At 72.9% G+C, this 57,524-nt stretch carries 51 protein-coding genes, 2 tRNA genes and 2 pseudogenes (1 of these 55 running past the window's edge); 38 read left to right on the forward strand and 17 right to left on the reverse strand.

Annotated features, from left to right (window positions below; all coding sequences use genetic code 11):
- Positions 1-119: 119 nt before the first annotated feature.
- A complete protein-coding gene (locus tag ACIGNX_RS19545; protein WP_396541954.1) occupies positions 120-773 on the reverse strand; it encodes an ACT domain-containing protein in 654 nt (217 codons plus the stop codon).
- A 224-nt stretch (positions 774-997) separates the two neighbouring features.
- Here ACIGNX_RS19545 and gatC point away from each other — a divergent pair, with 224 nt between their 5' ends.
- The 6 genes from gatC (at position 998) to ACIGNX_RS19575 (ending at position 7,913) form a co-directional block, all read left to right on the forward strand.
- Complete coding sequence (gene gatC / locus ACIGNX_RS19550; RefSeq protein WP_015104569.1) at positions 998-1,297, forward strand: Asp-tRNA(Asn)/Glu-tRNA(Gln) amidotransferase subunit GatC; 300 nt, start codon at positions 998-1,000, stop codon at positions 1,295-1,297.
- Positions 1,298-1,331: 34 nt separating this feature from the next.
- Positions 1,332-2,849: an Asp-tRNA(Asn)/Glu-tRNA(Gln) amidotransferase subunit GatA gene (gene gatA / locus ACIGNX_RS19555; RefSeq protein ID WP_396541957.1), complete on the forward strand. Its 1,518-nt coding sequence runs from the start codon at positions 1,332-1,334 to the stop codon at positions 2,847-2,849.
- The gene (locus ACIGNX_RS19560; RefSeq protein ID WP_396541959.1) at positions 2,846-3,037 is read left to right on the forward strand and encodes a hypothetical protein; all 192 of its coding nucleotides are present in this window, start codon (positions 2,846-2,848) and stop codon (positions 3,035-3,037) included. The genes gatA and ACIGNX_RS19560 overlap by 4 nt, the downstream gene beginning before the upstream one ends.
- Complete coding sequence (gene gatB / locus ACIGNX_RS19565) at positions 3,034-4,536, forward strand: Asp-tRNA(Asn)/Glu-tRNA(Gln) amidotransferase subunit GatB (RefSeq protein WP_396541961.1); 1,503 nt, start codon at positions 3,034-3,036, stop codon at positions 4,534-4,536. Before ACIGNX_RS19560 ends, gatB begins: the two co-directional genes overlap by 4 nt.
- A gap of 398 nt (positions 4,537-4,934) precedes the next feature.
- On the forward strand, positions 4,935-5,204 hold the full coding sequence (locus ACIGNX_RS19570; protein WP_396541963.1) for a hypothetical protein: 270 nt from the start codon (positions 4,935-4,937) through the stop codon (positions 5,202-5,204).
- Between the two features lie 87 nt (positions 5,205-5,291).
- Positions 5,292-7,913, forward strand: a complete 2,622-nt coding sequence (locus ACIGNX_RS19575; RefSeq protein WP_396541965.1) for a CHAT domain-containing protein — start codon at positions 5,292-5,294, stop codon at positions 7,911-7,913.
- Between the two features lie 72 nt (positions 7,914-7,985).
- Here the strand turns inward: ACIGNX_RS19575 and ACIGNX_RS19580 are convergent, their stop codons facing one another.
- Together ACIGNX_RS19580 and ACIGNX_RS19585 are read right to left on the reverse strand one after the other, a co-directional pair.
- Complete coding sequence (locus tag ACIGNX_RS19580; RefSeq protein ID WP_396541967.1) at positions 7,986-9,170, reverse strand: PQQ-dependent sugar dehydrogenase; 1,185 nt, start codon at positions 9,168-9,170, stop codon at positions 7,986-7,988.
- Positions 9,171-9,180: 10 nt separating this feature from the next.
- Positions 9,181-10,050, reverse strand: coding sequence for an alpha/beta fold hydrolase (locus ACIGNX_RS19585; protein WP_396541969.1), 870 nt, complete (start codon positions 10,048-10,050; stop codon positions 9,181-9,183).
- A 30-nt stretch (positions 10,051-10,080) separates the two neighbouring features.
- Between ACIGNX_RS19585 and ACIGNX_RS19590 the strand changes: the two genes are divergently transcribed.
- On the forward strand, positions 10,081-10,995 hold the full coding sequence (locus tag ACIGNX_RS19590; RefSeq protein ID WP_396541971.1) for a 2-hydroxyacid dehydrogenase: 915 nt from the start codon (positions 10,081-10,083) through the stop codon (positions 10,993-10,995).
- 72 nt (positions 10,996-11,067) lie between these two features.
- Positions 11,068-11,781 carry a DoxX family protein gene (locus ACIGNX_RS19595; RefSeq protein WP_396541973.1) on the forward strand — a complete coding sequence of 238 codons (714 nt, stop codon included), beginning with the start codon at positions 11,068-11,070 and terminating at the stop codon, positions 11,779-11,781.
- A 55-nt stretch (positions 11,782-11,836) separates the two neighbouring features.
- Here the strand turns inward: ACIGNX_RS19595 and ilvD are convergent, their stop codons facing one another.
- The 3 genes from ilvD to ACIGNX_RS19610 all read right to left on the reverse strand — a co-directional run bounded on the left by ilvD (position 11,837) and on the right by ACIGNX_RS19610 (position 14,653).
- Complete coding sequence (gene ilvD / locus ACIGNX_RS19600) at positions 11,837-13,684, reverse strand: dihydroxy-acid dehydratase (protein WP_396541975.1); 1,848 nt, start codon at positions 13,682-13,684, stop codon at positions 11,837-11,839.
- A 79-nt stretch (positions 13,685-13,763) separates the two neighbouring features.
- Entirely contained in the window at positions 13,764-14,207 is a 444-nt protein-coding gene (locus ACIGNX_RS19605) for a vitamin K epoxide reductase family protein (protein ID WP_396541977.1), read from the reverse strand.
- Positions 14,204-14,653, reverse strand: coding sequence for a PH domain-containing protein (locus tag ACIGNX_RS19610; protein WP_396541979.1), 450 nt, complete (start codon positions 14,651-14,653; stop codon positions 14,204-14,206). Before ACIGNX_RS19610 ends, ACIGNX_RS19605 begins: the two co-directional genes overlap by 4 nt.
- A 287-nt stretch (positions 14,654-14,940) precedes the next feature.
- On the opposite strand from ACIGNX_RS19610, the gene ACIGNX_RS19615 reads away from it, so the two are divergent.
- The 8 genes from ACIGNX_RS19615 to cimA all read left to right on the forward strand — a co-directional run bounded on the left by ACIGNX_RS19615 (position 14,941) and on the right by cimA (position 27,383).
- Complete coding sequence (locus tag ACIGNX_RS19615; RefSeq protein ID WP_396541981.1) at positions 14,941-16,779, forward strand: acetolactate synthase large subunit; 1,839 nt, start codon at positions 14,941-14,943, stop codon at positions 16,777-16,779.
- Positions 16,779-17,285: an acetolactate synthase small subunit gene (ilvN, locus tag ACIGNX_RS19620; protein WP_396541983.1), complete on the forward strand. Its 507-nt coding sequence runs from the start codon at positions 16,779-16,781 to the stop codon at positions 17,283-17,285. The genes ACIGNX_RS19615 and ilvN overlap by 1 nt, the downstream gene beginning before the upstream one ends.
- Positions 17,286-17,316: 31 nt before the next feature.
- Positions 17,317-18,330: a ketol-acid reductoisomerase gene (gene ilvC, locus ACIGNX_RS19625; protein ID WP_073891639.1), complete on the forward strand. Its 1,014-nt coding sequence runs from the start codon at positions 17,317-17,319 to the stop codon at positions 18,328-18,330.
- 63 nt (positions 18,331-18,393) lie between these two features.
- Positions 18,394-18,663: a DUF397 domain-containing protein gene (locus ACIGNX_RS19630; RefSeq protein ID WP_396541985.1), complete on the forward strand. Its 270-nt coding sequence runs from the start codon at positions 18,394-18,396 to the stop codon at positions 18,661-18,663.
- A 223-nt stretch (positions 18,664-18,886) separates the two neighbouring features.
- Positions 18,887-20,476: a phosphoglycerate dehydrogenase gene (gene serA, locus ACIGNX_RS19635; protein WP_396541987.1), complete on the forward strand. Its 1,590-nt coding sequence runs from the start codon at positions 18,887-18,889 to the stop codon at positions 20,474-20,476.
- Positions 20,477-20,743: 267 nt separating this feature from the next.
- Positions 20,744-24,082 (forward strand): S8 family serine peptidase, encoded by a 3,339-nt coding sequence (locus tag ACIGNX_RS19640; protein WP_396541989.1) that lies wholly within the window; start codon positions 20,744-20,746, stop codon positions 24,080-24,082.
- A 228-nt stretch (positions 24,083-24,310) separates the two neighbouring features.
- Positions 24,311-25,348, forward strand: coding sequence for a 3-isopropylmalate dehydrogenase (locus ACIGNX_RS19645; protein WP_073891631.1), 1,038 nt, complete (start codon positions 24,311-24,313; stop codon positions 25,346-25,348).
- Between the two features lie 424 nt (positions 25,349-25,772).
- Complete coding sequence (gene cimA, locus ACIGNX_RS19650) at positions 25,773-27,383, forward strand: citramalate synthase (protein WP_396541991.1); 1,611 nt, start codon at positions 25,773-25,775, stop codon at positions 27,381-27,383.
- Here the strand turns inward: cimA and ACIGNX_RS19655 are convergent.
- Positions 27,364-27,984, reverse strand: coding sequence for a S1 family peptidase (locus ACIGNX_RS19655; RefSeq protein WP_396541993.1), 621 nt, complete (start codon positions 27,982-27,984; stop codon positions 27,364-27,366). The two genes, cimA and ACIGNX_RS19655, sit on opposite strands and share 20 nt — an antisense overlap.
- Positions 27,985-28,041: 57 nt before the next feature.
- Here ACIGNX_RS19655 and ACIGNX_RS19660 point away from each other — a divergent pair, with 57 nt between their 5' ends.
- A complete protein-coding gene (locus tag ACIGNX_RS19660) occupies positions 28,042-28,812 on the forward strand; it encodes a fumarylacetoacetate hydrolase family protein (RefSeq protein ID WP_396541995.1) in 771 nt (256 codons plus the stop codon).
- A gap of 4 nt (positions 28,813-28,816) precedes the next feature.
- On the opposite strand, the gene ACIGNX_RS19665 is transcribed toward ACIGNX_RS19660, so the two are convergent.
- Entirely contained in the window at positions 28,817-30,139 is a 1,323-nt protein-coding gene (locus tag ACIGNX_RS19665; RefSeq protein ID WP_396542457.1) for an FAD-dependent oxidoreductase, read from the reverse strand.
- A 14-nt stretch (positions 30,140-30,153) separates the two neighbouring features.
- Between ACIGNX_RS19665 and gltX the strand changes: the two genes are divergently transcribed.
- From gltX to ACIGNX_RS19685, 4 genes are all read left to right on the forward strand, one after another.
- Positions 30,154-31,659: a glutamate--tRNA ligase gene (gene gltX, locus ACIGNX_RS19670; RefSeq protein ID WP_396541997.1), complete on the forward strand. Its 1,506-nt coding sequence runs from the start codon at positions 30,154-30,156 to the stop codon at positions 31,657-31,659.
- Between the two features lie 104 nt (positions 31,660-31,763).
- On the forward strand, positions 31,764-32,501 hold the full coding sequence (locus tag ACIGNX_RS19675; RefSeq protein ID WP_396541999.1) for an HAD family hydrolase: 738 nt from the start codon (positions 31,764-31,766) through the stop codon (positions 32,499-32,501).
- Positions 32,502-32,603: 102 nt separating this feature from the next.
- Positions 32,604-32,675 (forward strand) — tRNA-Gln (locus ACIGNX_RS19680).
- Positions 32,676-32,751: 76 nt separating this feature from the next.
- Positions 32,752-32,824: transfer RNA gene (locus ACIGNX_RS19685), tRNA-Glu, on the forward strand.
- Positions 32,825-33,025: 201 nt separating this feature from the next.
- On the opposite strand, the gene ACIGNX_RS19690 is transcribed toward ACIGNX_RS19685, so the two are convergent.
- Positions 33,026-33,727 (reverse strand): IclR family transcriptional regulator, encoded by a 702-nt coding sequence (locus ACIGNX_RS19690; RefSeq protein ID WP_053723084.1) that lies wholly within the window; start codon positions 33,725-33,727, stop codon positions 33,026-33,028.
- Positions 33,728-33,798: 71 nt separating this feature from the next.
- Here ACIGNX_RS19690 and leuC point away from each other — a divergent pair, with 71 nt between their 5' ends.
- The 3 genes from leuC to ACIGNX_RS19705 all read left to right on the forward strand — a co-directional run bounded on the left by leuC (position 33,799) and on the right by ACIGNX_RS19705 (position 36,731).
- Positions 33,799-35,202, forward strand: a complete 1,404-nt coding sequence (gene leuC / locus ACIGNX_RS19695) for a 3-isopropylmalate dehydratase large subunit (protein WP_396542001.1) — start codon at positions 33,799-33,801, stop codon at positions 35,200-35,202.
- A gap of 15 nt (positions 35,203-35,217) precedes the next feature.
- Positions 35,218-35,820 (forward strand): 3-isopropylmalate dehydratase small subunit, encoded by a 603-nt coding sequence (gene leuD / locus ACIGNX_RS19700; RefSeq protein ID WP_396542003.1) that lies wholly within the window; start codon positions 35,218-35,220, stop codon positions 35,818-35,820.
- A gap of 209 nt (positions 35,821-36,029) precedes the next feature.
- Positions 36,030-36,731 carry an HU family DNA-binding protein gene (locus ACIGNX_RS19705; RefSeq protein ID WP_396542005.1) on the forward strand — a complete coding sequence of 234 codons (702 nt, stop codon included), beginning with the start codon at positions 36,030-36,032 and terminating at the stop codon, positions 36,729-36,731.
- Positions 36,732-37,061: 330 nt separating this feature from the next.
- Here the strand turns inward: ACIGNX_RS19705 and ACIGNX_RS19710 are convergent, their stop codons facing one another.
- Genes ACIGNX_RS19710 through cofC form a run of 4 tightly spaced genes read right to left on the reverse strand, consistent with a single transcriptional unit; the run spans position 37,062 to position 41,172 of the window.
- Complete coding sequence (locus tag ACIGNX_RS19710) at positions 37,062-37,985, reverse strand: NUDIX domain-containing protein (RefSeq protein ID WP_396542007.1); 924 nt, start codon at positions 37,983-37,985, stop codon at positions 37,062-37,064.
- On the reverse strand, positions 37,982-40,276 hold the full coding sequence (locus ACIGNX_RS19715; RefSeq protein WP_396542009.1) for an RNA degradosome polyphosphate kinase: 2,295 nt from the start codon (positions 40,274-40,276) through the stop codon (positions 37,982-37,984). The genes ACIGNX_RS19710 and ACIGNX_RS19715 overlap by 4 nt, the downstream gene beginning before the upstream one ends.
- 59 nt (positions 40,277-40,335) lie before the next feature.
- A complete protein-coding gene (locus ACIGNX_RS19720; protein WP_396542011.1) occupies positions 40,336-40,542 on the reverse strand; it encodes a hypothetical protein in 207 nt (68 codons plus the stop codon).
- A 21-nt stretch (positions 40,543-40,563) separates the two neighbouring features.
- The gene (gene cofC, locus ACIGNX_RS19725; protein ID WP_396542013.1) at positions 40,564-41,172 is read right to left on the reverse strand and encodes a 2-phospho-L-lactate guanylyltransferase; all 609 of its coding nucleotides are present in this window, start codon (positions 41,170-41,172) and stop codon (positions 40,564-40,566) included.
- Between the two features lie 82 nt (positions 41,173-41,254).
- Here cofC and ACIGNX_RS19730 point away from each other — a divergent pair, with 82 nt between their 5' ends.
- The 4 genes from ACIGNX_RS19730 to ACIGNX_RS19745 all read left to right on the forward strand — a co-directional run bounded on the left by ACIGNX_RS19730 (position 41,255) and on the right by ACIGNX_RS19745 (position 44,691).
- Entirely contained in the window at positions 41,255-41,956 is a 702-nt protein-coding gene (locus ACIGNX_RS19730; protein ID WP_396542015.1) for a lysophospholipid acyltransferase family protein, read from the forward strand.
- Position 41,957: 1 nt separating this feature from the next.
- Positions 41,958-42,962, forward strand: a complete 1,005-nt coding sequence (locus ACIGNX_RS19735) for an NAD(P)H-dependent glycerol-3-phosphate dehydrogenase (RefSeq protein WP_396542017.1) — start codon at positions 41,958-41,960, stop codon at positions 42,960-42,962.
- Positions 42,959-44,020, forward strand: a complete 1,062-nt coding sequence (locus ACIGNX_RS19740; protein ID WP_396542019.1) for a cystathionine gamma-lyase — start codon at positions 42,959-42,961, stop codon at positions 44,018-44,020. Before ACIGNX_RS19735 ends, ACIGNX_RS19740 begins: the two co-directional genes overlap by 4 nt.
- 203 nt (positions 44,021-44,223) lie before the next feature.
- Positions 44,224-44,691 carry a cysteine dioxygenase gene (locus ACIGNX_RS19745; RefSeq protein ID WP_396542021.1) on the forward strand — a complete coding sequence of 156 codons (468 nt, stop codon included), beginning with the start codon at positions 44,224-44,226 and terminating at the stop codon, positions 44,689-44,691.
- On the opposite strand, the gene ACIGNX_RS19750 is transcribed toward ACIGNX_RS19745, so the two are convergent.
- The gene (locus ACIGNX_RS19750) at positions 44,675-45,322 is read right to left on the reverse strand and encodes a pyridoxamine 5'-phosphate oxidase family protein (protein ID WP_396542023.1); all 648 of its coding nucleotides are present in this window, start codon (positions 45,320-45,322) and stop codon (positions 44,675-44,677) included. The two genes, ACIGNX_RS19745 and ACIGNX_RS19750, sit on opposite strands and share 17 nt — an antisense overlap.
- Before the next feature lie 67 nt (positions 45,323-45,389).
- On the opposite strand from ACIGNX_RS19750, the gene ACIGNX_RS19755 reads away from it, so the two are divergent.
- Together ACIGNX_RS19755 and ACIGNX_RS19760 are read left to right on the forward strand one after the other, a co-directional pair.
- Positions 45,390-46,781 (forward strand): PLP-dependent aminotransferase family protein, encoded by a 1,392-nt coding sequence (locus ACIGNX_RS19755; protein ID WP_396542025.1) that lies wholly within the window; start codon positions 45,390-45,392, stop codon positions 46,779-46,781.
- Positions 46,782-47,036: 255 nt separating this feature from the next.
- Complete coding sequence (locus ACIGNX_RS19760; RefSeq protein WP_396542027.1) at positions 47,037-48,104, forward strand: D-alanine--D-alanine ligase family protein; 1,068 nt, start codon at positions 47,037-47,039, stop codon at positions 48,102-48,104.
- A gap of 3 nt (positions 48,105-48,107) precedes the next feature.
- Here ACIGNX_RS19760 and ACIGNX_RS19765 read toward each other — a convergent pair whose 3' ends face one another.
- A complete protein-coding gene (locus tag ACIGNX_RS19765; RefSeq protein WP_396542029.1) occupies positions 48,108-48,674 on the reverse strand; it encodes a DUF3515 domain-containing protein in 567 nt (188 codons plus the stop codon).
- A 20-nt stretch (positions 48,675-48,694) separates the two neighbouring features.
- Positions 48,695-48,928: an Lrp/AsnC family transcriptional regulator gene (locus ACIGNX_RS19770; RefSeq protein ID WP_396542031.1), complete on the reverse strand. Its 234-nt coding sequence runs from the start codon at positions 48,926-48,928 to the stop codon at positions 48,695-48,697.
- Positions 48,929-49,025: 97 nt separating this feature from the next.
- On the opposite strand from ACIGNX_RS19770, the gene ACIGNX_RS19775 reads away from it, so the two are divergent.
- From ACIGNX_RS19775 to ACIGNX_RS19790, 4 genes are read left to right on the forward strand one after another with little or no spacing between them, the layout of a single operon-like run.
- Entirely contained in the window at positions 49,026-49,991 is a 966-nt protein-coding gene (locus tag ACIGNX_RS19775; RefSeq protein WP_396542033.1) for a thiamine-phosphate kinase, read from the forward strand.
- A 14-nt stretch (positions 49,992-50,005) separates the two neighbouring features.
- Positions 50,006-50,476, forward strand: a complete 471-nt coding sequence (locus ACIGNX_RS19780) for a GNAT family N-acetyltransferase (RefSeq protein WP_396542035.1) — start codon at positions 50,006-50,008, stop codon at positions 50,474-50,476.
- 16 nt (positions 50,477-50,492) lie between these two features.
- Positions 50,493-51,014 carry a gamma carbonic anhydrase family protein gene (locus ACIGNX_RS19785; protein WP_396542037.1) on the forward strand — a complete coding sequence of 174 codons (522 nt, stop codon included), beginning with the start codon at positions 50,493-50,495 and terminating at the stop codon, positions 51,012-51,014.
- A gap of 14 nt (positions 51,015-51,028) precedes the next feature.
- A complete protein-coding gene (locus tag ACIGNX_RS19790) occupies positions 51,029-51,703 on the forward strand; it encodes a uracil-DNA glycosylase (RefSeq protein ID WP_396542039.1) in 675 nt (224 codons plus the stop codon).
- 181 nt (positions 51,704-51,884) lie between these two features.
- Here the strand turns inward: ACIGNX_RS19790 and rpmB are convergent, their stop codons facing one another.
- Positions 51,885-52,076: a 50S ribosomal protein L28 gene (gene rpmB, locus ACIGNX_RS19795; protein ID WP_073891577.1), complete on the reverse strand. Its 192-nt coding sequence runs from the start codon at positions 52,074-52,076 to the stop codon at positions 51,885-51,887.
- 146 nt (positions 52,077-52,222) lie between these two features.
- On the opposite strand from rpmB, the gene ACIGNX_RS19800 reads away from it, so the two are divergent.
- The 4 genes and pseudogenes from ACIGNX_RS19800 to ACIGNX_RS19815 form a co-directional block, all read left to right on the forward strand.
- Complete coding sequence (locus tag ACIGNX_RS19800) at positions 52,223-53,815, forward strand: DAK2 domain-containing protein (protein WP_396542041.1); 1,593 nt, start codon at positions 52,223-52,225, stop codon at positions 53,813-53,815.
- A 14-nt stretch (positions 53,816-53,829) separates the two neighbouring features.
- A pseudogene (locus ACIGNX_RS19805) lies at positions 53,830-54,339 on the forward strand (OB-fold nucleic acid binding domain-containing protein); the annotation flags it as partial.
- A 1,014-nt stretch (positions 54,340-55,353) separates the two neighbouring features.
- Positions 55,354-57,045, forward strand: a pseudogene (locus tag ACIGNX_RS19810) (helicase-related protein); the annotation flags it as partial.
- A gap of 23 nt (positions 57,046-57,068) precedes the next feature.
- A protein-coding gene (locus ACIGNX_RS19815) for a hypothetical protein (protein WP_396542043.1) crosses the window boundary here: on the forward strand, positions 57,069-57,524 show its 5' portion. 357 nt of this gene lie beyond the right edge of the window; only the first 456 of its 813 coding nucleotides appear in the window; it begins with the start codon at positions 57,069-57,071; its stop codon lies off the right edge, out of view.

The raw sequence follows: 57,524 nt of genomic DNA on the forward strand, positions 1-57,524 counted from the left end.
GTCAGCTTCTGTGAGAGGAAACCGACCCTACCCAGACGGGGCTGTTGCGCTACCACCCCAAGATCAACCTTCTGAATAACACCCTAGGACTCTCGACGCTTGGACGTAGGACTCTCGGGTCAGTCGGGGAGGACGACGGAGACGATGCCGGCCAGGTGGGCCAGGCGGGCGACTTCGGCGGCGCGGAACATCGGGCCGCCCGGGCGGCCCACCAGCAGGACGCGGTCCGGCTTGCCCAGCGGGGTGGCGGCCAGTTCGGTGCCCAGCTCCCGCCACGTCTCGGGGACCCACTCGTCCTCGCCGTCCAGGACGGTCGCCCGGGCCAGCGGCAGCCACGGCGGGGTGCGCAGCTTCGTCTCCGGCGCGGCGGCGGACGAGGTCAGCCGGTGCACGGTGGCGCCGTCCCACGACACGACCACCGCCCAGCCCGCCCGGATGATCTTCGGCACGCCCTCGGTGAACACCGCGAGCCCCCGCCCGGGCTCCTCGGCGACCTCCTCCACCAGCTCCAGCTCGCGGTGGGTGTCCAGCACACCCGCGTACGGCCGGACCGCGTCCACCTCGACGCCCTCGATGGACTCCGCCGCCGTGATCAGCACGTCCGGCAGCCGCCCGGACGGCAGCTCGACCACCAGGTCGTCGATGGCCAGGCCGGACCCGCGCTCCACCACGTCCACGCTGAGGATGTCGGCCCCGATCTCGCCGAGCGCGGAGGCGACCGCGCCCAGGGTGCCGGGACGGTCCGGGAGCTGGACCCGGATCAGGAAGGACACGGTGCACGCCTCCGAGGTCTGTGGTGGAGCGCCGAGCTGGGAACTCGCCGGTCGATGATTCTCGCAGACGCAGCTTCGCTTTCCGACCCACTGGCCGCGTTGCGCGCGGGTAAAATCGCGCACCCCCGCGCGCGGGCGCGGGTAACCCGGTCGGAGGTCGGCCTGACCAGCCAATAGACTCGGCAGGTCCAAAATCCGAAAACCGACCCACGGGGGTTGACGAGGTGCCCAGCATCTCCCGCGACGAGGTCGCGCACCTGGCCCGCCTGGCGAGGCTCGCCGTCACCGACGACGAGCTGGACCTGTTCGCCGGCCAGTTGGACGTGATCCTGCAGTCGGTGGCCACGGTGGGCGACATCGCCACCGCGGACATCCCGCCCACTTCGCACGCCGTTCCGCTGACCAACGTGTTCCGCGAGGACGTGGTGCGTCCCAGCCTCGGTCAGCAGCAGGCGCTCGCGGGCGCCCCCGCGGCCGAGGACGGCCGCTTCCGCGTGCCCCGCATCCTCGGGGAGGAAGCATGACCGCCGACGTTACCTTCCGCGCGGAGGCGGAATCATGAACAGTCTGATCCGCGGCACCGCCGCCGAGCTCGCCGCCAAGATCGCGAGCCGCGAGGTCTCCGCCGTCGAGGTCGCGCAGGCCCACCTCGACCGCATCGCCGAGGTCGACGGCTCGGTCAACGCGTTCCTGCACGTCGACACCGAGGGCGCGCTCGAAGCCGCCCGCAAGGTCGACGCCGACCTGGCCGCCGGCGCCACGCCGGGCCCGCTGGCCGGCGTGCCGGTCGCGCTCAAGGACGTGCTCACCACCGAGGGCGTGCCGACCACGGTCGGCTCGAAGATCCTCGAGGGCTGGGTGCCGCCCTACGACGCCACGGTCACCCGCCGGCTCAAGGAAGCCGGCGTCGTGATCCTCGGCAAGACCAACATGGACGAGTTCGCGATGGGCTCCTCCACCGAGAACTCGGCCTACGGCCCGACCCGCAACCCGTGGGACCTGGACCGCATCCCGGGCGGCTCGGGCGGTGGCTCGGCGGCGGCGCTGGCCGCGTTCGAGGCCCCGCTGTCGATCGGCACCGACACCGGCGGCTCGATCCGCCAGCCCGGCGCGGTCACCGGCACGGTCGGCGTGAAGCCGACCTACGGCGGCGTCTCCCGGTACGGGCTGGTGGCGTTCTCGTCGTCGCTGGACCAGGCCGGCCCGTGCGCCCGCACGGTGCTGGACGCGGCCCTGCTGCACGAGGTCATCGCCGGGTACGACCCGATGGACTCCACCTCGATCGACGCGCCGGTGCCGCCGGTGGTGGCCGCCGCGCGCGAGGGCGCGAACGGCGACCTGTCCGGCGTCCGCGTCGGCGTGGTCACGCAGTTCAGCGGCGAGGGCTACCAGCCGGGCGTGCTGCGCAGCTTCGAGGCGGCCGTGGCGCAGCTCAAGCAGCTGGGCGCGGAGGTCGTCGAGGTCTCGTGCCCGAGCTTCGACTACGCGCTGCCCGCGTACTACCTGATCGCGCCCAGCGAGGCGTCGTCCAACCTGGCCCGGTTCGACGCGATGCGGTACGGCATCCGCGTGGGCGACGACGGCACCCGCAGCGCCGAGGAGGTCATGTCGCTGACCCGCGAGGCCGGGTTCGGCCCCGAGGTGAAGCGCCGGATCATGATCGGCACGTACGCGCTGTCGTCGGGCTACTACGACGCCTACTACGGCTCGGCGCAGAAGGTCCGCACGCTGATCAGCCGCGACTTCGAGGCCGCGTTCGCCACCGTGGACGTGCTGGTCTCGCCGACCACGCCGACCACCGCGTTCCGGATCGGCGAGCGCACGGACGACCCGATCGCGATGTACAAGGCCGACCTGTGCACGATCCCGGCGAACCTGGCGGGCAACGCGGCCATGAGCGTCCCGAGTGGACTGTCCGACGAGGACGGCCTGCCGGTGGGGCTGCAGATCATGGCGCCCGCGCTGCAGGACCACCGGATGTACCGGGTGGCGGCGGCGTACGAGGTGGCGCGGGACGCGGCCCTGGGCGCGCCCGTGATCAGCGGCGTGCCGCAGTTGGCGGGTGCGGCGCGATGAGGAAGGCTCGGACGATCCTCGCGCTGGTCGGGGCCGCCGGCGCGGCCACCAGCGCGTTCTCCACGTTGAAGTCGGCTCGGGGCAGGAACGACAAGCTGGCCCTGGTCAACGCGGCGGCGGGCATCGTGGTGGCGATCACCGGCGCGGCGCTGGCCGCACGGGGTCTGCGGAAGGGCGGTAAAGCATGACGTCGGTGCACGAGCTGATGGACTACGCCGAGGTCGTCGAGCGCTTCGACCCGGTGCTCGGGCTCGAGGTGCACGTCGAGCTGCACACCAGCACCAAGATGTTCTGCGGGTGCGCGAACGCCTTCGGCGGCGAGCCGAACACGCAGGTCTGCCCGACGTGCCTCGGCCTGCCCGGCGCGCTGCCCGCGGTCAACGGCAAGGCGGTGGAGTCGGCGATCCGGATCGGGTTGGCGCTCAACTGCGAGATCGCCGAGTGGTGCCGGTTCGCCCGGAAGAACTACTTCTACCCGGACATGCCGAAGAACTTCCAGACCTCGCAGTACGACGAGCCGATCGCGTTCAACGGCCACCTCGACGTGACGCTGGACGACGGCTCGCTGTTCCGGGTCGAGATCGAGCGCGCGCACATGGAGGAGGACACCGGCAAGTCGCTGCACGTGGGCGGCGCGACCGGTCGCATCCACGGCGCGGAGCACTCGCTGCTCGACTACAACCGCGCCGGCGTGCCGCTGATCGAGATCGTCACCAAGCCGATCACGGGCACCGGCGAGCGCGCGCCCGAGGTGGCGCGGGCCTACGTCACGGCGCTGCGCGACCTGCTCAAGGCGCTCGACGTGTCGGACGTGCGGATGGACCAGGGCTCGCTGCGCTGCGACGCGAACGTGTCGCTGATGGCCAAGGGCGCGACCGAGTTCGGCACGCGCACCGAGACCAAGAACGTGAACTCGCTGCGCAGCGTCGAGCGGGCGGTGCGGTTCGAGATGACCCGCCAGGCGGCGGTGCTCGCCTCGGGCGGCACGGTCACGCAGGAGACCCGGCACTTCGACGAGTCGACGGGCTCCACCTCGTCGGGCCGCACGAAGGAGACCGCGGAGGACTACCGGTACTTCCCGGAGCCGGACCTGGTGCCCATCGCGCCGTCGCGCGAGTGGGTGGAGGAGCTGCGCGGCACGCTGCCGGAGCTGCCGTGGGAGCGCCGCAAGCGGGTGCAGCAGGAGTGGTCGCTGACCGACGCCGAGCTGCGCGACCTGGTCAACGCGGGCGCGGTGGACCTGGTGACGGCCACGGTGGAGGCGGGCGCGACGCCCGCCGAGGCCCGGTCCTGGTGGGTGGCGTACCTGACCAAGGAGGCCAACGCCAGGGGCGTCGAGCTGGCCGAGCTGGGCATCACGCCTGCGCAGATCGCGCGGGTCATCGCCCTGGTGAACGCCGGTGAGCTGACCAACAAGCTGGCGCGCGAGGTCGTCACCGGCGTGCTGGACGGCGAGGGCGAGCCCGAGGCGGTCGTGGAGGCGCGCGGCCTGAAGGTCGTCTCCGACGACTCGGCGCTGGAGAAGGCCGTGGACGAGGCGCTGGCCGCGCAGCCGGACGTGGCGGCGAAGATCCGCGACGGCAAGGTGGCCGCGGCGGGTGCGATCGTCGGCGCGGTGATGAAGGCGACGCAGGGCCAGGCGGACGCCAAGCGCGTGCGCGAGCTGGTCATCGCGCGCTGCTCGTAGGTGCCGGGTGGCGGGGTCGCGCGATCGCGGCCCCGCCACCGTTGGTCACCATTTCGGGACCGTTCGTGTCCGAACGGGAAATGGACCGGGTGGTATTCCACGTCGGACGGGCCGCGTGAAGTCGCTGAAATGCGGGGCCCGAGTGCCTGCAGCCTGTTAACACGTTCCCCCATTCGAGTGGTAACACTTTCGGCGGTACCCCTCCCGTGCTGGTCAGCGAGACGCCGGAACGGCCCGTCAGTAGCTCTGAGTAAATTCACTCCTCCCCAGGTGCGTCCATCTGTGTAAGGCTTGGGCCCGTTCGGCAGAGGCCGGGGGGCCGCCGAACCGACTCGAACCACCAGGAACACCCGCCGAGGACACCCGGACAGGGGTCCCGTTGTAGGGGAGGCAACGCCATGACCCACACCGACCCGAAGCTCGTCGCCGAGATCGACGCCATCGCCGAGGGCGTGGTCGAGACCGGGCCCACCGACCTCGACCTGGTCGACGTCGGCGGCCTGGAGCCGACCGGCGGCCCGTACAAGCCCACCACCGACGACCCCGAGGTCGAGCGGCTGGTCCGGCCCATGGGCGGCCCGTACAAGCCGACCGGTGACCCGCAGACCAACGGCGGCCCGTACAAGCCGACCACCGACGAACCGGTCGCGGCCACCCAGGCGAACTGAAACCGGTCGCCGAAAATCACGGTGACGTCACGCTGAATGCCGTCGGCCAACGGGCCGGCGGCATTCGGCTCGCCGCTGTGATCTCATATGATCGTGCCTGGCGAAACGCGTGGCCCCTCCGGACCGGAACACGCGGTCCGACTGGCCCGGGAGCTGCACCGCAGCGCGCGTGACGCGGCCACCGCCGACCGCCACCCGGCGGCGATCCGGCAGATGCGCCGCGGCCTGGCGCTGCTGGAGAAGCCCGGCATCGACCCGCAGGAACGGCTGGAGGTCCGCACCCGGCTGCGCAACACGCTCGCCTTCTGCCTCGCCGAGACCGGCAAGGTGGACGACGGCCTCACCCAGCTCGCGGGCGTGGACTCCGAGCTGGCCGGGCTGCGCGACGAGGCGCTGCGGGCCCACCTGTCCACGCTCGTCAACCTCAACCGCGCCGCCCTGCTGTGCCGGGTGGGCCGCATCGACGAGGGCATCGCCCAGCTGGACCGGGAGATCGAGCGCAGCGAGCGCCGGCTGCCCGCGCACGGCGACCCGGAGGCCGTCGACCTGCTCGCGCTGGCCCTGTCGAACCGGGGCAACGCGCACGGCGAGGTGCACCGGCACGACAAGGCCGTCCGCGACCTGAACCGCGCCGTCGAGCTGGCCGACGCGCACGACCTGCCGCTGCGGGCCGCGATCGCCAAGCACGCGCTGGGCAACGCCGTGCAGCGCGCGGGCGACATCCCGGCCGCCCTGCGGCACTACCACGAGGCCAACCGGGCGTTCCAGGACCTCGAACCGGGTCTGCTGCTGCGGCTGCGCATCGACCAGGCCGAGGCGATGATCAGCGTCGGGCTGGCCGACGAGGCGGGCAGGCTGCTGGACGAGGTGCTGCCGGAGCTGCGCCGCCAGCGCATCGGGCAGGACGTCGCCGAGGCGGAGCTGTTCCGCGCGGCGGCGGCGTTGCAGGACGGCGACCTCGTGCTGGCCCGGCGCACGGCGACCTCGGCGCAGCGCAAGCTGGTCCGGCGCGGCAGCCCGGCGTGGGCGGCGGTCGCGGGGTTGATCGCGTTGCGGGTCGACGCGGTGCGCGCGCGGGGTCCGCAGCGGTCGGTCGCCGGGGTGGTGCGGCGGGCGATCGCGCTGTCGGACGAGCTGGCCGGCCTCAAGCTGGTCGACCAGGCCGCGTTCGCGCTGGTGCTGGCGGCCCGGCTGGAGATCCGCCGCGGTGACCCGGACCGGGGCGCGGAGCTGCTGCGCAGCGTGCCCAAGTCGCGCCGGATCGCGCCGATCGACCACCGGATGCTGCTGCGGCTGTGCCGGGCGGAGCTGGCGCTGGCCCGCGGCAACGAGCGGGTGGCGCTGGCGCAGGCCAAGGCCGGCCTCGCGGAGCTGGGCCGGATGCGGGACCGGCTCGGCGGGCTGGAACTGGTGTCCGGCACCGCGGTGCACGGCCGCGAGCTGGGTGAACTGGCCGTGCGGCTGGTGCTGGGCGGCCGGGACTCGACGGCCAACGCCAAGCGCCTGTTCACCTGGCTGGAGCGCACCAGGGCGCAGCTGTACCGGTACGACCCGGTGGAGTCCACCGTGGACTCGGAGCTGGCCGAGCGGATCACCGAGGTGCGCAGGCTCAGCCGCGCCCTGCTGCGGGCGCGCCTCGACGGGCTGCCGACCGCGGAGCTGGAGTCGCGGCTCAAGGCCGGGCAGCGCGCGGCCACCCGGATGGGCTGGAGCGCGAGCCCGTGGGGCACGCCCCGCCCGGTCGTCACGCCGGACGAGGTGCTCGCCCGGCTGCGCGGGCGGGCGCTGGTGAGCTACGCCGTGTCCGGTGACGAGTTGGTCGCCGTGGTGTTCGCGGGCGACCGGGTGCGCATGGCGCGGCTCGGGTCGGCCGCCGACGCGACCGAGGGCGCCCGCCGCCTGCACGCCGACCTCAACGCGCTCGCGCCCGACCACCTGCCGCCGCCGCTGGCGCAGGTCATCTCGGCCTCCGCGCGCCGCGAGGCGGAGAAGCTCGACCGGCTGCTGCTGCGCCCGCTCGCGCCGGTGATCGGCGACCGGCCGCTGGTGGTGGTGCCGACCGGCGCGCTGTACGTGGTGCCGTGGGGCGTCCTGCCGACGTGCGCGAACCGGCCGACGACGGCGGTGCCGTCGGCCACCGCCTGGGTGTCCGCGATCAGCCGGGAGACCGACTCCGCCGACGGCGTGCTGCTCGTGCGCGGTCCTGGGTTGCAGGCGGCGCAGGGCGAGATCGACCGCCTCGCGGGCTACCACGACGACGCGAAGCTGCTCGGCGTGACGGAGGCCCGGGTCGGCGCGGTGCTGGAGGCGCTGGACGGCGTCGAGCTGGCGCACATCGCCGCGCACGGCGAGCACGAGCCGGAGAACGCGCTGTTCTCGCGCCTCGAACTGGTGGACGGCGCGCTGTTCGCCCACGAGGTGGGCCGGGTCCGCCGCCCGCCGCACCGGGTCGTGCTGGCCGCGTGCGAGTTGGCGCTCAACCGGGTGCGGCCCGGTGACGAGCCGCTGGGCTTCGCGGGGGCGCTGCTCGCCGGCGGCGCGCGGACCGTGATCGCCGCGTCCAGCCGGGTCGGCGACGAGCCGTCGGCGGCGGCGATGGCCGACTTCCACCGCATCCTCGCAGGCGGCGCGTCGCCCGCGGTGGCGCTGGCCGAGGCGGTCGCGGCGGACCCGTTGCGCCGCCCGTTCGTCTGCCTCGGCTCCGGGTAGGCGCCGACCAGCCGCTCGACCGCGGTGCCGGCAGGTCGCGGACGCCACCCACCGGACCGCGGCACCCCGGGGTCAGTCCTTGCTGCCGCCGCTCGCGCTGTCCCGCACGATGATCACCACTCGGTCGTCGCTGGAGACCGGCGCGCCGCCCGGGGCCTTGTTCACCGTGCCCGCCAGCGCGGTCGTGTCGTCCAGCATCACCAGCGGGCCGAGGCGGCCGAAGCCGTCCTCGCCGGTCAGGCTCGCCTCCGGCTTGCCGGTGAAGCCGCCGTCCGGGTTCATCGGCAGGTTCAGCGCGCCGCCGGTCGCGCTCGCGGCGACCATCACCGCGTTCGAGAACGACGCGCAGCCGCCGACCCCCGGCCGCTCGGGCCACGACCACGCCGGGTCGCCCACCGCCCGGCCGGGCTGCACCCGGTACAGCACGTCCGCCGTCGTGCCCGCGTCCGTCACCCACGTCTTGGAGCCGTCGCCGGACACGCACAGCCCGGCCGGCGAGCGCAGCCCGCTCGCCAGCACCCGCGAGCCCGCCGTCGGGTTGCCGCGCGCGGGCTGGCCCGTGCCGTCGATCCGCAGCACCTTCCCGGCCAGCGAGTCCGGGTCGGCCGCCGCCGCCGGGTTGCCCGCGTCGCCGGTCGCCACCAGCAACGCGCCGGTGCGGTCGTGGGCGAGCGCGCCGCGGTTGCCCGTCGGGCCCTTCGGGATGCCGGTCAGCACCGGCTTGGGCACGTCGCCCGGCGCGAGCCGCAGCACCCGGTTGTCGGTCGCCGTGGTCGCGTACACGTAGACGAGCTGGTCCTCGGGGTACGTCGGCGACAGCGTGAGCCCGGTGAGCCCGCCGTCACCGGCCGCGTCCACCTCGAACCTCGCCACCTCGACCGGGTCGACGTCCTTGGTCACCTTGAGCAGCCGACCGGTGGTGCGCTCGGTGGCCAGCGCCGTCACCGCGCCGGTGGTCTGGTTCACGTCGGTCAGCGCCACGCCGGAGATCGGGCTCAGGCACGTGCCCACCACGGCCGGGTTGAAGTCCTTGCAGCCCTGCGGCGGCGGCACGGCCGACGGCTGCTGACCGGGCGACTGGCCCTGGGACGGGCCCTTCGGCAGCTCGCCGGGCAGCTCGGGCACCGGCCCCGCCTGCGGCGTCAACTGCTGGGCGGCGCTCCACCCCGCCGGTCCCGGCTGCTCGGGGAAGCTCGCGCAGCCCGCGGCCAGCAGGCCGAGGGCGGACCCGATCAGCACTCCACGCAGTCGTGACACGCCTCCCAGGTTAAGCGCGCGGCCGTGAACGCGGGGTGAGCGGCCCTTCCACGTCCTGGTGCACCGCCCGGCGCACGGCGTCCGCCCGGTCGAGCAGCAGGTCCAGCTCGTCCACCACCACCCGCGGGTCCTCCAGCGGCAGGAAGTGCGTGTTCGGCAGCACCCGGACGCGGGCCTGCGGGAGGGCGGCGACGGCGCCCAGCACGCCCGCCACCGAGGCCAGGAGGTCGTACCGCCCGGCCAGCACCGTGGTGGGGCACGTCACGCCGGTCAGGTCCAGCCGGGGCGTCCGGCCCAGCGCCAGGGCCAGGGTGAAGTACCAGCGCCAGTCGTGCCGCAGGTAGCGGCGCAGCGACCCGACCAGCGGCCCGCCGATGTCGGGCAGCGGCACGCGGTGCAGCACGGCGTCCAGCAGCGGCCCGGCGGCCCGCAACGCGGTCGCGCCGCCCACGCCGAGCAGCCGCCGCACCGGCTCGGGCACGCCGGGAACGCCGAGCACCCCGGCGAACGCGTCGCCCGGCGCGCCGGCCACCAGCATGAGGCCGCTGACCCGGTCCGGGTGCCGCAGCGCCAGCTCCGCGGCCACCGTCACGCCCAGCGACCAGCCCACGACCACGCACCGCTCGACGCCCGCGTCGTCCAGCACGGCGAGCGCGTCGGCCACGTGGTCGGCCACCTCGACGCGGGACGGGTCGGCGGGCCGGTCGGACTCCAGCGTGCCGCGGTGGTGCCAGGTGTGCACGCGCGCCGACGGCAGCGCCGGCCACACCGCGGGCACGGCGCCCAGACCGGGGCTGAGCAGCACGTCCGGCCCGTCCGCGTCCGTGCGCCACAACCTGATCCGCGTGCCGTCCGCGGAGAAGACGTCGTGCTCCCGCATGGCGGCCAGTGTGCCGTAACGTGCCGACCCGTGAGCCTCACCGTTCTGGTGCCCGACGAGCTGGGCGTGCGCGTGCTGTCCGACGTGGAGGGCGTGCGCCCGGTCCGCTACGAGCCCGGGCGCCCGCTCCCCGCCGAGGCCGCGGCGGCGCGGGTGCTGGTGCCCAGGTTCCTCTCCGGCACCGACCCGCGCGAGGTGTTCGCGCAGCTGCCGTCGCTGGAGCTGGTGCAGCTGCTGTCGGCGGGCGCCGAGCGGTTCGTCGGCGCCGTGCCCGACGGGGTGATGCTGTCGACGTGCCGCGGCGCGCACGGCGGCAGCACGGCCGAGTGGGCGATCGGCGCGCTGCTGGCGATCTACCGCGACTTCCCGGTGTTCGAGCGGGCCCGGCTGGAGCGGCGGTGGGACTACCACCTCACCGACACGTTGCAGGGCAAGGAGGTGCTGGTGGTCGGCGCCGGCGACCTCGGCGAGCAGTTCCGGCGCAGGCTGGAGCCGTTCGACGCGACCGCGACCCTGGTCGGCCGCACGGCGCGGCCCGGTGTGCACGGCGTGGCCGAGCTGCCCGAGCTGCTGGGCGGGTTCGACGCGGTGCTGGTCGTCGTGCCGCTGACCGAGGAGACCACCGGGTTGGTGGACGCGGCGTTCCTCTCCCGGATGAAGGACGGCGCGGTCCTGGTCAACGCGGCGCGCGGCGCGGTGGTCGACACCGACGCGCTGCTGGCCGAGCTGACCTCGGGTCGGCTGCGCGCGGCGCTGGACGTGACCGAGCCCGAGCCGCTGCCGTCGGACCACCCGCTGTGGACGGCACCCGGCCTGTTCCTCACGCCGCACGTGGCCGGCAGCTGCACGGGCCACGCCGAGCGCGCGTACGCCGTCGTGGCCGCGGAGGTGGCCCGGTTCGCGCGCGGCGAGCAGCCCAGGAACCTCGTCAAGGGCGACTATTAACCCGTTCGGGTGAATGCACGCGGCTCAACGGACGCTCGCGGAGGTCGTCCGAACCTCCTAACGTGCGGGTTCGTGGCTACTCACGACGACCGCTCGAGGGCATCGGGCGGCTACTCCGACGACGGGCCCTACCCGGGCGGAGGAGTGCACCACTTCGACGGCGGCACGCGGCCGTTGGGCGGCGACGCGTTCGGCAAGGGCACCAAGTCCTTCGACACCACCGGGTACCCGCCGGTCGCGGACCTGGAGGACCGGCCCGCCCACTACGACGACGCCGACGACGAGCGCAGGCCCTTCGGCTGGACGGCGGGCCCCGACCTCGGCCTGCTCGTGCTGCGGCTGGCGCTGGGCGGCGCGTTCGTCGCGCACGGCCTGCAGAAGGTGTTCGGCCTGTTCGGCGGGCCGGGGATCGACGGGTTCACCCGGTACCTGCAGTCCGCCGGGTTCCGCGAGCCGCGCGTCCTGGCGTGGGTCACCGGCGTGACCGAGCTGGGCGGCGGCGCGCTGCTCGTCCTGGGCCTGTTCACGCCCCTCGCGGCGGCCGGGGTGCTCGGCGTGATGGCGAACGTCATCGCGCTGAAGTACCGGGGCGGGTTCTTCGCGCCCAACGGCGTGGAGCTGGAGGCGGCGTACGCGGCGATGGCGTTCGCGGCGCTGTTCGCGGGTCCCGGCCGGGCCGCGCTCGACTACAACCGCGGCTGGTTCCGCCACCCGCTGCTGTCCGGGTTCGTCTTCCTGGTGGTCGCCGCCGGCGCGACCGCCGCCACCCTCTACGTCTTCCGCTGACCCGGCCGGCGCCGCGCGGACGGCGACCGGGCACCCGTCCGCGCGGCAGCGGTGATCAGGCCGAGTTCACGTCGCGCACCGCGCCCGTGGACGCGTCCGTCGCCATCCGGGCGTACGCGCGCAGCGCCGCCGTCACCGGGCGGACCCGGTCGACCGGCTGCCACGGCCGCTCCGAGGCCTCCATCTTGGCCCGCCGCTCGGCCAGCACGGTCTCGTCCACCAGCAGCTCCAAGCGCCGCTCGTGCACGTCGATCAGGATGCGGTCGCCGTTCTGGACCAGGCCGATCGCGCCGCCGCCCGCCGCCTCCGGCGAGACGTGGCCGATCGACAGCCCCGACGTGCCGCCGGAGAACCGGCCGTCGGTGATCAGCGCGCACTTCCGGCCCAGCCCGGCGCCCTTCAGGAACGCGGTCGGGTGCAGCATCTCCTGCATGCCCGGCCCGCCCTTCGGGCCCTCGTAGCGGACCACGAGGACGTCACCGGGCTGGATCTCCTTCTTCAGGATCGCCGAGACGGCCTCCTCCTGGGACTCCACCACCCGCGCCGGGCCCTCGAAGCGCCACAGCTCCTCGTCGATGCCCGCGGCCTTGATCACCGCGCCGCGCTCGGCCAGGTTGCCGAACAGCACGGCCAGCCCGCCGTCCCTGGTGTAGGCGTGCTCGACGTCGCGGATGCAGCCGCCCGCCGCGTCGGTGTCCAGCTTCGACCACCGGTTCGACGTGGAGAACGCCTGCGTCGTGCGCACGCCGCCGGGCGCGGCGTGGAACAGCTCGACCGCCCGCGGCGACGGCGACTCGGCCCGCACGTCCCACGCGCCGAGCCAGGAGGCGACGTCGGGGCTGTGCACGGTGCGCACGTCCTCGTTGAGCAGGCCGGCCCGCCACAGCTCGCCCAGCAGGGCCGGGATGCCGCCCGCCCGGTGGACGTCCTCCATGTGGTAGTCCGAGTTCGGCGACACCTTCGCCAGGCACGGCACGCGCCTGCTCAGCGCGTCGATGTCGGCGAGGGTGAAGTCCACCTCGCCCTCCTGCGCCGCGGCGAGGATGTGCAGCACGGTGTTCGTGGAGCCGCCCATCGCCATGTCCAGCGCCATGGCGTTCTCGAACGCCTGGCGGTTGGCGATCGAGCGCGGCAGCACCGACTCGTCGTCCTGCTCGTAGTAGCGCTTGCACAGCTCGACCACCGTGCGGCCGGCCTCGGCGAACAGCTCGCGGCGGGCGGCGTGCGTGGCCAGCGTGGACCCGTTGCCGGGCAGCGCCAGGCCCAGCGCCTCGGTGAGGCAGTTCATCGAGTTCGCGGTGAACATGCCCGAGCACGAGCCGCACGTCGGGCACGCCGACCGCTCGACCTCGGCGAGGCCCGCGTCGTCCACGTCCGGCGAGGCGGAGGCCGAGATCGCGGTGATCAGGTCGGTCGGCGCGACGGCGACGCCGTCCACCACGACGGCCTTGCCCGCCTCCATCGGTCCACCGGAGACGAACACGACCGGGATGTTGAGCCGCATCGCCGCGTTGAGCATGCCGGGCGTGATCTTGTCGCAGTTGGAGATGCACACGATCGCGTCGGCCTGGTGCGCGTTGACCATGTACTCGACCGAGTCGGCGATGATCTCGCGCGAGGGCAGCGAGTAGAGCATCCCGCCGTGGCCCATGGCGATGCCGTCGTCCACCGCGATGGTGTGGAACTCGCGCGGCACGCCGCCCGCCTCGCGGACCGCCTCGGCCACGATGTCCCCGAGGTCGCGCAGGTGCACGTGACCCGGCACGAACTGCGTGTAGGAGTTGGCGATGGCCACGATCGGCTTGCCGAAGTCGCCGTCGGTCATGCCGGTCGCGCGCCAGAGCGCGCGGGCGCCCGCCGCGTTGCGGCCGTGGGTGGTGGTGCGGGAACGGAGCGGTGGCACGGCTCCTCCAGAAGTCTTTGCCGGGAGATTCGCGAACGACGCGCGCGGGGGGTGGGGCGCGGGAGGTCGGGGCGGTGCCTCAGAGGTTACTCCGCCGCAACGCCCCGGAGACCAGCACGGCGGCCAGCGCGAGCGTGATGACGTGCACGGCCGTGCACCACAGGCAGACCTTCCCGATCAGGAGGAACTCGGCGGCCACCAGGTACACCACGAACAGCACGCCGACGCCGACCGCCGCCAGCCGCACCCAGTGCAGCGCCCGGCTGCGCCACGCGAACGGCAGGCACACCGCGGTCAGGAACGCGAAGAAGGCCAGGCCCAGCACCGCGACCGGGATGCCGAACAGCTCCGACTGCTCGCTGGTGGTGACCGTGCCGCAGTCGACGACCTCGCCCTCGGCGCACAGCAGCGCGCCCGCGTCGAAGTGCGCGATCGTGAGGTAGGTCGAGACCGCCAGGCCCGCCAGCGACAGCGCGAGGCTGGCGGCGGGCACCCGACCGGGGGTCCGCGTGTTCGAACTCACGTCCCGGACTCTACGGGCGGCGGCGTTGCGCCCGGGTCAGGTCCGTCGTCCCCGTCCTCGGCGTCCCGGTCGGTCGCCGCGGCCGTCGGATCGGCCACCCGACCCCCGCTGACCTGCGCCAACATCGGCAGGTGGGCGGCGCGGACGGCGGGCAGCCGCACCAGCGAGCCGTCCGCGAGCACCGCCGACAACCACCCCTTCGGGACCACCTTGATCGCCTTCAGGTCCGACCAGGCCACCACCCGCTCGCCGAACGTGCCGCGCGCCACGATCCGCTCGTCGTCCACGGTGGTCCGGTTGCGCACGACCCACCACGCGAACGCCGCCGGCAGCAGGTAGAGGGCCTGCAGCCCCGGCGCGGCCCAGGCGACGGGCGTCGCGCAGACGGCCGCGGCGCCGGCGGCGAACAGGGCGGGCGCGGGGATGCGGAACACGACTTTCGGCACGTCCCCGATGCTGCCACCTCCTCCTCCGAGCGGGTGACCCCGGCCCGGGTGCGCGCACGTGGGGGCTTCCACCATCCGGGAGTGCCGTCCCGCACAGTTGACGCTCCACGTGCTTGACGGTTAACGTCAGCGCCATGCAGCGCAACCTCGTTCTCGTACTTCCCAGGCGCGTCGACGCCTAGGCACTCGAGCTTGCGTCGACGCGCGACCCTCGTGCGACCCGTCCGGGTTGGCGAGGGTTTTTTCGTGCCCGGACCGTGCATTCTCCTTACCCACGAGGCAGACAGATGACCAGCGCAACCTCGCGACCGGCTCCCGGAGAGTCGTCGTCGCCCCGCCCTGGACCGCGGCCGAAACCGGCCCCGCCGAGCGGCGCTCCCATCCGCGTGACCGGTGCCCAGTCCCTCGTCCGCTCGCTGGAGGCAGTGGGCTGCGAGGTGGTCTTCGGCATTCCGGGCGGCACGATCCTGCCTGCCTACGACCCCCTCCTCGACTCCACCAAGGTGCGCCACGTCCTGGTCCGCCACGAGCAGGGCGCGGGCCACGCCGCCACCGGCTACGCGCAGGCCACCGGCAAGGTCGGCGTCTGCATGGCCACCTCCGGTCCCGGCGCGACCAACCTCGTCACGCCCCTGGCGGACGCCAACATGGACTCCGTCCCGGTGGTCGCCATCACCGGCCAGCAGTCCCGCCCGCTGATCGGCACCGACGCGTTCCAGGAAGCGGACATCTGCGGCATCACGATGCCGATCACCAAGCACAACTTCCTCGTCACCGACGCGGCGGACATCCCGCGCGCGGTCGCCGAGGCGTTCCACCTGGCCGCCACCGGCCGACCCGGCCCCGTCCTGGTGGACATCCCCAAGGACGTGCTCCAGGAGACGACCTCGTTCTCCTGGCCGCCGGAGCTGCGCCTGCCCGGTTACCGGCCGACGACCCGGCCGCACGGCAAGCAGGTGCGCGAGGCCGCGAAGCTGATCGCCGCGGCCCGCCGCCCGGTCCTCTACGTCGGCGGTGGCGTGATCAAGGCCGACGCGTCGGCCGAGCTGCTGGAGCTGGCCGAGTCCACCGGCATCCCGGTGGTGACCACGCTGATGGCGCGCGGCGCGTTCCCCGACTCCCACCCCCTGCACCTGGGCATGCCGGGCATGCACGGCACGGTCGGCGCGGTCGCCGCGATGCAGAAGGCGGACCTGCTGATCGCCCTGGGCGCGCGGTTCGACGACCGGGTCACCGGCCAGCTGTCCACGTTCGCGCCGGACGCCCAGGTCGTGCACGCCGACATCGACCCGGCCGAGATCTCGAAGAACCGCCGCGCGGACGTCCCGATCGTCGGCGACTGCAAGGAGATCATCGGCGAGCTGGTCGACGCCGTCCGCGCCGAGAAGGCCAACGCCACCCGCGCGGTCGACCTCGCGCCCTGGTGGGACCAGCTCAACGCGCTGCGCGAGACGTTCCCGCTGGGCTACGACTGGCCCGAGGACGGCACGCTGTCGCCGCAGTACGTCATCGAGCGGATCGGCGCGCTGACCCCGCCCGACACGGTGTTCACCGCGGGCGTCGGCCAGCACCAGATGTGGGCCGCGCAGTTCGTGAAGTACGAGCGGCCGCGCACCTGGATCAACTCCGGCGGCCTCGGCACGATGGGCTACGCCGTGCCCGCCGCGATGGGCGCCAAGGCCGGCGTCCCCGACGTGCAGGTGTGGGCGATCGACGGCGACGGCTGCTTCCAGATGACCAACCAGGAGCTGGCCACCTGCGCCATCGAGGGCATCCCGATCAAGGTCGCCGTCATCAACAACGGCAACCTGGGCATGGTCCGCCAGTGGCAGACCCTGTTCTACGGCGAGCGCTACTCCAGCACCGACCTGGGCACGCACAAGCACCGCATCCCCGACTTCAAGCTGCTCGCCGAGGCGATGGGCTGCGCGGGCCTGCGCGCCGAGTCGCGCGAGGAGGTCGACGCGGTGATCGAGCAGGCCATGGGGATCAACGACCGGCCGGTCGTCATCGACTTCGTGGTCGGCAAGGACGCCCAGGTGTGGCCCATGGTGGCCGCGGGCACCGGCAACAGCGAGATCATGGCCGCGCGGGGCATCCGCCCGCTGTTCGACGAGGACGAGTGATGACGAGGCACACCCTGAGCGTTCTGGTCGAGGACAAGCCCGGTGTCCTCGCGCGAGTGGCGGGCCTGTTCTCGCGGCGCGGCTTCAACATCGAGTCGCTGGCCGTCGGCCGCACCGAGCACCCCGACATCTCCCGGATGACCATCGTCGTCTCGGTCGAGGAGCTGCCGCTGGAGCAGGTGACCAAGCAGCTCAACAAGCTCATCAACGTCATCAAGATCGTGGAGCTGGAGTCGTCGGCGTCGGTCCAGCGGCAACTCCTGCTCGTCAAGGTGCGCGCCGACGCGACGGTGCGCAGCCAGGTGCTCGAGACGGTGCAGCTCTTCCGCGCGAAGGTCGTCGACGTCTCCCCGGAGGCGGTCACCGTCGAGGCCACCGGCACGTCTGAGAAGCTCGACGCGCTGCTGCGGATGCTGGAGCCCTACGGGCTCCGCGAGATCGTCCAGTCCGGCATGGTCGCCATCGGCCGTGGCGCCCGCTCCATCACCGCGACCGCGGTGCGCTGATTTTCCAGTTCCGAGGAAGGAAGTACCACCAGTGAGCGTCGAGATCTTCTACGACGACGATGCCGACCTGAGCATCATCCAGGGGCGCAAGGTCGCGGTCATCGGCTACGGCAGCCAGGGCCACGCCCACGCGCTGAGCCTGCGCGACTCCGGCGTCGACGTCCGGATCGGCCTCCCCGAGGGCTCGAAGTCCCGCGCCAAGGCCGAGGAGGAGGGCCTGCCGGTCGGCACCCCCGCCGAGGTCTCCGCCGAGGCCGACCTGATCATGATCCTGGCGCCGGACACCGCGCAGCGGCACATCTACGCCAACGACATCGCGCCGAACCTGAAGGACGGCGACGCCGTCTTCTTCGGCCACGGGTTCAACATCCGCTACGGCCTGATCACCGTCCCGTCCAACGTGGACGTCGCGATGGTCGCGCCGAAGGGCCCGGGCCACCTGGTGCGCCGCCAGTTCGTCGACGGCAAGGGCGTGCCCGCGCTGATCGCGGTCGAGCAGGACGCCTCCGGCAACGCGCAGGCGCTCGCGCTGTCCTACGCCAAGGGCATCGGCGGCACGCGCGCGGGCGTCATCAAGACGACGTTCAAGGAGGAGACCGAGACCGACCTGTTCGGTGAGCAGGCGGTCCTCTGCGGTGGCGCGTCCGCGCTGGTGCAGGCCGGTTTCGAGGTGCTGACCGAGGCGGGCTACGCGCCCGAGGTCGCCTACTTCGAGTGCCTGCACGAGCTGAAGCTCATCGTGGACCTCATGTACGAGGGCGGCATCGCCCGCATGCGCTACTCGATCTCCGACACCGCCGAGTACGGCGACCTGACCCGCGGCCCGCGCGTGGTCACGCCGGCGGTCAAGGAGGAGATGCGCAAGATCCTGGGCGAGATCCAGGACGGCACGTTCGCCACGGAGTGGGTGAACGAGGACGACGCCGGCCGCGGCAACTACAAGAAGTTGCAGCAGGAGGGCGAGCAGCACCCGATCGAGGAGGTCGGCAAGAAGCTGCGCGGCCTCATGTCCTGGGTCGACCGCCCCATCACCGAAACGGCGTAAGATCAGGGGTTTTTTCACCGGGGCCCGCGGTTTCGACCGCGGGCCCCGGTATACCTAGGCCCTATGACCGACAGCGCGCCCATCTACGACGACAAGGCCCACGTCCGGGGCAACCTCGACCTCGGCGGAGCCGAGTGGATCCGCAGCGACGAGGGCGCGGAGGACGAGGAGGAGCACGTCGAGATCGCGTTCGTCGAGCACACCGACGGCGTGACGTACACGGCGATGCGGAACTCGGCGCACCCGGACGGCCCGGTCCTGGTCTTCACCCCGGCCGAGTGGGAGGCGTTCATCCTCGGCGTCAAGGACGGCGAGTTCGACGAGCCCTGGTGACCACCGGGCGGGTGAACGCCGTGGTCGGCGCGCCGCGGTCCATGTGGGACGCGCGTACCGGGTTCCAGCAGGTGAAACGCGGCACCCGGGTGTCAAGCACCGGTCGGGCGCTGACTATGCTCGTTAACAACCCGGACACATTGCCGTGGCCGGCCGGCGCGGGTGACGACCTGCTCGACGGCCCCGCGCTCCCCACCCGATCACACCACCGGGAGCGACGTCCGTGACCAAGCCCGTTGTCCTCATCGCCGAGAAGCTCGCACCGTCCGTTCTCGACGTCTTCGGTGATGGCATCGAGGTGCGCCACGTCGACGGCACCGACCGTCCCGCGCTGCTCGAAGCCGTTGCCGACGCCGACGCCCTCCTGGTCCGCTCCGCCACCAAGGTCGACGCCGAGGTCTTCAAGGCCACCACCAAGCTCAAGGTCGTCGCCCGCGCGGGCGTCGGGCTGGACAACGTCGAGGTGCCCGCCGCCACCGAGCGCGGCGTGATGGTGGTCAACGCGCCCACCTCGAACATCGTCAGCGCCGCCGAGCACGCCGTGGCCCTGCTGCTCGCCACCGCGCGCCAGATCCCGGCCGCGCACGCCACGCTGCAGAACCACGAGTGGAAGCGCAGCAAGTTCAACGGCGTCGAGGTCCAGGGCAAGACGGTCGGCGTGGTCGGCCTGGGCAAGATCGGCCAGCTGTTCGCCGCGCGCATCGCCGCCTTCGGCACCACGCTCATCGCCTACGACCCCTACGTCAGCGCCGCCCGCGCCGCCCAGCTCGGCATCGAGCTGGTGACGCTGGAGGAGCTGCTGGAGCGCGCCGACTTCATCTCGATCCACCTGCCGAAGACCCCGGAGACCAAGGGCCTGATCGGCGCGGAGCAGCTCGCCAAGGCCAAGCGCGGCGTGATCATCGTCAACGCCGCCCGCGGCGGCCTGGTGGACGAGGAGGCGCTGGCGGAGGCCGTGAAGGAGGGCCAGGTCGGCGGCGCGGGCATCGACGTGTTCTCCACCGAGCCCACCACGGACAGCCCGCTGTTCGGGTTGCCGAACGTCGTCGTCACCCCGCACCTGGGCGCGTCGACCACCGAGGCGCAGGACCGCGCGGGCACGGACGTGGCCAAGTCGGTGCTGCTCGCCCTGGCGGGCGACTTCGTGCCGGACGCGGTGAACGTGCAGGGCGGCGGCGTGGTCGGCGAGGAGGTCCGCCCGTACCTGCCGCTGGTGCAGAAGCTCGGCACGGTGGTCGCCGCGCTGAGCGCCAAGGCGCCCACGAGCGTCACCGTCGAGGTGCGCGGCGAGCTGTCCACCGAGGACGTCTCGGTGCTGCCGCTGGCCGCGCTGCGCGGCGTGTTCTCCAGCGTGGTGGAGGAGCAGGTCACCTTCGTCAACGCGCCGGCCCTGGCGGCCTCGCTGGGCGTGGGCGTGGACCTGGCCAAGGAGCCGGAGAGCGCCAACCACCGCAGCCTGGTGACGGTGCGCGCGGTGCAGGCCGACGGCGCGGTCATCACGGTGTCCGGCACGCTCGCGGGCCTGGACCAGGTCGAGAAGCTGGTCGGCGTCAACGGCCGGGGCTTCGACCTGCGCGCCGAGGGCAACGTGCTCCTGCTGGAGTACCCGGACCGGCCGGGCGTGATGGGCACGGTCGGCACGCTGCTGGGCGAGGCGGGCGTGAACGTCGAGGCCGCCCAGATCAGCCAGACCAAGGACGGCGCGGACGCGTTCATGCTGCTGCGCGTGGACCGCCCGGTCGACACCGCCGTGCTGGACCCGATCGGCGCGGCCGTCGGCGCCCGCACGGTCCGCTCGGTCAACTTCGACTGATCATCGCGGTCCCCGTAATGGAGTAGCGCCGCCGAGACCTGTCCTTGTATATCGCCGCAGGTCTCGGCGGTGTCACAGTTAACCGTTAGTCGTCAAAACTGTGGTTGCCATCACTCGTTTGGGTTAACTGATCAGCTCGACCGAGCGATTAGGTTCCTCCCACGAGGTTGACCCGGTGCCGTAGAGGGCACGGCACCACGCGGGCAGTGCCCCCACTGGACGAGACGCTGCCTGCCCGGTCGTATCCGACCTCGCTTGGGGCACGTTGTGAGCCGATCTCGCGTTGTCGCCAGATCTGCCGTACCGGTGCTGGCCGCGATCCTCGTCGCCGGTTCCGCCGCGGGTACCGCGCTGGCCGCGGAAGATCCACTGGCACCGCCCGTCGCGACCGCGCGCGGGCTGGATGCGGGCAAGTTGCAGTTGAAGGTGTCCGACCGCCTGTCGTCGGCCAAGGGCCGGGTCACCGCGTTCGTGGAGCTGGAGGCCAAGCCGGCCGTCGACGCGTTCGCCGAGAAGACCAGCCAGGGCGCGACCAAGCAGCAGGCCAAGGACGCCGCCAAGGCCACGAAGAACGACACCGGCCGGGTCACCGACCAGGTCGTCGGCGCCTTGAAGGGCAAGGACTCCGCCACCAAGGAGCTGTTCCGCACCGCGAACGGCGTGCCCGGCGTGGTGGTCCAGGCCGACGCCGCCAAGGTGCGCGAGCTGGCCCAGCGCCCGGACGTGAAGTCCGTGCGCACGGTGGTGCCGAAGTCCCGCCAGAACTCCAACGCCGTGCAGCTGACCAACACGCTCAAGGCGTGGCAGCAGTACGGCAAGCTCGGTGACGACACCCGCGTGGGCATCATCGACACGGGCATCGACTACACCCACGCCGACTTCGCGGGCCCCGGCACCATCCCGGCGTTCGAGGCGATCGACGAGACCAAGGTCGACGCCTCCTACTTCCCGACCCCCAAGGTGGTCGGCGGCTACGACTTCGTCGGCAACGCCTACGACGGCGAGAGCGACGACCCGGCGCTCAACACCCCGAAGCCGGACCCGAACCCGCTCGACTGCAACGGCCACGGCTCGCACGTCGCCGGCACCGCGGCGGGCTTCGGCGTCAACGCCGACGGCAGCACCTTCAAGGGCGACTACACCAAGCTCACCCCCGAGGCGCTCAACGCGATGCGCATCGGCCCCGGCACCGCGCCGAAGGCCCTGCTGTACGCGCTGAAGGTCTTCGGCTGCGAGGGCTCGACGAACGTCACCGCGCAGGCGCTGGACTGGGCGCTCGACCCCGACGGCGACGGCGACTTCACCGACCACCTCGACGTGGTCAACCTGTCGCTGGGCTCCGACTACGGCGCACCGGACGACCCGGACAGCCTGTTCGTGCGCAAGCTCAACGCCTCCGGCGTGCTGACCGTGTTCTCCGCGGGCAACGGCGGCGACCTGTACGACATCGGCGGCTCGCCGGGCAGCACCCCCGAGTCGCTCACCGTGGCCAGCGTCCGCGACTCCTACGTGCTGCGCGACGCGGTCGAGGTCACCGCGCCGGCCGCCGCCGCGGGCCGCAAGCCCGGCCAGTACAGCGTGGCGTTCAACTACGAGGGCCTGAACGTCACCGCGCCGGTCGTGGCGATGAGCGACGCGGCCAACAAGGACGGCTGCCTGCCGTTCTCGGCCGCGGACAAGGCCGCCGTCGCGGGCAAGATGGTGTGGCTGGAGTGGGACGACAACGACGCCACGCGTCGCTGCGGCTCGGTCGGCCGGACCAACAACGCCACCGCCGCCGGCGCCGTCGGCGCGGTGTTCACCTCGAACCTGGAGCACTTCAACGCGGGCATCTCCGGCAACGCGACGATCCCGGTGTTCCAGTTCACCGGCTCGGCCACCGCGGCGCTGCGCCCGGCGCTGGCCGCGGGCACGCTGGTGGTCCGCCAGGCGGGCGAGCTGCGGACCTCGCTGTCCACGTTCGACCCGTCCATCAGCGACACCCCGAGCTCGTTCACCTCGCGCGGCGTGCGCGGCCCGGTCGTGAAGCCGGACGTGGCCGCCCCCGGTGACACCATCGCCTCGGTGCTGGTCGGCTCCGGCAACAAGACGATGGTCAACTCGGGCACGTCGATGGCCGCGCCGCACATCACCGGCATCGCGGCGCTCGTGCGCCAGACCCACCCGGACTGGACGCCGGAAGAGGTCAAGGCGGCGGTCATGAACACCGCCGGCCACGACGTGAAGGCCGACGGCAAGACCTACGCGCCCAACCGCGTCGGCGCCGGCCGCGTCGACGGCAAGGCCGCGGTCGAGAACCAGGTGCTGGCCTACGTGCAGGACGACCCGGGCGCGGTGTCCGCGTCCTTCGGCGTGGTCGAGGTGGCCGGCCCGGTCAACCTCACCAAGACCATCAAGGTCGTCAACAAGTCCACCAAGTGGGTCGACTACACCGTCGGCTACGAGGCGCTGACCCAGATCCCGGGCGTGCGCTACGAGCTGTCGGCGAACACCGTGCGGCTCAGCCCGCGCGGCATCGCCAAGGTCACCGTCGCGCTGAAGGTCGACGACCCGACCTCGCTGCGCAAGACGGTCGACCCGACGGTCGAGGCCAACCACCTCGACGTGCCGCGCCAGTACCTGGCCGACGCGTCGGGCCGGGTCGTGCTCACGCCGACGGCCGGTTCGTCGGTCGCCCTGCGGGTGCCGGTCTACTCGGCGCCCAAGCCGGTGGCCGACATCAACGTGGCCACCAACGTGCGGGTGAACGGCAAGGGCCAGGGCGTGCTGAACCTGACCGGCCGGGCCGTCAACCAGGGCGCGTACAAGTCCCTGGTGAGCGTGCTGGAGCTGCAGGCGTCCTCGCCGCAGCTGCCGGACTGCCGCCGCAACGTGACCACGAACTGCGTGCTGAACAACACGGCCAAGGGCGGCGACCTGCGCTACGTCGGCGTGGCCTCCACCGCCCCGCTGGCCAAGGCGCAGGGCACCCCGCAGGACGCGCTGCTCGCGTTCGGCATCGCGACCTGGGGCAACTGGTACAACCTGGGCAACAACACCGTCCCGTTCGTCGACGTCGACACCAACGGTGACGGCGCGTTCGACTACGAGGTCTACGCCAACAAGCTGACCGACACCGACCTGCTGGTGGCGGCCACCGTGGACCTGAGGACGGGCGCCACGGTCGACCTCCAGGGCGTGAACGGGCAGTTCGGCGACGTCGACACCAACGTCTTCGACACGAACGTGGTGGTGCTGCCGGTGCTGCTGTCGGCGCTCGGCATCGACCCGGCGGCGGACACCTCGCGGATCCGCTACCAGGTCGGCGTGGCCGGGTTCTACGTCGCACCGGGCACGACCGACGGCCTGATCGACTCGATCCCGGGCGCGCTGTCGTTCGACCCGCTCAAGCCCGGCCTGTGGGTGCAGGGCGGCGGCGACCCGGCGCTGTCCTACCAGGCCCGGCCGGCGACCGCGCTCGTGGTCAACCGCAACGCCGACGCGGCGACGCTCGACGGTGCGGACAGCCTGCTGGTCCTGCACCACCACAACGCCACCGGTGACCGGGCGGACGTGGTGAAGGTGCGCGCTCCCGCGACGGTGGGCGGCGTTCGCGCCGCGGGCTGATCGTCGTGCACCGCTCTGGCCGGTCGGGGGTTGCCCCGGCCGGCCAGAGCCGTTTACGCACATCGGGTGACGACCGAACGGGGGCACTGAACCGTTCGGGTGTCCCGCAGTCCGGGAGACATGACCACGGAGGGGTGTTCCGAGTGCGGTTCCGCCGCCTCGGACCGGTAGCCTTTCGCATTGGAAACTAGTCCCGCGCAATGGGACTGATACCTGGGAGGTGTGTGGATGCGGCTCGCAGTGATCCCAGGGGACGGGATCGGGCCCGAGGTCGTCGCCGAGGCCCTGAAGGTGCTCGGTGAGGTCGTTCCAGCGGCTGAGATCACCCGCTACGACCTCGGCGCGGCGCGCTGGCACGCCACAGGTGAGTTGCTGCCGGAGTCCGTGCTCGGGGAGCTCCGCCAGCACGACGCGATCCTGCTCGGCGCGGTGGGCGACCCGTCGGTGCCGAGCGGGATCCTGGAGCGCGGCCTGCTGCTGCGGCTCAGGTTCGAGCTCGACCACCACGTGAACCTGCGCCCGGCCCGGCTCTACCCGGGCGTGCGCAGCCCGATCGCCGACCCGCCGGAGATCGACATGGTGGTCGTGCGCGAGGGCACGGAGGGCCTGTACGCGGGCAACGGCGGCCTGCTCCGCAAGGACACGCCGCACGAGATCGCGACCGAGGTGTCGATCAACACCTCGTTCGGCGTGGAGCGGGTGGTGCGCGACGCGTTCGCCCGTGCCGCGAACCGGCCGCGCAAGCACCTCACGCTCGTGCACAAGACCAACGTGCTCACGCACGCCGGGTCGCTGTGGTCGCGGGTGGTGGAGGAGGTCTCGCTGCAGCACCCGGACGTGACGGTGGCGTACCAGCACGTGGACGCGGCGACGATCCACCTGGTGACCGACCCGGGTCGGTACGACGTGATCGTCACGGACAACCTGTTCGGCGACATCCTGACCGACCTGGCGGCGGCCGTGACCGGCGGCATCGGGCTGGCGGCGTCGGGCAACCTGGACGTGACGCGGCGCAACCCGAGCATGTTCGAGCCGGTGCACGGCAGCGCGCCGGACATCGCGGGCCAGGGCATCGCCGACCCGACGGCGGCGGTGCTGTCCGTCGCCCTGATGCTCGACCACCTGGGCGAGTCGGAGGCGGCGCGGCGGATCGAGGCGTCGGTGGCGTTCGACCTGGCCACCCGCGACCACTCGTCGCCGGGCGCGACCTACGCCGTGGGCGACCGCCTGGCCGCCCTGGTCTCCTCGAACGTCCGCACCGCCTGACCCGGGAGTCCCGCGCTCGACCCGAGAGTCCTACGTTCGCGGCCCGAGAGTCCTACGCTCGGAGCCCGTGAGTTGAACGCTCGACCGACCGACCGGTCTGCCGAGCGTTCAACTCACCGCCGCTGAACGTAGGACTCTCGGCGTTCGGACGTAGGACTCTCGCGGGTGGGTCCGGAGTGGACGGGTTTCCGAGCGGTAGCGTCCACCCATGGAGTGGGACAGGACGTCCGACGCTTGGTATCCGCCGACGGGTTGTGGCACCATCGGGACGTGGCCCTCCACACCGCGATCATTATTTCCCAGCGCGCCGGCTAGTGCTGCCTCCCAGCACCCGGCGCGCCGACCTCTCGCATCCTGCGGGGGGTCTTTTTGTTTTCCCGGACCCCCCGACCCCGGCCACCCGCACCACCACAGGAGCCCCCTCGTGACCCCCCTCGGCGATTCCTTCCACGTCTTCGACACGACCTTGCGGGACGGTGCCCAGCGCGAGGGCATCTCCTACTCGGTCAGCGACAAGCTGGCCGTCGCCCGCCTGCTCGACTCGCTGGGCGTCGGCTTCATCGAGGGCGGCTGGCCGGGCGCCATGCCGAAGGACACGGAGTTCTTCGCCAGGGCCGCGGCGGGGGAGCTGACGCTCAAGCACGCGCAGCTCGTCGCGTTCGGCTCGACCCGCAAGGCGGGCGTCAAGGTCCACGAAGACCCGCAGGTCAGGGCCCTCCTGGACGCGCGGACGCCGGTCGTCACGCTGGTCGCCAAGTCCGACCGCAGGCACATCGAACGGGCACTGCGCACCGACGTGGCGGAGAACTGCGCGATGGTCCGCGACACGGTCGCGTTCCTGGTCGGCGAGGGCCGCCGGGTCTTCCTCGACGCCGAGCACTTCTTCGACGGCTTCGCCTTCGACCAGGACACCGCGCTGCGCGTGCTGGAGTCCGCTGTGGAGGGTGGCGCGGACGTCGTCGTGCTGTGCGACACCAACGGCGGCCAGCTGCCCCTGGGCCTGGCCGAGACCGTCGCCGACGTGGTCGCCCGCACGGGCTTCCGCGTCGGCATCCACTGCCAGGACGACACGTCCTGCGCGGTGGCCAACACCGTCGCGGCGGTGCAGGCGGGGGCGACCCACGTCCAGTGCACCGCCAACGGCTACGGCGAGCGAGCGGGCAACGCGGACCTGTTCGCCGTCGTCGGGAACCTCGTGACCAAGCTGGGCCTGCCGGTGCTACCCGCCGAATCGCTGGCCGAGCTGACCCGCGTCTCCCATGCGCTGGCCGAGATCGCGAACATCGCGCCCGACACCCACCAGGCCTACGTCGGGTCGTCGGCCTTCGCCCACAAGGCGGGGCTGCACGCGAGCGCGATCAAGGTGGACCCGGAGTTGTACAACCACATCGACCCGGACACCGTCGGCAACGGCATGCGGGTGCTGGTCACGGAGATGGCGGGTCGGGCCAGTCTCGAGCTCAAGGGACGTGAGTTCGGGATCGACCTGACCCGCCGGCCCGAGGTGCTGACCGAGGTGGTGCGCAAGGTCAAGGACCTGGAGGCGGGCGGCTGGTCGTTCGAGGCCGCCGACGCCTCCCTTGAGCTGCTCCTGCGGGCGGAGGTGTCCGGCCTCGGCGCGCCGCCGTTCACGCTGGAGTCCTACCGCGTGGTGCTCGACCACCACCAGGACGGCGCGATCGTGTCCGAGGCGACGGTGAAGGTGCACGTCGGGGGTGAGCGCGTCATCGCCACCGCCGAGGGCAACGGACCGGTGCACGCGCTGGACGCCGCGCTGCGCAAGGCGCTCCTGCCGCACCTGTCCTGGCTGGACGCGGTGCAGCTGAACGACTACAAGGTCCGCATCCTCCCGGGCTCGCACGACTCGGCCGAGCACGGCACCGACGCCGTCACCCGCGTGCTGGTCGAGTCCACCGACGGCGAGCGCGAGTGGACCACCGTCGGCGTGCACGGCAACATCGTGGAAGCCAGCTGGCTGGCCCTGTGCGACGCGCTGGTGCACAAGGCGCTGCGGGTCACCCCGTCACCAGCGTGAGCCCCTCCGCCGCCAGCACGCGGTTGAGCGGCTCGAAGTAGGACGTGCCGCCGGTGGTGCAGTTGCCGCTGCCGCCCAGCACGTGCCCCTGGGCCTGGGAGCCGGTGAACAGCGGTGCCCACTGGTCGCCGGGCTCGGTGCACGTGTCGGTGCGGGTCAGGCCGTAGACGACGCCGGTGGGGAAGTTGACGGTGACGTTCCTGGCCTGGACGGTGCCGCAGCGCACCCCGGTGCTGCGGCCCGCCGCGCACACCGACCCGCCGACGGGCGTCTCGGCCGAGCCGGTGACGACGCCGGAGCGCCCGGCGATGGTGGGCCGCTGCACCCAGGCGGTGGTGTTGGTGATCCGGACGAGGGCGTAGGTGGACCGGACCGCCACGACGGGGCCGACGTCCACCCCGTTGGGCCCGCGGACGGTGGCGCCGGCGGTGCCGCAGGACGGGGGCACGAGGAGGTAGCCGCGGGCGTTGAAGCCGTTGGCGCAGCGCCCGCCGGTGGAGGTGCTCAGCGGGGTGCCGGCCTCCAGCGGGGCGGGCGCGAACGCGGCGGCGGGGGTGGCCGCGGCCACGAGCAGGGTGAGGACGAGCAGCAGGGTTCGCATCCCCTCGACGCTAGGCACGCGCGGTGGCGCTGCCAGCCGCCGGTTAGGGTGAACTCCGTGCGCATTGCCCGTATCGCCCAACCCGACGGCCTGGCCTTCGCCGCGATCGAGGGCGAAGGTGACGACCTGACCGCCGTCGAGATCGCCGACGACCCCTTCGCCAACCCGACGTTCACCGGCCGCCGCTGGCCGCTGGCCGACGTCCGCCTGCTGGCGCCGTTCCTGCCGCCCAAGATCGTGGCCATCGGCCGCAACTACGCCGAGCACGCCGCCGAGATGGGCAACGACGTGCCCGAGAACCCGTTGATGTTCCTCAAGCCCAACACGGCGGTGATCGGGCCGAACGCGGACATCAAGCTGCCCGCGGCCTCGGAGCGGGTCGACTTCGAGGGCGAGCTGGCCGTGGTCGTCGGCGTCGGTGGCCGGGACATCCCCGCCTCCCGCGCCCGCCAGTCGATCCTCGGCTACACGATCGCCAACGACGTCACCGCCCGCGACCTGCAGAAGGCCGACGGGCAGTGGACGCGGGCCAAGGGCTTCGACACGTTCTGCCCGCTCGGCCCGTGGGTGGAGACCGAGTTCGACCCGTCCGACGTGGCCATCCGCACGGAGGTCGACGGCGAGGTCAAGCAGGACTCGCGCACCTCGCTGCTGCTGCACGGCATCCCGGAGCTGATCGAGTACATCTCGGCGGTGATGACCCTGCGGCCGCTGGACGTGATCCTCACGGGCACCCCCGCCGGCGTCGGCCCGCTGACCGCCGGCCAGACGGTGTCGGTGACCGTCGAAGGCCTGGGCACGCTGACCAACACCGTCACCAACCGCTGAGGCGTCAGGTCCGCTCGATGCGCTCGGGCGCGCGCCGGGCGAACTCCGGCGCGTGCTCGGGCCGCAGCCCGATCGCCACCAGGAACGCGGGCACGACCTGCAGCCGCGGGAACCGCTGCAGCAGCCGGATCGGCCGCGGCACCCGCCCCCGGGCGGCGTTCGACGTGCCCGCCAGCGTGGGCCTGAGGAACGAGTCCTGGATGCGCCGCTGGGCGGCCTGGGTCACCACGGTCGGCAGCCACCGCCTGCGGCGCACCTTGGCCAGCACCTTCGCGTCGAGCCGGCCGCGCCGCAGCGGCCCGGCCACGATCGCGGCGGCGGCCACCGCGTCCTGCACGGCCAGGTTGATGCCGACGCCGCCGATGGGCGACATGGCGTGCGCCGCGTCGCCGATGCACAGCACGCCGTCGGCGTGCCAGCGCCGCAACCGGTCGAGCTTCACGTCCAGCAGCTTCACGTCGTCCAGCGATTCGATCGTCCCCAACCGCTCCTCCAGCCACGGCACGAGGTTCGCCATGCGCCGCCGGAACGCGGCCACGCCCTCCGCCCGCAGCTGTCGGTCGGTGCCCTTGCGGATCAGGTAGGCGCACTGGAAGTAGTCGCCCCGGTCGATCAGCACGAGCCCGTCGCTCGACCCGAACCGGCCGGTGGCGCCGTTCAGCTCGTCCGCCTCGCGCGGCAGCCGGAACCACCACACGTCCATCGGCGCGCCGAACGAGCGCACCGGCAGCCCGACCTGCTCGCGCACCAGCGAGCGCCGCCCGTCGGCCGCGATGACGAGGTCGGCCGCCAGCTCGCCGGTCCCGCCACCGGCCGTGCGGTACCGGACACCGGTCACCTTCCCGCCCCGCTTGAGCAGCCCGGTGCACTCGGTGTCCATCCGGAGCGCGAACGTGGGCTCCCGCTCGCCGGCGTCGGCGAGCAGGTCCAGGAAGTCCCACTGCGGGACCATCGCGATGTGCTTGTGCGGCCCGGGCAGCCTGCTCAGGTCGGCCATCGTCTGCGGCCCGGCGTCCAGGAGCACCTGCACCTGGTCCACGAGCCGGTGGGGCACCTCGGCGAACGACGGGCCGAGGCCCAGCTCGTCCAGCAGCGTCAACGTCGAGGCGTGCACGGTGTCACCGCGGAAGTCGCGCAGGAAGTCGCCGTGCTTCTCCAGCACCGTGACCTCCACACCCGCCCTGGCCAGCAACAACGCCGCCACCATGCCCGCCGGGCCGCCCCCGACGACCACGACCTGCGTCCTCTCCATGGTCCACCCCTCCGTTTTCAACACCAGTTGAATAACCTCAGCATGCTCCGACGTGCGGCCGCGGTCAAGCCGGATACGCTGATCGGGTCATGAGCGCACCAGCAGCTCCCCAGCGGGCCGCCGGGACCGGCGTCCGGGTCCGCTTCTGCCCCTCGCCCACGGGCACGCCCCACGTGGGGCTCATCCGCACCGCCCTGTTCAACTGGGCGTACGCGCGCCACACCGGCGGCGCGTTCGTGCTCCGGATCGAGGACACCGACGCGGCCCGCGACTCCGAGGAGTCGTACCTCCGGCTGCTGGAAGCCCTGCGCTGGCTCGGCCTCGACTGGGACGAGGGCCCGGAGGTCGGCGGCCCGCACGGGCCGTACCGGCAGAGCCTGCGCCGCCCGCTCTACGACGACGTGGTCCGCCGCCTGGTCGAGGCGGGCGAGCTGTACGAGTCGTTCTCCACGCCCGAGGAGGTCGAGGCGCGCCGCGAGGCGGCGGGCCAGGACCCGAAGCTCGGCTACGACGGCCACGACCGCGACCTCACCGAGGAGCGCAGGGCGGCGTTGCGGGCCGGGGGCAGGCGGCCGGTGCTGCGCCTGCGGATGCCCGACGAGGACATCACCTGGACCGACCTCGTGCGCGGCGAGGTCACGTTCCCGGCGGGCGGCACGCCCGACCCGGTGCTGGTGCGCGCCGACGGCGACCCGCTGTACCCGCTCGTCAACCCCGTAGACGACGCCCTGATGGGCATCACGCACGTGCTGCGCGGCGACGACCTGCTGCCCTCCACCCCGCGCCAGATCGCGCTGCACCGGGCGCTGGCGCGCATCGGCGTCACGTCCGCCGCACCCGAGTTCGGCCACCTCCCGCAGGTGCTCGGCGAGGGCGACAAGAAGCTCTCCAAGCGCGACCCGCGGTCGGACCTGTTCGGGTACCGCGACCGCGGCTTCGTGCCCGAGGGCCTGCTGAACTACCTGGCGCTGCTGGGGTGGTCCATCGCCGACGACCGGGACGTGTTCTCCGTCGCCGAGCTGGTCCAGTCCTTCGACCTGCGCCGGGTCGCCGCCAACCCGGCCCGCTTCGACCCGCGGAAGGCCGAGGCGATCAACGCCACGCACCTGCGCGCGCTGCCCGTCGGCGAGTTCGTCGACCGCGTGCTGCCGCACCTGGTCAAGGACGGCGTGCTGCCGCCCCGGCCGACCGCGGAGCAGCTCGCCGTGCTGGCGGAGGTCGCGCCGCTGGTGCAGGAGCGGCTCGTCGTGCTGTCCGAGGCGTCGCCGATGGTGCGGTTCCTGTTCGTGCGCGAGCAGGACTTCGCGCCGGAGGGGGACGCCGCCGCCCGGGCGCTGGGCGAGGGCGCCCGGCCGGTGCTCGAAGCGTGCATACCCGCCCTGGAATCCGCTCCCGAGTGGACGGCCGCCGCGATCGAGGAGGCGCTGCGGGCGTCTCTTGTGGACGGGTTGGGGCTCCGGGCGCGCTCCGCGTACGCGCCGGTGCGGGTCGCCGTGACGGGCCGTACCGTCTCGCCGCCGCTGTACGAATCCATGGAACTACTGGGTCGGAGTCGCTCGATCGGGCGATTGCGCCGCGCGCTCGGGGCAATCTGAGTGGTGCGTTCGGGCGGTTCAGGGGTGCTTGACCGTGCAAGAACCCCGAGATATCACCTCTCTGGTCGAGTCGGACGAGGGGTGAGCGCACCTAGCCTCACGGGGTGACAACCGCAGCCCCGACTTCCACCCCTCGGAGAACCGGCGAGATCCGGGCGGTGTGCCTCGACGTCGACGACACCCTGGTCGACTACAGCACCTCGTCCCGGGCCGCCCTGGCCGCGATGGTCGGCAACGCCGACGCCTGGCCGCTGTGGCAGCGCATCACCGATGAGCACTGCGAACGGCTCCTCGCCGGCGAGCTCGAGTACGAGACGATGCGCAACATCCGCACCCGCGCGTTCTTCGCGGCCCTGGGCGAGGAGTTGGACCAGGAGGAGGCGACCCGCCGGGAACTGCGCCGGCAGGAGGTCCTCGCCTCCGGCTGGCGGCTGTTCCCCGACGTGGTGCCGTGCCTGGAGTGGCTGCGGGCCACCGGCCTGCCCATGGCGGCCGTGAGCAACGCCTCAGGACGCCACCAACGGGTGAAGATCGCGGCGCTCGGCCTGGCCCAGTACTTCGACACCGTCCTCATCGCGGGCGAGGTCGGCGCGGCCAAGCCGGACCGGGTGATCTTCGACACCGCGTGCGCGGACCTGGGCGTCGAACTGGGTGACACGGTGCACATCGGCGACCGCCTCCACGCCGACGCCATCGGCGCGCGCGACGCCGGCATGAAGGGCGTCTGGCTCAACCGCCACGGTCCCCGCGAAGGCGCGCTGCCGGCCGGCATCTCGGCCATCAGCAGCCTGGCTGAGCTGCCCGAACTCCTCGTCTGCGAGCTGTCGACCGCCTCGGCGTGACCCCGATTTCCGTTCCGCCGGGCCCGTGGTCTAGTATTCCTCCCGGCGGAACGGAGAGGCCCCCGCGAGCGAGAGCGACGGGGAGCCGGGCCGGGAAACCAATGGGGTATGGTGTAATTGGCAGCACGACTGATTCTGGTTCAGTTAGTCTAGGTTCGAGTCCTGGTACCCCAGCTGCACGGTAGAGAACAGAGTGTGGTAAGCTACCGGCACCGCAGGACAGCAAGACAAAATTAAATGGAAAGTTCCTGGCCCCGTCGTCTAGCGGCCTAGGACGCCGCCCTCTCAAGGCGGTAGCGTGGGTTCGAATCCCATCGGGGCTACAGATCCGGGAGATCCCTGTTTCGCTTACGCGAAACGGGGATCTTTCGCATTGTCTCCCGGGGGTCCGACCCCCGGACCCCCGGGCAGGTGGGCTCCGCCCCCTGCACCCCCGTGCCCGAAGGGCACCGATCCGGCTCAACCGCGCACCTCGCCCCCGTCGCGGTGCAGGTGACGGGGGCGAGGCGTGCTCGGAGCGGGGATTACAGGCGGGATTGGAGGGCTTCGGCGGCGGCCAGCAGGTCGGCGGCCCAGCGGGCGCCCGGGCGGCGGCCCATGCGGTCGATCGGGCCCGAAACGGAGACCGCGGCGACGACCGAACCGGTGCTGTCGCGCACCGGCGCGGAAACCGATGCCACGCCCGGTTCGCGTTCCGCCACGGATTGCGCCCAACCCCGGCGGCGGACTTCCAACAATGTGCGCTCGCCGTAAACCGCGTCCGCGAGAACCGAACGCTGGGTTCCCGGATCGGCCCACGCCGCCAATACCTTCGCGCCCGAACCCGCCGTCATCGGCAATCGCGCGCCGATCGGCACGGTGTCGCGCAAACCACTCGGCGGTTCCGCCGAGGACACGCAGATCCGCTGCATCCCGTCCCGCCGGTACAACTGGACGCTCTCGCCCGTGATGTCGCGCAACCTCGGCAACACCGAGGACGCCGCGTCGAGCAGCGGGTCGGTGGCCCCGCCCGCCAGCTCCGCCAGTGCCGCGCCCGGACGCCACCGGCCGTCCGAACCCCGTCGCAGCAACCGGTGCACCTCGAGCCCGACCGCCAACCGGTGCGCCGTAGCCCTCGGCAAGCCCGTCCGGTTGCACAACTCGGCGAGCCCACACGGATCCTTTGCGACGGCGTTCAAGACAGCCACTGCCTTGTCCAGCACGCCGATCCCGCTATGCTGTCCCACAAGCCGATACTAACTTCCCACTGTCTGGGAAGTCCAGATCTATCGACTGTCCAGATCTTGGGAGAGTTGCGATGAGCCGCACGCTCGCGGAGAAGGTGTGGGAAGCACACGTCGTGCGCCACGGCAGTGGCGCGGAGCCGGACCTGCTCTACATCGACCTCCACCTGCTGCACGAAGTGACCAGCCCGCAGGCCTTCGACGGCCTGCGCCTGGCGGGCCGCCGGATCCGCCGACCGGACCTCACGATCGCCACCGAGGACCACAACGTCCCGACGGTCGACATCGAGCTCCCCATCGCCGACCCGGTCTCGCGCACGCAGGTGGAGACGCTGCGCAAGAACTGCGCGGAGTTCGGCGTGCGGCTGCACCCGATGGGCGACGCCGAGCAGGGCATCGTCCACGTCGTCGGCCCGCAGCTGGGCCTGACCCAGCCCGGCATGACCGTCGTCTGCGGTGACAGCCACACGTCCACGCACGGCGCGTTCGGCGCGCTGGCCTTCGGCATCGGCACGTCCGAGGTCGAGCACGTGATGGCCACCCAGACGCTGCCGCTGCGGCCGTTCAAGACCATGGCCATCACCGTCGACGGCGAGCTGCGGCCCGGTGTCACGGCCAAGGACATCATCCTCGCGGTCATCGCGCGGATCGGCACCGGCGGCGGCCAGGGCTACGTCCTGGAGTACCGGGGCAGCGCGATCGAGGCGCTGTCCATGGAAGCGCGGATGACCGTGTGCAACATGTCGATCGAGGCCGGGGCCCGCGCGGGCATGATCGCGCCGGACCAGACCACGTTCGACTACCTCGCCGGTCGCCCGCACGCCCCCTCGGGCACGGACTGGGACGCGGCCGTCGAGTACTGGAAGACGCTGCGCACCGACGAGGACGCCGAGTTCGACGCCGAGGTCCGCCTCGACGCCGCCGAGCTGACCCCGTTCGTCACCTGGGGCACCAACCCCGGCCAGGGCCTGCCGCTGGGCGCCGCGGTGCCCGACCCCGAGGCCATCGTCGACGAGAACGAGCGCGTGGCCGCCGAGAAGGCCCTGGCCTACATGGGCCTGGAGCCGGGCACCCCGCTGCGCGACATCCACGTCGACACCGTGTTCCTCGGCTCGTGCACGAACGGCCGCATCGAGGACCTGCGCGCGGCGGCGGACGTCCTGCGCGGCCAGAAGGTGGCCGACGGCGTGCGGATGCTCGTCGTGCCCGGGTCCATGCGGGTGCGCGCGCAGGCCGAGGCCGAGGGCCTGCACGAGGTGTTCCTGGCCGCGGGCGCCGAGTGGCGCCAGGCGGGCTGCTCGATGTGCCTGGGCATGAACCCGGACCAGCTCAAGCCGGGCGAGCGCAGCGCGTCGACCTCCAACCGCAACTTCGAGGGCAGGCAGGGCAAGGGTGGTCGCACCCACCTGGTTTCGCCACTCGTGGCCGCCGCCACCGCCGTGCGCGGCACCCTGTCCTCGCCCGCCGACCTGGTCTGAGGGAGTTCTACGAACATGGAAGCGTTCACCACGCACACCGGGGTCGGCGTTCCGCTGCGCAGGTCCAACGTGGACACCGACCAGATCATCCCGGCCGTCTACCTCAAGCGCGTGACCCGCACGGGCTTCGAGGACGGCCTGTTCGCCGCCTGGCGCGGCGACGAGCAGTTCGTGCTCAACCAGGAGCCGTTCCGGGCGGGCAGCGTGCTCGTCGCCGGCCCCGACTTCGGCACCGGGTCGTCCCGCGAGCACGCCGTCTGGGCGCTCATGGATTACGGCTTCCGGGTGGTCGTCTCGTCCCGGTTCGCCGACATCTTCCGGGGCAACGCCGGCAAGCAGGGCCTCGTGGCCGCCCAGTGCGAGCAGTCCGATGTCGAATTGCTGTGGAAGCTCCTGGAGAACGAGCCGGGCACCGAGGTGACCGTCGACCTGACCGCGAAGACGGTTGTGGCGAAGGACTTCACCGCCCCCTTCACCATCGACGACTACACCCGCTGGCGGCTGCTCGAGGGATTGGACGACATCGCCCTGACCCTTCGGCACGCCGACGACATCACCGAGTTCGAGCAGCGCAGGCAGGGCTGGTTGCCGACTACCGATCCGCTGCCCGCGAGGTGACCGGGAAGGGGTCGGATTCCCTCCCCAACAGCGGGAATCCGACCCCTTCGAACCCTCCGGCCGCCGCCGGGGTGTCCCTCGACAGGTCGTAATTGCCCACGCCACAACAAGAAATCTGGCGTGGCGATTGGTATTTCCTTGCATATGGGCTTACCGTGGGCAATCAGTCGGCCCGACTAGGGCCGTGAGCGTCCTGGGAGGGACTGAAGGTGAACAAGGCCCAGCTCATCGAGGCGCTCGCCGAGCGCCTTGGCGACAAGAAGAACGCCGCTGCCGCCGTCGACGGCATCGTCGACGTCATCGTCCGCAGCGTCCACAAGGGCGAGAAGGTCAACATCACCGGCTTCGGTGTCTTCGAGAAGCGGGCTCGTGCTGCCCGGACCGCTCGCAACCCGCGCACCGGTGAGACCGTGAAGGTCAAGAAGACCAACGTGCCCGCGTTCCGCGCCGGTTCGACGTTCAAGGACGTCATCAGCGGCACGAAGAAGCTGCCGCGCGTCGCGGCCGCCAAGCCCGCCGCCGCGGCCGCGGCCAAGCCGGCCGCCGCCGGCACGAAGGCGCCGGCGACCCGCGCCACCACCGCGCGTGCCACCACGGCTCGGGCGACGCGCAGCACCGGCACCGCCACGCGTGCCGCCGCGGCCGCCACCAAGGCCCCGGCGACCCGCCGCACCGCGGCGGCCGCGAAGCCCGCGGCCACCGCCACCAAGGCCGCGCCCGCCAAGAGCGCCGCGACCAAGTCGACCGCCGCGAAGTCGACCGCGGCCAAGACGAGCACGGCGGCCAAGCCGGCGGCGGCGACCACGAAGAAGGCGGCCACCACGGCGAAGGCGTCGACGGCGAAGGCCACCACGGCCGCCGCCGCGAAGCCGGCAGCCGCGGCGAAGAAGGCCACGGCCAAGAAGAAGTGAACCCCGGCCGGGTGATCACCGGCCAGGCACGCGGTACCCGCTCAGGGCTCGGTGCGGACGCGCACCGGGCCCTGAGCGCTGTCCACCCCCACAACCCCGTCCCGACCCCGCAGAGCCGTTCTCAGCGCCCGTGCGCCCCATCCCGCGTCGGAACCCCGAACCCGCGTGTGTCGAACCCCCGGGCCCCGTGTGTCGAACTTCCCGGTCCCCTGTGTCGAACGTTCGGGACCACCGAGTTCTGCGTTCGGGTGACGGGGAACGGGCTCGCGCGACCCGACCGGCCCAACGAGGCCGCGCGAGCGGTTCCGGTCGGTCACCGGCAGCGCCGGACTACGGCTTCGGTGCGGCCAGAGCGGTGGGGAAGTAGTGCGCCGAGACCAGCTGCGGCCACGACGTGTGCGAGTCCGATGTGGACCACCCCGGCTCCGGGCGGCGGAACGCCAGCAGCCACGCGCTGCCCTTCTTGCACGGCGTGCCGTCCAGCGACAGGCCGCCCAGGTCGGCGAGGGTGGACACGACGTCCGGGATCACGCCGCCCTGGCTGCACACGACCGGCGTACCCGGGCCGTCCGCGATCTCCAGCAGCCGCACCAGCGCGGCTTCGCGGTCGGGCCAGTAGCCCTCCTCCGACAGCCGCGGCTCCGGCAGCACGCCCACGCCGAGGTCCTCGGCCACGCCCTGCACGGTCTCCACGCACCGCACGCGCGGCGCGGAGTGCACCCGCGTCGGCGCCCACAGCGGGAGCACCCGCCGCAGCCCCGCGGCCTGCCGCCACCCCGCCGAGCTCAACGGCCGCAGGTCGTCGTCACCGGGCCAGTTCTCCCGCTTGCCGGCCTTCGCGTGCCGCACCAGCAGCAGCGTCGCCAGGTCCGGGGGAGCGGCGGAGAACGCCGCCAGCACCGCCCGGTCCGTGTCGGACGTCACGAGCGCCGACGCCTCGGCGACCGGCAGCCACCGCAGCTCGTCCACCTCGTCGTTCGGCGCGAAGTCGCCGGCCACCGGCCGGGCGCTGAAGTAGTCCACGACCTTCGGCTTGCCGAACGCCCGGTACGACACCTGGCACAGGTGCCTGCCCAGCACGGCCTGGAAGCCGGTCTCCTCCCGGACCTCCCGCACCGCCGCCGCGGGCACGGTCTCGCCCGCGTCCACCTTGCCCTTGGGCAGCGACCAGTCGTCGTAGCGCGGTCGGTGCACGACCGCCACGGAACCGTCGCGCCACAGCACGGCGCCCGCCGCTCGGATCACCGGGGTCACCCCGCCGCGCGGTGGTTGCGCAGCAACTCCGCCTGGTGGTCGCGCACGCTGGAGCCGTCCGCCGGCGACGCCTCCCACTCGCCGTCCGGTTGCAGCACCCAGCACCGGGTGGTGGGCTCCAGCGCCGAGTCGAGGATCGCGTCGAGCTGGGCGGTGAGCTTCGGGTCGGTGACCCGCACCTGCACCTCGACGCGCCGGTCGAGGTTGCGGTGCATCATGTCGGCGCTGCCGATCCAGTGCTCGCCGCAGCCGACGAAGTGGAACACCCGGGAGTGCTCCAGGAACCGGCCGAGGATGGACCGGACGTGGATGTTCTCCGACAGCCCCTTGATGCCCGGCTTCAGCGCGCACACCCCGCGCACCACGACGTCCACCCGCACGCCCGCCTGCGAGGCCCGGTACAGCGAGTCGATGACCTGCTCGTCCACCAGCGAGTTGACCTTGATGCGCACCCCGGCGGGCGATCCGGCCCGCGCGTGCTCGATCTCCCGCTCGATGCGCTCCACGATGCCGCGCCGCACGCCGTAGGGCGCGACCAGCAGGCTGCGGTAGTGGTCCTGCCTGGCGTACCCGGTGAGCACGTTGAACAGGTCGGTGAGGTCCGCGCCGATGGTCGGCTCGGCGGTCAGGATGCCGATGTCCTCGTACAGCCGGGCCGTCTTCGGGTTGTAGTTGCCGGTGCCGATGTGGCAGTAGCGCTGGATGCGCGAGCCCTCCTGCCGCACCACCAGCGCCGTCTTGCAGTGCGTCTTGAGCCCCATCAGGCCGTAGACGACGTGCACGCCCGCCTTCTCCAGCGCCCGGGCCCACTTGATGTTCGCCTGCTCGTCGAACCGGGCCTTGATCTCCACCAGCGCCACGACCTGCTTGCCCGCCTCGGCCGCGTCGATCAGCGCGTCCACGATCGGCGAGTCGCCGGAGGTGCGGTAGAGCGTCTGCTTGATGGCCAGCACCCGCGGGTCGGCGGCCGCCTGCTCGATGAACCGCTGCACGGACGTGGAGAACGAGTCGTACGGGTGGTGCACCAGCACGTCGCCCTCGCGCAGGGTGGCGAAGATGCTCTTGGGCGTCTCCCGCTCGCCGAACGCCGAGTGCGTCGCGGGAACGAACGGCGCGTCCTTGAGCTGCTTGCGGTCCACGCTGTAGAGCTGCCACAGCGACGACAGGTCCAGCAGGCCGGGCACCTGCACGACGTCGTGCGGGTCGACCTCCAGCTCGCGCAGCAGCCGCTCCAGCATGTGCTCGGTCATGTCGTCGGCGATCTCCAGCCGCACCGGCGGCCCGAACCGGCGGCGCGCCAGCTCCCGCTCCAACGACTTGAGCAGGTCCTCGTCCTGGTCCTCCTCGACCTCCAGGTCGGCGTTGCGGGTCACCCGGAACGCGTGGCACTCGATCACCTGCATGCCCGCGAACAGCTCGCCCAGGTGGGCCGCGATCAGCTCCTCCAGCGGCAGGAACGTCGCCGTCGGGCTGGTCCGGTCGCTCTCCACGCGCACCAGGCGCGGCACGTTGTCGGGCACCTTGATGCGCGCGAACCGCTCCGCGCCGCCCTCCGGGTCGCGCACCGTCACGGCCAGGTTCAGCGACAGGCCGGAGATGTAGGGGAACGGGTGCGCGGCGTCCACGGCGAGCGGCGTGAGCACCGGGAACACCTGGTCGGTGAAGTAGTTCGACAGCCGCAGCTTCTCGAAGTCGGTCAGCTGCGCCCAGTTGACGATGCTGATGCCGTGCTTCTCCAGCTCCGGCTGCACGTGGTCGAGGAACGCCCTGGCGTGCTGCTCGACCAGTTCCTGGGTGCGCTTGGAGATGCTGGACAGCTGCTCGCGCGGGGTGAGGCCGTCCGCGCTGCGCACCGACAGGCCCGTCTCGTCGCGGCGCTTCAGGCCGGCCACGCGGACCATGTAGAACTCGTCGAGGTTCGAGGCGAAGATGGCCAGGAACTTCGCCCGCTCCAGCAGCGGCTGGGAGGCGTCCTCGGCCAGCGCGAGCACCCGGGCGTTGAAGTCCAGCCAGGACAGCTCCCGGTTGAAGTACCGGTCGTCGGGCAGGTCGACCTGGTGCTCCTCGGTCGCCGTGACCGCGGGCGGTGAGCTCGGGAACGACCGGGACCCGCCCTCGGCGGGCTGCTGGGCCGTCGTGCCCGTGCCCGTGCGCGTGCCGGCCCCGCCGCGGCGGGTGGCCGGGCGCGGTCGGCGGCGGGCGGTGCTCGCCGCGGGGGTGGCCCTCGGCGTCCTCGTCCGTCGCTTGGGCGCGGGCTGCTCGGGAGTGTTTTCCGTGCTCACGGTCAGCATTCTTCCCCAACACGGGCGACAGCGCGCCGATCGGAGCCGACGAGGAGGTGAACTCCGCGTCACACCGGTCGCAGCACTCCCCGCACGTCACCGGCGGCATCCCGCACGAGGGTGACCCGCTGGCCGGGGCGCAGCGAGCGCCAGCCGCCGGCGGCGACGGCCTCGGCGGGCGCGTCCACGAGGACGCCGTCGTCGCGCAGGACGGTGGCCGAGCCGTCCGGGTGGTGCGCGCTCACGGTCGCCTGCTCGGTCGCCTGCCTGGTCACGCGCCCAAGCTAGCCGATCGGTCAGCGGTTCACCGGCGTGACGGCGGCGGTGGTGCGGGGGCCGAGGCCCAGGGTCGCGGCCAGGCGCAGGTCCTCGGCGGTGTCCACGTCGTGGCGCAGGCTCGGCCACGGGCCGAGCAGGGGAGCGGCACCGGAGGCGGTGTGGGCGCTCGCCGAACCCGGGCCGAAGGCCGGTGCCAGGTCGCCGCCGGGCGCGGAGAGCAGCAGGGTCGTGCCCGTGCCCTGGCGGTCCGGGCAGAACGCGCGACCCGTCGCGGTGGCCAGGGCGGCGGCCAGGTCGGTGGTGCGCAGGGCGGGCAGGTCCGCCTGGAGGGCGCCCACGACGGAGTCGCGGTCGCGGGAGCGCAGGAGGGCGAAGCCGAACCGCAGCGCCTCGTTGAGCCCCTCCGGACCGGCCGCGGACTCCACGCCCAGCGCCGCCAGCTCCGCGACGACCGACGGGTCGGACGTGACGGCCACCACACGCCGCACGGCGGGCAGCGCGGCCGCGATGGTGTCCAGGGCGAACGCGAGGGCCAGCGCCGGGCGGTCCAGGCGCGCGTCGACCAGGCGCGACTTGGCCCGGTCCAGCGCCTTGACCGGTACCACCAGGTCCACGTCGGCTCGCACCCCGCCATACTCCCGGATGCCGGCTGGACCTGGCCAGGGGCTCCGGGGAAGACTCCAGGTCCACGACGAAGAGGGAGTGCACGTGGCTAAGGAGAAGGGCGGCTTCTGGGTCGGGCTCGCCGCGGCGGTCTTCTACCCCGCGACCGCGTTGATGGCGCGGCGGCGCGACGAGGGCGCGGAACGGGTGCCGAGGACAGGTGGCGCGCTCGTCGTGATGAACCACGTGTCCCACCTGGACCCGGTCTACGACGCCGTCTTCACGCACAAGCAGGGGCGCGTGCCGCACTTCCTCGCCAAGCACAGCCTGTGGAACGTCCCGGTGCTCGGCGCGGTCATCAAGGGAGCCCGCCAGATCCCGGTCTACCGCGGCACCGCGGACGCCCAGCAGAGCCTGCGCGCGGCGCACGAGGCCCTCGAGAAGGGCCTGCTGGTGGTCATCTACCCGGAGGGCACGATCACCCGCGACCCGGACGGCTGGCCGATGACCTCGCGCACCGGCGTGGCCAGGCTCGCGCTGGAGCACGACGTGCCGGTGCTGCCCGCCGCGCGCTGGGGCACCCGGGACCTCTACGACCACTACCGCAAGAAGTTCCGCCCGTTCCCGCGCAAGACCGTGGTGACGAAGGTCGGCCCGCCGGTCGACCTGTCGGCCTACCGGGGTCGGCCGCAGAACCTCGCGCTGCTGCGGGAGGTCACCGACGTGCTGATGACCGAGGTGAAGGACCTGCTCGCGGAGGTGCGCCAGGAGCAGGCGCCCGACGGCTTCTACTCCAAGAAGGCCTGACGTGGACCGGGTCGCGGTGCTGGGCGCCGGGTCGTGGGGCACCGCCTTCGCCAAGGTGCTCGCCGACTCGGGCACGGACGTGGTGCTGTGGGCGCGCCGCGCCGAGGTCGCCGACGCCATCACGCGGGAGCGGGTCAACGCCGACTACCTGCCCGACGTCGTGCTGCCGGAGAACCTGACCGCCACGGCCGACGCCGAGAAGGCGCTGGCGGGCGCGGGGGCGGTGGTGCTGGCGGTGCCGAGCCAGACGCTGCGGGACAACCTGGGCGCCTGGCGGCCGTGGCTGCCGGGGGGCGCGACGCTGGTGAGCCTGGCCAAGGGCGTCGAGCTGGGCACGCTGAAGCGGATGAGCGAGGTGATCCGCGAGGTCGCCGACGTGCCCGAGGACCGGGTGGCGGTGGTGTCCGGGCCGAACCTGGCCAAGGAGATCGCCGCCGAGCAGCCGACCGCCACGGTCATCGCGTGCACCGACCACGACCGCGCGGTGGACCTGCAGCACGCCTGCTCCAACTCCTACTTCCGGCCCTACACCAACGTCGACGTGGTGGGCTGCGAGCTGGGCGGGGCGTGCAAGAACGTCATCGCGCTGGCGTGCGGCATGGCCGCGGGCCTCGGGTTCGGCGACAACACGATGGCCTCGATCATCACCCGCGGCCTGGCCGAGACGGCCCGGCTGGGCGCGGCGCTCGGCGCGGACCCGCTGACGTTCGCCGGGCTGGCCGGGCTGGGCGACCTGGTGGCCACGTGCGCGTCGCCGCTGTCGCGCAACCGGACGTTCGGCGAGCGGCTGGGGCGCGGCGACTCGCTGGCGCGGGCGCAGGAGGCGGCGCACGGCCAGGTCGCCGAGGGCGTGAAGTCGTGCTCGTCGATCCGCGAGCTGGCCGCGCGGGTCGGGGTGGACATGCCGATCACCGACGGCGTGCACCAGGTGTGCCACGAAGGACTGGACCCGCGCGTGCTGACCACGGCGCTGCTCGGGCGCGAGCGCAAGGCGGAGCGGCAATGACTTCCTGGGGTGACGGCACGCGGGTCGTGCACTCGACGCCGGCGGTGGCGGGCGAGCCGTTCCTGGCCGGACCGGTGTTCGCGTCGGCCTACCACCTGGGCGGCGACGACACGTACGGCCGGGCGCACAACCCGACGTGGCGGGCGCTGGAGGTGGCGCTCGGCGAGCTGGACGGCGGCACGACCGTGCTGTTCCCGTCCGGCATGGCGGCGATCTCGACGTTCCTGCGGGTGGTCCTCGCGCCGGGTGACGTGGTGGTGGTCCCGGGCGACGGCTACTACCTGACCCGCACGCTGGTCGCCGAGATGCCCGTGGAGGTGGTCGAGGCGCCGACCGCCGGGCCGTACCCGTCGTTCGAGGGCGTGCGGCTCGTGCTGCTGGAGTCGCCGTCCAACCCGGGCCTGGACGTGTGCGACATCGCCGCGCTGGCGGCGGAGGCGCACGCGGCGGGCGCGCTCGTGGCGGTGGACAACACGACCGCGACACCGCTCGGGCAGCAACCGCTGCTGCTGGGCGCGGACGCGGTGGTGAGCAGCGACACCAAGGCCGTCGCCGGGCACAGCGACGTGCTGCTCGGGCACGTGTCCGCGGCGGACCCGGCCCTGGCGGAACGGGTGCGGGCGGCGCGGACGACCGGCGGCGCGATCCCCGGCCCGTTCGAGGCGTGGCTCGCGCACCGCGGCCTGGGGACGCTGGACCTGCGGTTGAGCCGGCAGGCGGCGAACGCGGCGGCCCTGTACGACGTGCTGAAGGACCACCCGGCGGTCACCGGGCTGCGCTGGCCGGGCGCCCCGGAGGACCCGGCGCACGAGGTCGCGTCCCGGCAGATGCGCCGGTTCGGCGGGGTGCTGACGTTCGTGCTGGCCGACGCGGGCGCGGTGGCGGCGTTCCTGGAGAGGTCCCGGCTGGTGTTCGCGAGCACCAGCTTCGGCGGGCTGCACACGAGCCTGGACCGGCGGGCGCAGTGGGGCGACCCGGTGCCCGAGGGCCTGGTCCGGCTGTCCGCGGGGTGCGAGGACACCGCCGACCTCGTCGAGGACGTGCTCCGGTCGCTCTGAGGCGGGTCCACGTCGTGGGACGCGGTTGCGGGGTGGCGGGTCCGCTGCCACCCTCGTCCCCATGTCCTTCCGCGCCATGACCGACGGGCGGGGTCACATCGACCTCCGCCTGGTCGCCAGCGCGCTCTGTCCTTCCCGGTGATCGTCTCGCGTCCCGCGCGCCCCTGAGGCCCGCACACCACCGAGCACCCCGAGAAGGAACCATGTTCGCCGTTCCGGAGAACACGATCGCCCTGCCCCAGTCGCACGCCGCCCTGCACCCGGTGCGGATCGCGCTCGACGTGGCGGCACGGCGCGAGCGCTGGGCCCACCTGCTCCGCTACGACCCCGACACCCGCTTCGCCGCGCTGGTGGAGGCCACGGACGAGCAGGAGGTGTGGCTGATGAGCTGGTTGCCCGGCCAGCACGCCGACCTGCACGACCACGGCGCCACCAGCGGCGCGTTCACCGTGGTCAGCGGCTCGCTGACCGAGGTCGTCACCCCCGGGCCGACCCAGGTGCTGCACCACCTGGTGGCCGGCCAGTCGCGGGTGTTCGGCCCTTCCTACGTCCACCAGGTGCGCAACGACGGCGCGGACCCCGCCGTCACGATCCACGTGTACCGCGACGGCGGTCGCACGGTGCGCCCGGTCCGCTTCGACCCGCTGTCGGGGACTACCTCCGCGCGGTGACGTGCGGCGGCACGTCCCAGTCGCCGACCAGCGCCGGGTCCGGCTCCGGCTCGCCCCACGACGTGCGCAGCGGCAGCACGCCCGCCCACCTGTCGTTGGCGGCGACGTCCTCGTCCTCGTCGGCGGGCGGGCCGCTGCGGATCTTCACCGACGCCTCGGTCAGGTCCAGCGACAGCACGGCGGTCGCGGCCAGCTCCTTCGGCGTCGGCGGGCGGGCGTAGTCCCAGGAGCCGGGCGCGAGGTGCTCGGTGAGCAGGCGCAGGGCGTGCAGCTTGGTGTCCGGGTCGGTGACGGGGACGGCGGTGCCGTGGACGACGGCCGCCCGGTAGTTCATCGAGTTGTCGAACACCGAGCGGGCGTAGACCACGCCGTCCACGATGGTGACGGCGACGCACACGGGCACGCCGGTCGCGGCTTCGCGCAGGCTGCGCGCGCCGGTGGAGCCGTGCAGGTAGAGGGTGTCGCCGTCGCGGCCGTAGCCGGTGGGCAGCACGAGGGGCGCGCCGTCCACGACGACGGCCAGGTGGCAGACCAGGGCGGCGTCGAGGACGGCGTGCAGCGCCTCGCGTTCGGTCACGGCGCGGATGCGGCCGCGCTTGATGGTGCTGCGGTCCGTCGGTGACAACGTCATGGGACCAGCCTCTCCGGTAAAGTGGCCTCCTTCAAGAGCCAATTCCCGGCGTTTTGAGGAGGCCACCGTGGCGGAGACGGCGCTGGCGGTCGTGCTGGACCGCAGCTCGGCCGAGCCGCTGGCCGTGCAGCTCGCGGACGCCCTGCGCGCGGCGGCGGCCGACGGGCGGCTCCGCAGCGGGGACCGGCTGCCCTCGACCCGGGCGCTGGCCGAGCGGCTCGGCGTGAGCCGGACCGTGACGGCGGCAGCATACGAGCAGCTGCACGCCGAGGGCTGGATCGCGGGGCGGCACGGCTCCGGCACGTACGTGACCACGACGCCGCCGGGTGCGTTGAAGGCGCGGCCCCGGCGCGCGGCGGCACCGGTCGCGTCGCCGGACGTGGTGGACCTCGCGCCCGGCGCGCCGTGGGCGGAGGGGTTGGACCGGGCCGCGTGGCGGCGGGCGTGGCGCGCGGCGGCGGACGTGCAGCCGCTGTTCCGGCCGTCCCGGGGCGGGCTGCCCGAGTACCGGGCGGTGGTGGCGGAGCACCTGTTGCGGCACCGGGGGCTCGCGGTGCGCGGCGGGTTGCGGGAGGAGCTGGTGCTCGCGACCGGTGGCACGACGGCGGCGCTGGTGGAGCTGGGGGCGGCCGTGCTGCGGCCCGGTGACGCCGTCGCGGTGGAGGAGCCGGGGTACCAGCGGGCGGTGTGGGCGCTGCGGTCGGCCGGGGTGAAGGTCGTGCAGGCGCCCGTGGACGAGGAGGGGTTGCTGGTCGAGGCCGTCCCGCCGGGGGTGCGCGGGGTGTACTGCTCGCCGGCGCACCAGTACCCGATGGGCGGGCGGATGTCGGCGGCGCGGCGGGTGGCGCTGGTGGAGCGGGCGCGGGCGGAGGGGTGGCTGGTCGTCGAGGACGACTACGACGGCGAGCTGCGGTACGACGTGGCGCCGCTGCCGTTGCTGGCGGCGTTGGCCCCGGACGTGGTGGTGCACCTGGGCACGACGAGCAAGATCCTGACGCCGACGTTGGGCGCGGGGTGGATGGTCGCGCCCGAGCCGATCGCGGCGGACGTGCTGGCGCACCGGGACCGGACCGGCACGAGCCCGTCCGCGGCGGGGCAGCGGGTGCTGGTGGAGCTGGCGCGCAACGGCGACCTCGGCAGGCACCTGCGCAAGCTGCGGCGTGAGCTGTCCGAGCGGCGGGCGCTGCTGTCGGCGGCGTTCGGCGAGGCGGGCATCGGCGTGCTGGGCGACGACGCGGGCGCGCACATCGTCGTGCCGCTGCCGTCGGCGCAGGCGGAGCGGGACGTGCTGGCCGAGGCCCACGACCGCGGCCTGCGGCTGGACGGCCTGGCCCGCCACCACGCCGGTCGCCCGAAGGTGCACGGTGCCGCGATCGGCTACAGCGCCTGCTCCCGCGACCAGCTGACCGCCGCCATCCCCGACCTGATCGACCTCCTCCGCACCGCCACCACGTCCTGAACGCAGAACTCCCGAGCCCTGAACGTAGGACTCTCGGGCTCTGAACGTAGGACTCTCGAGGTCTGAGTGTTCGACACACGGGCGCTGGACGTAGGACTCTCGCGTGAGTCGTACGTTCAGGTCGCGTGAGTCGTACGTTCAGGTCGCGTGAGTCCTGCGTTCGGGACCGGTGAGTTCTGCGTTCGGGGCGTCCGGTTCGGTGGTCCGGTGGGCGAAGCGGGTCGGTGGTTACGCCATCCGGGTAGGGTCCGAGCCATGACGCAGCGCAAGACCAAGGTCGCCGTGGTGTTCGGCGGGCGCAGCAGCGAGCACATGGTCTCCTGCCTGTCCGCCGGCAGTGTCCTGCCCCACCTGGACCGGGACCGGTTCGACGTCGTGCCCGTGGGCATCACGGAGGCGGGCGCGTGGGTGATCGGGGCCGACGACACGAAGGCGCTCGAGGTGCGGGACCGGCAGTTGCCCACCGTCAACGCGCTGGTCCCGGTGAACGGCAGCGAGCTGGTGCCGGTCGAGCCCGGCGAGGTGCTGGCCGACGTGGAGGTCGTCTTCCCCGTCCTGCACGGCGCGTGGGGCGAGGACGGCACCATCCAGGGCCTGCTGGAGCTGGCCGACATCCCGTACGTGGGGCCGGGCGTGCTGGCCAGCGCGGTCGCCATGGACAAGGAGTTCACCAAGCGCCTGCTCCAGGGCGCGGGCCTGCCCGTCGGCGAGTTCGCCGTGCTGCGGCGCGACCAGGAGACCCTGGCCGACGCCGACCGGGAACGCCTGGGCCTGCCGGTCTTCGTCAAGCCGGCCCGCGCCGGGTCGTCCGTCGGCATCTCGAAGGTCGTCGACTGGGCGCACCTGGACAGCGCGATCGCCCTGGCCCGCAAGACCGACCCGAAGGTGATCATCGAGGCCGCCGTCTCCGGCCGCGAGGTCGAGTGCGGCGTGCTGGAGTTCCCGGACGGCCGCGTCGAGGCGTCGCTGCCCGCCGAGCTGCGCATCGTCGGCGGCGAGGTCGACTGGTACGACTTCGACGCGAAGTACCTCGACGACGTGTGCGAGTTCGACATCCCGGCCAAGCTGGAGTCCCACGTCACCCGCGACCTGCGCGAGATGGCCGTGGCCGCGTTCCGCGCGCTGGACTGCCAGGGCCTGGCCCGGGTCGACTTCTTCGTCACCGACTACGACGAGCTGGTGGTCAACGAGGTCAACACCATGCCCGGCTTCACGCCGATCTCGATGTACCCGCGGATGTGGGCCGAGACCGGCGTCGACTACCCGGCGCTGCTGACCACGTTGATCGACACGGCGCTCGCCCGCGGCACGGGCCTGCGCTAGCCGTCAGCCCGTGGTGTCCACGGGTCCCTTGGCGAGGACGTCCCGGACCACGGCCGAGACGTCCTGCAAGGGGCCCGTGCCCGCGTCCGACGGCACGGTCAGCGCCACGTACACGGGCCGGTCGACCACGTACCAGGTCGCCGCACCGCCCTCGGACACCTCCAGCCACTGCACGTCCGAGATCACCCGCAGCTGGGAGGTCGGCGTGAGGTCACCGGGCCGGTCCAGCCCGCACCGCAGCACGACGGGCTCGTGCCGCGCGTCGGCCCACGCGGCGGCGCCGGCGGGGGCGGGCGCGGCGAGGTCCCGGCGCGGCAGCGCGGCCCCGTTGGACACCAGCTCCGCCGGCAGCGCGCCCAGCAGCGCGGTGCACCCGTCGGACCCCGCCTGCGGCGCGGGCACCGGCACGAGCGCCACGGGCCCGGTCCGGTCGGCCGCGGGGTCCTCGTCCCCGGTGTCGAGGAAGAGGCCCACCGCCGCCACGCCGACCACCAGCAGCGCCGACAGCCCGAGGACGACGACGAGCAGCGGGCGGGGGAGCGGCGGTGCGGTTTCCGGGTCCTGTGCCACCCCGCTATGACAGCACGGGGCTAGAGGTTGACCACCGGGCAGGTCAGCGTTCGCGTGATGCCCTCCACGTTCTGGATGCGGGCGACCACGAGCTGGCCCAGCTGGTCGACGGTCTCGGCGTCCGCGCGGACGATGACGTCGTACGGGCCGGTGACGTCCTCCGCGGTGGCCACACCGGGGATGCCGGAGATCTCCGCCGCAACGGCGGCTGCCTTCCCGACCTCGGTCTGGATGAGGATGTATGCGTGCACCACGGCGTGCCCCTTCGTCGCGACAGGTTAGGTCGGGGTAGGAACGTGCACAGCAACGTACCCCAGTTGGGGTTCCGAATGCTCAGAACGGGAGGCAATCTTGCGTCCGGAGCCGCCGCGCAACGCGGACACGGTCGCTGAGGTGGGTGAGTTCGGTCTCATCCGCCGGGTGACGGCAGGTCGGACGCAGCCGCCCACCACCCTGCTCGGGCCGGGTGACGACGCGGCTGTCGTCGCGGCGCCCGACGGCCGCGTGGTGGTTTCCACCGACGTGCTGGTCGAGGGGGTCCACTTCAGACTCGACTGGTCCTCCCCCGAGCAGGTGGGGCGCAAGGCGGCGGCGGTGAACCTCGCCGACGTCGCGGCCATGGGAGCGATGCCCACAGCCCTGCTGATCGGCCTCGCGTGCCCCGCCGACACGCCCTCCTCCGTGATCGAGGGCATCACCGCCGGGCTCTGGCAGGAGGCGGCGGTCGCGGGCGCCGGCGTGGTGGGCGGCGACATGGTGTCGGCCGCGACACTGGTGATCTCCGTTACCGCCATGGGTGACATGGGCGGCCTGGAGCCCGTCACCCGGTCCGGCGCGCAGGTGGGCGACGTCGTCGCGGTGTGCGGGCGGCTCGGCTGGGCGGCGGGCGGGCTGGCCGTGCTCCAGCGCGGGTTCCGGTCGCCGGTCGCGGTCGTCGGCGCGCAGCGGAACCCCGAACCGCCCTACGCCGCCGGGCCGCAGGCCGCCGCCGCGGGCGCCACGGCGATGATCGACGTGTCGGACGGGCTGCTGGCCGACCTGGGGCACATCGCGGACGAGTCGGGCATCGGCATCGACATCCGCACCGAGCTGCTGGAGGTCCACCCGCGGCTGATCGACGTCGCGACGGCGCTCGGCGCGGACGCCCGGCACTGGGCGCTCACCGGTGGCGAGGATCACGCCCTGGCCGCGACGTTCCCCGAACCGGCGGCCGTTCCCGACGGCTGGGCCACGATCGGCACGGTCCGGCACGGCACGGGGGTGACGGTAGACGGGCGCGCGTACGAGAAACCCCCTGGCTGGGAGCACTGGCGCTAGGTAGCCTCACGTTCGTGGAACTATGCACGATCGCGTATGACCATCCAGACGCGACGAAGCTGATCTCCGAGGTCCAGCAGGTCTACGTGGACCGCTACGGCGAGGCCGACGTCACGCCGGTCGACCCGGCCGAGTTCGCCGCGCCGCTGGGGCACTTCCTGGTCGGCTACGTCGACGGCGCCCCGGTGGCGTGCGGCGGGTGGCGCGCGCACGACGAGGCAGAGCACTCGCTGCGCCCCGGCGACGCCGAGATCAAGCGGATGTACGTCACCGGGTCCCTGCGCGGGCGCGGCCTGGCGCGACTGGTGCTGGCGTCGCTGGAGACGGCGGCCCGCGCCGCCGGGCGCAAGCGCATGGTGCTGGAGACCGGCTTGCGCCAACCGGAGGCGATCGGGCTCTACCGCGCCAATGGATACGCGCGCATCGACAACTTCGGCGTCTACCGGCATCATCCCGAAAGCCTTTGTTTCGCGAAGGATCTCTGAGGCTGGAGGGACCGCGGTGGCGATCTACGCGTTGGGCGACTTCGAGCCGGTGATCCACCCGGACGCCTACGTGCACCCCGACGCGACGGTGATCGGCGACGTGCGGATCGGCGCGCACGCCTCGGTGTGGCCGCGGGCCGTGCTGCGCGGCGACTACGGGCGCATCGAGGTCGGCGCGCGGACGTCGATCCAGGACGGCACGGTCGTGCACTGCACCGAGGTGCACCCGGCGCTGATCGGCGCGGAGTGCGTCGTCGGGCACAACGTCCACATCGAGGGCGCGACCATCGCCGACCGGTGCCTGATCGCCTCGGGGTCGGTGGTGCTCAACGGTTCCGTCGTGGAGACCGGCGCGATCGTCGGCGCGGGCGCGGTGGTGTCGTTCGAGGGGCACGTCCCGGCGCGGTCGATGGCGCTCGGCGTGCCCGCCCGGGTCCGCGAGGGGTACGTCGTGCCGGACGGCGCGTGGCAGTTCGCGGTCGACAAGTACGTCGCCAACATCGCCCACTACCGCGAGGAACTGCGCCGCCTGGACTGAGATAGGGTCTCGCCGTGGCACGTCCGCTCGAAGAGATCATGGAAGCCGGCTGGGCCGAGGCGCTCGCGCCCGTCGCCGATCGCATCGCCGCGATGGGGGAGTTCCTGCGGGCGGAGGTCGCCGCGGGGCGCACCTACCTGCCGGCCGGGGAGAACGTGCTGCGGGCGTTCCAACAGCCGTTCCACGCCGTGCGCGTGCTGATCGTCGGCCAGGACCCGTACCCGACCCCGGGCCACGCGGTGGGGCTGAGCTTCTCGGTGTCGCCGCAGACGCGACCGATCCCCAAGAGCCTGGTCAACATCTACACCGAGTACACGTCGGACCTCGGTTACCCCAAGCCGGCCACCGGCGACCTGACGCCGTGGGCCGAGCGGGGCGTGCTGCTGCTCAACCGCGCGCTCACCGTGCAGCCGGGCAAGTCCAACTCCCACCGCAACAAGGGCTGGGAGCCGGTGACCGAGCAGGCGATCAAAGCGCTGGCGGAGCGGGACGCGCCGCTGGTCGCGATCCTGTGGGGCAGCCAGGCCCGCGCCCTCAAGCCGCTGCTCGGCGCCGACCGCTGCGTGGAGTCGGTGCACCCGAGCCCGCTGTCGGCGGCGGGCGGCTTCTTCGGCTCGCGGCCGTTCAGCAAGGCCAACGAGCTGCTGGTCCGGCAGGGCGCCGAGCCGATCGACTGGAAGCTGCCGTAGCCAGGACGTCCCGTCACGCCGGGTGAGGTGCCCGGCGTCCGACGTCATACCGACCGGTGGTCTGCCGGCACCACGGGAGGACGTTGCTCCCGGGCGTTGCGGGGCGACCGGTCGCGGACGCCGGAAGGCCCTCGGGAACGGCGTTCCCGAGGGCCTTCGACAAGCACAGAGGCGCGGGTCGTCAGCCGCGCACCACCTTGCCCGCCTTCAGGCAGGAGGTGCACACGTTCAGCCGCTGCCGCGTCGAAGACGAGACCTTCGCGCGCACGGTCTGAATGTTCGGGTTCCACCGGCGGTTGGTGCGCCGGTGGGAGTGCGAGACCGACTTGCCGAAGCCCGGCCCCTTGCCACAGACGTCGCACACGGCAGCCACGTCAGCCACTCCTTAAGGTTTCTCCAGCGGTACTCACGCCCCGGCGGGCGCGCAAGCGTGCACAAGCCTCAGCCGGGCATGGCAACCTGGACAGGGTAGCCGGTGGCGCGTTCAGGCACCAAACCGGGTCGAATACCCTCGCCGGCATGCAGGTTCTCGACGCGGTCGCGGTGCGCCAGTGGGCGGACGCCTGCGTCCGGTCCCTCGACGCCAACCGGGAGGACATCGACCGCATCAACGTCTTCCCCGTGCCCGACGGCGACACGGGCACCAACCTGCTCCAGACCATGCGCTCGGCGCTGGACGCGCTGCTCAGGACACCCGTGGACACGGCCGGTGCCGCGTTGGGGGCGCTCGCGCGCGGCGCGCTGGCCGGGGCGCGGGGCAACTCGGGGGTCATCCTCTCGCAGGTGCTCCGGGGCCTGGCGGAGGTCGCCCAAGGCGCCTCCGCGGCGTCCGGGGCGTCGCTGCGGCGGGCGCTGTGGCGAGCCGACGAACTGGCCACCGCCGCCGTCTCCCAGCCCGTGCCGGGCACCGTGCTGTCGGTGCTGCGCGCGGCGGCCGAGGCGGCCCGCGACTGCGGGTCCGACGAGCTGGACGAGGTCGTCACGGCCGCCGCCAAGGCGGGCGCCGAGGCCCTCGCCGCCACCCCGCGCCAGCTCGCCGTGCTCGCCGCGTCCGGCGTGGTCGACGCGGGCGGGCGCGGGCTGGTCGTGCTGCTGGACGCGCTGGTCGCCGTGATCACCGGACGGCCGGTGGAGGACGCGCCGGTGACCGCGCCCGTGCCGCGCGAGCCGCTGACCACCGCGCGCGAGGCCGGGTCGGCGGACTTCGAGTACGAGGTCATGTACCTGCTCGACGGCGACCCGGACGTCGAGGCGCTCAAGGCCGAGCTGGCGGCGGTCGGCGACTGCGTGTCCGTGGTCGGCGACGGCGCGGGGCTGTGGACCGTGCACGTGCACTGCAACGACATCGGCGCGGCCGTCGAGGCGGGCATCCGGGCCGGTCGGCCGCACCGCGTCACCGTGGCCAGGTTCGCCGACCAGATCGCCGCCCAGGCGCCCCGGTTCGTGCGCGACCGGGCGATCGTCGTGCTGGTCGAGGGCGAGGGCGCGGCCGAGCTGTTCCGGTCCGAGGGCGCGGTGGTGTTCGAGCCGGGTGACGAGGTGACCGCGTCGGACCTGCTCGCCGTGGTGGTGAGCACGCGGGCACGGCAGGTGACCGTGCTGCCCGGCGACCCGACCTGGCGCGAACCGCTGGACGAGGCCGTGGCGCAGGCCGTCGCCGCCGGTCAGGACGTCGTGGTCGTGCCGACGTTCTCCCCGGTGCAGGCGTTGGCGGCGCTGGCCGTGCACTCGCCGTCGCGCCGCGCGGGCGACGACGTGGTGGCCATGGCGGAGGCGGCGGCGGCCACCCGGCGCGGCGAGGTCGCCGTGTCCGACCGCGAGGCCATCACCTGGGTCGGCCGGTGCCGCCCCGGCGACCTGCTCGGCATGGTCGACGGCGAGGTGGTGCTGGTCGAACCCGACCCGGCCGACGTGGGCGCGCTGGCGTGCCGGCTGGTCGACCGGATGCTCGCCAGCGGCGGCGAGCTGGTCACCGTGCTGCTCGGGCGGGCCGCCCCGGCCGGCGTCGAACGGGTGCTGGAAGATCACCTGCGCGCCGCGCACCCGGAGGTCGAGCTGGCCGCCTACCCGGGTGGGCAGCGCGACGCGCTGCTGGTTGTCGGTGTCGAGTAGGTGGGTGGGCCGGGATGACGACCTTCGACGAGAAGCTGGTGTCGGTGCTCGGCAAGAAGAGCGCCGACGCGCTGGAGGCCGGTCTCGGCCTGACCACCGTCGGTGAGCTGCTGCGCCACTACCCCCGCCGCTACGACGAGCGCGGCAAGCTGACCGAGATCGCCGGGCTGGAGCTGGGCGAGCACGTCACGGTGCAGGCGCGGGTCAAGAGCGCCCGGCAGCGGCGGATGAAGTCGCGCAGCGGCGAGCTGCTGGAGGCCGTGATCACCGACGGCAGCAGCGACCTGCACCTGGTGTTCTTCGGGCGCGGCTCGCGCAAGGTCGAGCGGGAGCTGCTGCCCGGCCGCGAGGCGATGTTCGCCGGCAAGGTCGGCATGTTCAACGGCAAGCTGCAGCTCGCCCACCCCGACTACCAGGTCCTCGACGGCGAGGAGGGCGCCGCGGTCGCCGGTTTCGCGGGCGCGCTGATCCCGGTCTACCCGGCGGCGCAGGGCATCCAGTCGTGGAACGTCTCCAACTGCGTCGAGCAGGTGCTCGCGGTGTGGGACGGGGTGGCCGCCGACCCGCTGCCGGAGGCCCTGCGCGCCGAGCGGGGGCTCGTCGGGCTGGAGAAGGCGCTGCGCGACATCCACCGGCCCGACGGCTGGACGGCGATCGCGGTCGCGCAGCAGCGGTTGAAATGGGACGAGGCGATGGCGGTGCAGCTCACGCTGGCCCAGCGCCGGCGTTCGGCGACGGCCCGCCCCGCGCCCGCGTGCCCGCCGCAGCCCGGCCTGGTGCGCGACGCGTTCGACGCGCGGCTGCCATTCGAGCTGACCGCCGGCCAGCGCGAGGTGGGCGAGCAGATCGCCCGCGACCTGTCCGGCGAGCACCCGATGAACCGGCTGCTCCAGGGGGAAGTCGGGTCGGGCAAGGCGCAACCCCTCGACGCGAAGGTGCTGACGCCGTCGGGGTTCCGGCTGATGGGCGAGATCCGACCGGGTGACGAGGTGATCGCGGCCGACGGCGAGGTGACGGTCGTCACGGGCGTCTTCCCGCAGGGCGAGCGCGAGGTCTACCGGGTCGTCCTGTCCGACGGCACCAGCGTCGAGTCCGACCTGGAGCACCTGTGGGCGGTCAACACCACCGTCCGGCGGGATCGCGGGAACCCGCTGAAGGTGCTGACCCTGCGGGAGATCCGGGACGACCTGGTGACTTCCGACGGCGCGTCCAAGTGGCACCTCCCGACCGCCGCGGCCGCCGAACTCGACTGCGGCGAAGATCGGCAGGTGGCCCCGTACCTCCTGGGCCTGCTGCTCGGTGACGGCAGCCTGATCAACGGGCGGGTCACGTTCACCAGTGCGGACCCGGAACTCGTCGCCGGTCTCGCCGAAGCCCTGCCCGACGGCTGTGAGCTGTGGAAATCGCCGGCGAGTCGCGAGTACGACTGGTACGTCGTGGGACGGGAACGCGGACGCAACCCGCTGATCGCGGCGTTGCGCGAGATGGGGGTGTACGGCCACCGGTCGCACACGAAGTTCGTGCCCGAGGCGTACCTCGTCGCACCGGTGAAGGACCGGCACGCCCTGTTGCAGGGCCTCTTGGACACCGACGGGACCGTGGACCGCGAACGCGGCTCCAACGTGACCTTCCTGTCGGCGTCGGCGACTCTCGCCGAGCAGGTCGGGTGGCTCGCCGAGTCCCTGGGCGGCACCGGCCGGGTCCGCCCGGTGGTCAAGGGCGCCGGCACCTACCACCTGGTCAGCCTGCGGCTGCCGAACGAATTCCCGCCGTTCCGGCTCACCCGCAAGGCCGCTCTGGTGCGGGAGCGGACGAAGTACGCGAAACCTGTTCGGGCGATCCGCCGGGTCGAGCACGTGGGTCGCAAGCCGGTGCAGTGCATCTCGATCGCCCACCCCGGCAGGCTCTACGTCACGGACCACTTCATCGTCACGCACAACACGATGGTCGCGCTCAGGGCGATGCTGCAGGTCGTGGACGCGGGGCGGCAGGCGGCGATGCTCGCGCCGACCGAGGTGCTCGCCGCGCAGCACGCGCGGTCGTTGCGGGAGCTGCTCGGCGACCTGGGGCAGGCCGGCGAGCTGGGCGGCGCGGAGCACGCGACGCGCGTGACGCTGCTGACCGGGTCGATGGGCGCGGCGGCGCGCAAGCGGGCGCTGCTGGAAATCGTGTCCGGCGAGGCGGGCATCGTGGTCGGCACGCACGCGCTGATCCAGGACCGGGTGGAGTTCGCCGACCTCGGGCTCGTCGTGGTGGACGAGCAGCACCGGTTCGGCGTGGAGCAGCGGGCCGCGCTGAGCGGTCGCGCGGGCGGGTCGACGCCGCACGTGCTGGTGATGACGGCCACGCCCATCCCGCGCACGGTGGCGATGACGGTGTACGGCGACCTGGAGGTCTCGGCGCTGCGCGAGCTGCCGCGGGGCCGTTCGCCGATCAGCACGTCCGTCGTGCCGGTGGCGTCCAAGCCGGGGTGGCTCGACCGGGCCTGGCAGCGCATCCACGAGGAGGTCGGCAAGGGCCACCAGGTCTACGTGGTCTGCCCGCGCATCGGCGACGGAGACGCCGAGGACGACGGGGAGGCGCCGCCGAAGGAGGACAAGGACGGCGGTGACCGCAGGCCGCCGCTCGCGGTGGTGGACGTGGCGAACAGGCTGGCCGAGGGCCCGTTGCGCGGGCTGCGGATCGACATCCTGCACGGCCGGATGGCACCGGAGGACAAGGACGCCGTGATGCGGGCGTTCGCGGCCAACGAGGTGCAGGTGCTCGTCGCCACCACCGTGGTCGAGGTCGGCGTGAACGTGCCGAACGCCACCGTCATGGTGATCATGGACGCGGACCGGTTCGGCGTGAGCCAGCTGCACCAGCTGCGCGGGCGGGTCGGCCGGGGCAGCGCGCCGGGGCTGTGCCTGCTGGTGACCGAGATGCCGGACGGCACGTCCACGATGGAGCGGCTGCGGGCCGTCGAGTCCACCCTGGACGGCTTCGAGCTGGCCCAGCTCGACCTGGAGCTGCGGCGCGAGGGCGACATCCTCGGCGCGGCGCAGTCCGGCAAGCGGTCGGGGCTGAAGATGCTGTCGCTGCTGCGCGACGAGGACGTGATCGCCGAGGCCCGGGTGGTCGCGCAGGAGGTCGTGGAGGCCGACCCGGAGCTGACCGCGAACCCGGGGCTGGCGGGGCTGGTCGCCGGGTTGCTGGACGACGAGCGCGCGGAGTACCTGGAGAAGGCGTAGCCGGGGTCCGGTTACCCTGGCTCGTGCGCCGATTCCCGATCGCCCTGGTCACGCTGCTGCTGGTGGTGTCCGCCTGCACCGCCGCCCCGGCCGCCGAGCAGCCGACGACGTCCTCGCCGCCCAAGGGCGACCTGGCGGTGCTCGCGGAGCGCATCGCGCAGCGGCGGGCGGAGCTGGGCACGGCGGCGTTCCACACCGAGGGGTTCGCCTCCGACGGGCAGGCGACCAAGGTGCGCAACGTCGTGGACGGCGTGGTGCGGCAGGGCGCCGACGGCGTGACCGGGGCGATGACGATGGACGTGTCCACCGGCGGGCAGCCGAAGAAGATCGCGCTGGTGCTGGTCCGCGACGGCACGTACGTGCGGGTCGAGGGCGCGCCGATGCCCGCCGGGAAGACGTGGGGGTTCTACCCGGCGGCGAGCGGCGGCGAGGTGGCCGCCCTGCTGCGCGGCTTCGGGCCGAGCGCGCGGCCCGGCGCG

The organism is Actinosynnema sp. NPDC053489, assembly GCF_044544865.1.
Classification (GTDB): Bacteria; Actinomycetota; Actinomycetes; order Mycobacteriales; family Pseudonocardiaceae; genus Actinosynnema.

Excerpts from the sequence above, each read along its gene's own strand:
- ACIGNX_RS19750 (WP_396542023.1), bottom strand. The coding sequence starts at position 45,322 with ATGACGTTGTCACCGACGGACCGCAGCACCATCAAGCGCGGCCGCATC.
- gltX (WP_396541997.1), top strand. The coding sequence starts at position 30,154 with ATGAGCGCACCAGCAGCTCCCCAGCGGGCCGCCGGGACCGGCGTCCGG.
- ACIGNX_RS19760 (WP_396542027.1), top strand. The coding sequence starts at position 47,037 with ATGACGCAGCGCAAGACCAAGGTCGCCGTGGTGTTCGGCGGGCGCAGC.
- ACIGNX_RS19570 (WP_396541963.1), top strand. The coding sequence starts at position 4,935 with ATGACCCACACCGACCCGAAGCTCGTCGCCGAGATCGACGCCATCGCC.
- ACIGNX_RS19630 (WP_396541985.1), top strand. The coding sequence starts at position 18,394 with ATGACCGACAGCGCGCCCATCTACGACGACAAGGCCCACGTCCGGGGC.
- ACIGNX_RS19800 (WP_396542041.1), top strand. The coding sequence starts at position 52,223 with ATGCAGGTTCTCGACGCGGTCGCGGTGCGCCAGTGGGCGGACGCCTGC.
- ACIGNX_RS19745 (WP_396542021.1), top strand. The coding sequence starts at position 44,224 with ATGTTCGCCGTTCCGGAGAACACGATCGCCCTGCCCCAGTCGCACGCC.
- ACIGNX_RS19615 (WP_396541981.1), top strand. The coding sequence starts at position 14,941 with ATGACCAGCGCAACCTCGCGACCGGCTCCCGGAGAGTCGTCGTCGCCC.
- gatB (WP_396541961.1), top strand. The coding sequence starts at position 3,034 with ATGACGTCGGTGCACGAGCTGATGGACTACGCCGAGGTCGTCGAGCGC.
- ACIGNX_RS19560 (WP_396541959.1), top strand. The coding sequence starts at position 2,846 with ATGAGGAAGGCTCGGACGATCCTCGCGCTGGTCGGGGCCGCCGGCGCG.
- ACIGNX_RS19655 (WP_396541993.1), bottom strand. The coding sequence starts at position 27,984 with ATGCGAACCCTGCTGCTCGTCCTCACCCTGCTCGTGGCCGCGGCCACC.
- leuD (WP_396542003.1), top strand. The coding sequence starts at position 35,218 with ATGGAAGCGTTCACCACGCACACCGGGGTCGGCGTTCCGCTGCGCAGG.
- gatA (WP_396541957.1), top strand. The coding sequence starts at position 1,332 with ATGAACAGTCTGATCCGCGGCACCGCCGCCGAGCTCGCCGCCAAGATC.
- ACIGNX_RS19645 (WP_073891631.1), top strand. The coding sequence starts at position 24,311 with ATGCGGCTCGCAGTGATCCCAGGGGACGGGATCGGGCCCGAGGTCGTC.
- ACIGNX_RS19715 (WP_396542009.1), bottom strand. The coding sequence starts at position 40,276 with ATGCTGACCGTGAGCACGGAAAACACTCCCGAGCAGCCCGCGCCCAAG.
- ACIGNX_RS19575 (WP_396541965.1), top strand. The coding sequence starts at position 5,292 with ATGATCGTGCCTGGCGAAACGCGTGGCCCCTCCGGACCGGAACACGCG.
- leuC (WP_396542001.1), top strand. The coding sequence starts at position 33,799 with ATGAGCCGCACGCTCGCGGAGAAGGTGTGGGAAGCACACGTCGTGCGC.
- ACIGNX_RS19740 (WP_396542019.1), top strand. The coding sequence starts at position 42,959 with ATGACTTCCTGGGGTGACGGCACGCGGGTCGTGCACTCGACGCCGGCG.
- ACIGNX_RS19585 (WP_396541969.1), bottom strand. The coding sequence starts at position 10,050 with ATGCGGGAGCACGACGTCTTCTCCGCGGACGGCACGCGGATCAGGTTG.
- ilvN (WP_396541983.1), top strand. The coding sequence starts at position 16,779 with ATGACGAGGCACACCCTGAGCGTTCTGGTCGAGGACAAGCCCGGTGTC.